Origin of the sequence: Paraburkholderia graminis C4D1M, assembly GCF_000172415.1 — a bacterium.
Lineage (GTDB): Bacteria > Pseudomonadota > Gammaproteobacteria > Burkholderiales > Burkholderiaceae > Paraburkholderia > Paraburkholderia graminis.
In genome coordinates this window covers 1-57671 of sequence record NZ_ABLD01000005.1, presented here as the reverse complement: position 1 = coordinate 57671, position 57671 = coordinate 1, and the positions used below count along the sequence as shown (strand labels likewise).

45 protein-coding genes and 6 pseudogenes (1 of these 51 running past the window's edge) are annotated in these 57671 nt (G+C 63.5%); 18 read left to right on the top strand and 33 right to left on the bottom strand.

The window, feature by feature from the left end; translation table 11 throughout:
- The 6 genes from BGRAMDRAFT_RS10545 to BGRAMDRAFT_RS10525 form a co-directional block, all read left to right on the top strand.
- Positions 1-389, top strand: the 3' portion of a protein-coding gene (locus tag BGRAMDRAFT_RS10545) for an HpcH/HpaI aldolase family protein (RefSeq protein WP_006048713.1). The gene continues 328 nt to the left of window position 1, outside the view; only the last 389 of its 717 coding nucleotides appear in the window; its start codon lies beyond the left edge, outside the window; its stop codon occupies positions 387-389.
- 13 nt (positions 390-402) lie between these two features.
- Positions 403-780, top strand: a complete 378-nt coding sequence (locus tag BGRAMDRAFT_RS35840; RefSeq protein ID WP_006048712.1) for a dienelactone hydrolase family protein — start codon at positions 403-405, stop codon at positions 778-780.
- A complete protein-coding gene (locus BGRAMDRAFT_RS33620) occupies positions 711-1136 on the top strand; it encodes a dienelactone hydrolase family protein (protein ID WP_083803814.1) in 426 nt (141 codons plus the stop codon). The genes BGRAMDRAFT_RS35840 and BGRAMDRAFT_RS33620 overlap by 70 nt, the downstream gene beginning before the upstream one ends.
- A 27-nt stretch (positions 1137-1163) precedes the next feature.
- The gene (locus BGRAMDRAFT_RS10535) at positions 1164-2150 is read left to right on the top strand and encodes a D-2-hydroxyacid dehydrogenase family protein (RefSeq protein ID WP_006048710.1); all 987 of its coding nucleotides are present in this window, start codon (positions 1164-1166) and stop codon (positions 2148-2150) included.
- 17 nt (positions 2151-2167) lie between these two features.
- Positions 2168-2920: a 2-keto-4-pentenoate hydratase gene (locus BGRAMDRAFT_RS10530; protein ID WP_006048709.1), complete on the top strand. Its 753-nt coding sequence runs from the start codon at positions 2168-2170 to the stop codon at positions 2918-2920.
- A gap of 107 nt (positions 2921-3027) precedes the next feature.
- Entirely contained in the window at positions 3028-4521 is a 1494-nt protein-coding gene (locus BGRAMDRAFT_RS10525) for an aldehyde dehydrogenase family protein (protein WP_006048708.1), read from the top strand.
- Positions 4522-4775: 254 nt separating this feature from the next.
- On the opposite strand, the pseudogene BGRAMDRAFT_RS33615 reads toward BGRAMDRAFT_RS10525, so the two are convergent.
- The 3 genes and pseudogenes from BGRAMDRAFT_RS33615 to BGRAMDRAFT_RS10520 form a co-directional block, all read right to left on the bottom strand.
- Positions 4776-5070: pseudogene (locus tag BGRAMDRAFT_RS33615) on the bottom strand (sugar-binding domain-containing protein); the annotation flags it as partial.
- Between the two features lie 925 nt (positions 5071-5995).
- Positions 5996-6151, bottom strand: a pseudogene (locus tag BGRAMDRAFT_RS34495) (branched-chain amino acid ABC transporter substrate-binding protein); the annotation flags it as partial.
- A gap of 141 nt (positions 6152-6292) precedes the next feature.
- Complete coding sequence (locus BGRAMDRAFT_RS10520) at positions 6293-7222, bottom strand: LysR family transcriptional regulator (RefSeq protein WP_006048705.1); 930 nt, start codon at positions 7220-7222, stop codon at positions 6293-6295.
- Between the two features lie 125 nt (positions 7223-7347).
- Between BGRAMDRAFT_RS10520 and BGRAMDRAFT_RS10515 the strand changes: the two genes are divergently transcribed.
- The 3 genes and pseudogenes from BGRAMDRAFT_RS10515 to BGRAMDRAFT_RS33610 form a co-directional block, all read left to right on the top strand.
- The gene (locus BGRAMDRAFT_RS10515; RefSeq protein ID WP_006048704.1) at positions 7348-8121 is read left to right on the top strand and encodes an SDR family NAD(P)-dependent oxidoreductase; all 774 of its coding nucleotides are present in this window, start codon (positions 7348-7350) and stop codon (positions 8119-8121) included.
- A 13-nt stretch (positions 8122-8134) separates the two neighbouring features.
- A pseudogene (locus BGRAMDRAFT_RS10510) lies at positions 8135-9115 on the top strand (aldo/keto reductase).
- A 187-nt stretch (positions 9116-9302) separates the two neighbouring features.
- A pseudogene (locus tag BGRAMDRAFT_RS33610) lies at positions 9303-9410 on the top strand (biotin/lipoyl-containing protein); the annotation flags it as partial.
- Positions 9411-10229: 819 nt separating this feature from the next.
- Here the strand turns inward: BGRAMDRAFT_RS33610 and BGRAMDRAFT_RS10505 are convergent.
- The 4 genes and pseudogenes from BGRAMDRAFT_RS10505 to guaB form a co-directional block, all read right to left on the bottom strand.
- Positions 10230-11424, bottom strand: a pseudogene (locus BGRAMDRAFT_RS10505) (tyrosine-type recombinase/integrase).
- Between the two features lie 219 nt (positions 11425-11643).
- Positions 11644-13227: a glutamine-hydrolyzing GMP synthase gene (gene guaA, locus BGRAMDRAFT_RS10500; RefSeq protein ID WP_006048699.1), complete on the bottom strand. Its 1584-nt coding sequence runs from the start codon at positions 13225-13227 to the stop codon at positions 11644-11646.
- Positions 13228-13484: 257 nt separating this feature from the next.
- On the bottom strand, positions 13485-14282 hold the full coding sequence (locus BGRAMDRAFT_RS10490) for a hypothetical protein (protein ID WP_006048698.1): 798 nt from the start codon (positions 14280-14282) through the stop codon (positions 13485-13487).
- Positions 14283-14288: 6 nt separating this feature from the next.
- Complete coding sequence (gene guaB / locus BGRAMDRAFT_RS10485; RefSeq protein ID WP_006048697.1) at positions 14289-15749, bottom strand: IMP dehydrogenase; 1461 nt, start codon at positions 15747-15749, stop codon at positions 14289-14291.
- A 247-nt stretch (positions 15750-15996) separates the two neighbouring features.
- On the opposite strand from guaB, the gene BGRAMDRAFT_RS10480 reads away from it, so the two are divergent.
- Entirely contained in the window at positions 15997-16974 is a 978-nt protein-coding gene (locus tag BGRAMDRAFT_RS10480) for a DMT family transporter (RefSeq protein WP_006048696.1), read from the top strand.
- Between the two features lie 56 nt (positions 16975-17030).
- On the opposite strand, the gene BGRAMDRAFT_RS10475 is transcribed toward BGRAMDRAFT_RS10480, so the two are convergent.
- Together BGRAMDRAFT_RS10475 and BGRAMDRAFT_RS10470 are read right to left on the bottom strand one after the other, a co-directional pair.
- Positions 17031-17363, bottom strand: a complete 333-nt coding sequence (locus BGRAMDRAFT_RS10475) for an RnfH family protein (RefSeq protein WP_006048695.1) — start codon at positions 17361-17363, stop codon at positions 17031-17033.
- Positions 17360-17797 carry a type II toxin-antitoxin system RatA family toxin gene (locus BGRAMDRAFT_RS10470; protein WP_006048694.1) on the bottom strand — a complete coding sequence of 146 codons (438 nt, stop codon included), beginning with the start codon at positions 17795-17797 and terminating at the stop codon, positions 17360-17362. The genes BGRAMDRAFT_RS10475 and BGRAMDRAFT_RS10470 overlap by 4 nt, the downstream gene beginning before the upstream one ends.
- Before the next feature lie 100 nt (positions 17798-17897).
- On the opposite strand from BGRAMDRAFT_RS10470, the gene smpB reads away from it, so the two are divergent.
- Positions 17898-18344: an SsrA-binding protein SmpB gene (gene smpB / locus BGRAMDRAFT_RS10465; protein WP_006048693.1), complete on the top strand. Its 447-nt coding sequence runs from the start codon at positions 17898-17900 to the stop codon at positions 18342-18344.
- Between the two features lie 133 nt (positions 18345-18477).
- Here smpB and BGRAMDRAFT_RS10460 read toward each other — a convergent pair whose 3' ends face one another.
- The 3 genes from BGRAMDRAFT_RS10460 to ppsA form a co-directional block, all read right to left on the bottom strand.
- Positions 18478-19413, bottom strand: coding sequence for an SPFH domain-containing protein (locus BGRAMDRAFT_RS10460; RefSeq protein ID WP_006048692.1), 936 nt, complete (start codon positions 19411-19413; stop codon positions 18478-18480).
- 96 nt (positions 19414-19509) lie between these two features.
- Positions 19510-19965, bottom strand: coding sequence for an NfeD family protein (locus BGRAMDRAFT_RS10455; RefSeq protein WP_006048691.1), 456 nt, complete (start codon positions 19963-19965; stop codon positions 19510-19512).
- A 177-nt stretch (positions 19966-20142) separates the two neighbouring features.
- A complete protein-coding gene (gene ppsA / locus BGRAMDRAFT_RS10450) occupies positions 20143-22548 on the bottom strand; it encodes a phosphoenolpyruvate synthase (RefSeq protein ID WP_006048690.1) in 2406 nt (801 codons plus the stop codon).
- A 538-nt stretch (positions 22549-23086) separates the two neighbouring features.
- On the opposite strand from ppsA, the gene ppsR reads away from it, so the two are divergent.
- The gene (gene ppsR / locus BGRAMDRAFT_RS10445; protein ID WP_006048688.1) at positions 23087-23902 is read left to right on the top strand and encodes a posphoenolpyruvate synthetase regulatory kinase/phosphorylase PpsR; all 816 of its coding nucleotides are present in this window, start codon (positions 23087-23089) and stop codon (positions 23900-23902) included.
- Positions 23903-23918: 16 nt separating this feature from the next.
- On the opposite strand, the gene BGRAMDRAFT_RS10440 is transcribed toward ppsR, so the two are convergent.
- The 16 genes from BGRAMDRAFT_RS10440 to rpsB all read right to left on the bottom strand — a co-directional run bounded on the left by BGRAMDRAFT_RS10440 (position 23919) and on the right by rpsB (position 40338).
- The gene (locus BGRAMDRAFT_RS10440) at positions 23919-24707 is read right to left on the bottom strand and encodes a TrmH family RNA methyltransferase (protein ID WP_006048687.1); all 789 of its coding nucleotides are present in this window, start codon (positions 24705-24707) and stop codon (positions 23919-23921) included.
- A 133-nt stretch (positions 24708-24840) separates the two neighbouring features.
- Positions 24841-25662: a ribonuclease HII gene (gene rnhB, locus BGRAMDRAFT_RS10435; RefSeq protein WP_006048686.1), complete on the bottom strand. Its 822-nt coding sequence runs from the start codon at positions 25660-25662 to the stop codon at positions 24841-24843.
- Positions 25659-26828: a lipid-A-disaccharide synthase gene (lpxB, locus tag BGRAMDRAFT_RS10430; RefSeq protein ID WP_006048685.1), complete on the bottom strand. Its 1170-nt coding sequence runs from the start codon at positions 26826-26828 to the stop codon at positions 25659-25661. The genes rnhB and lpxB overlap by 4 nt, the downstream gene beginning before the upstream one ends.
- A gap of 3 nt (positions 26829-26831) precedes the next feature.
- Positions 26832-27620, bottom strand: coding sequence for an acyl-ACP--UDP-N-acetylglucosamine O-acyltransferase (gene lpxA, locus BGRAMDRAFT_RS10425; RefSeq protein ID WP_006048684.1), 789 nt, complete (start codon positions 27618-27620; stop codon positions 26832-26834).
- 105 nt (positions 27621-27725) lie between these two features.
- The gene (gene fabZ / locus BGRAMDRAFT_RS10420; RefSeq protein WP_006048683.1) at positions 27726-28190 is read right to left on the bottom strand and encodes a 3-hydroxyacyl-ACP dehydratase FabZ; all 465 of its coding nucleotides are present in this window, start codon (positions 28188-28190) and stop codon (positions 27726-27728) included.
- Positions 28191-28397: 207 nt separating this feature from the next.
- A complete protein-coding gene (gene lpxD, locus BGRAMDRAFT_RS10415) occupies positions 28398-29522 on the bottom strand; it encodes a UDP-3-O-(3-hydroxymyristoyl)glucosamine N-acyltransferase (RefSeq protein ID WP_006048682.1) in 1125 nt (374 codons plus the stop codon).
- Positions 29523-29602: 80 nt separating this feature from the next.
- Positions 29603-30124 (bottom strand): OmpH/Skp family outer membrane protein, encoded by a 522-nt coding sequence (locus BGRAMDRAFT_RS10410; protein WP_006048681.1) that lies wholly within the window; start codon positions 30122-30124, stop codon positions 29603-29605.
- Positions 30125-30171: 47 nt separating this feature from the next.
- Positions 30172-32484, bottom strand: a complete 2313-nt coding sequence (gene bamA, locus BGRAMDRAFT_RS10405; RefSeq protein WP_006048680.1) for an outer membrane protein assembly factor BamA — start codon at positions 32482-32484, stop codon at positions 30172-30174.
- Between the two features lie 67 nt (positions 32485-32551).
- A complete protein-coding gene (rseP, locus tag BGRAMDRAFT_RS10400) occupies positions 32552-33955 on the bottom strand; it encodes an RIP metalloprotease RseP (RefSeq protein ID WP_006048679.1) in 1404 nt (467 codons plus the stop codon).
- A 7-nt stretch (positions 33956-33962) separates the two neighbouring features.
- A complete protein-coding gene (locus BGRAMDRAFT_RS10395; protein WP_006048678.1) occupies positions 33963-35168 on the bottom strand; it encodes a 1-deoxy-D-xylulose-5-phosphate reductoisomerase in 1206 nt (401 codons plus the stop codon).
- A 10-nt stretch (positions 35169-35178) separates the two neighbouring features.
- Positions 35179-36000 (bottom strand): phosphatidate cytidylyltransferase, encoded by an 822-nt coding sequence (locus BGRAMDRAFT_RS10390; protein WP_006048677.1) that lies wholly within the window; start codon positions 35998-36000, stop codon positions 35179-35181.
- Positions 35994-36776, bottom strand: coding sequence for a polyprenyl diphosphate synthase (gene uppS / locus BGRAMDRAFT_RS10385; RefSeq protein ID WP_006048676.1), 783 nt, complete (start codon positions 36774-36776; stop codon positions 35994-35996). Before uppS ends, BGRAMDRAFT_RS10390 begins: the two co-directional genes overlap by 7 nt.
- Positions 36777-36928: 152 nt before the next feature.
- Complete coding sequence (frr, locus tag BGRAMDRAFT_RS10380) at positions 36929-37489, bottom strand: ribosome recycling factor (protein ID WP_006048675.1); 561 nt, start codon at positions 37487-37489, stop codon at positions 36929-36931.
- 100 nt (positions 37490-37589) lie between these two features.
- Positions 37590-38303 (bottom strand): UMP kinase, encoded by a 714-nt coding sequence (gene pyrH / locus BGRAMDRAFT_RS10375; RefSeq protein WP_006048674.1) that lies wholly within the window; start codon positions 38301-38303, stop codon positions 37590-37592.
- A 219-nt stretch (positions 38304-38522) separates the two neighbouring features.
- A complete protein-coding gene (gene tsf / locus BGRAMDRAFT_RS10370; protein WP_006048673.1) occupies positions 38523-39404 on the bottom strand; it encodes a translation elongation factor Ts in 882 nt (293 codons plus the stop codon).
- A 181-nt stretch (positions 39405-39585) separates the two neighbouring features.
- Positions 39586-40338, bottom strand: a complete 753-nt coding sequence (rpsB, locus tag BGRAMDRAFT_RS10365) for a 30S ribosomal protein S2 (protein WP_006048672.1) — start codon at positions 40336-40338, stop codon at positions 39586-39588.
- Between the two features lie 523 nt (positions 40339-40861).
- Between rpsB and map the strand changes: the two genes are divergently transcribed.
- From map to BGRAMDRAFT_RS36225, 3 genes are read left to right on the top strand one after another with little or no spacing between them, the layout of a single operon-like run.
- Complete coding sequence (map, locus tag BGRAMDRAFT_RS10360) at positions 40862-41671, top strand: type I methionyl aminopeptidase (RefSeq protein WP_006048671.1); 810 nt, start codon at positions 40862-40864, stop codon at positions 41669-41671.
- A 30-nt stretch (positions 41672-41701) separates the two neighbouring features.
- Positions 41702-44281 (top strand): [protein-PII] uridylyltransferase, encoded by a 2580-nt coding sequence (locus BGRAMDRAFT_RS10355; RefSeq protein ID WP_006048670.1) that lies wholly within the window; start codon positions 41702-41704, stop codon positions 44279-44281.
- Between the two features lie 6 nt (positions 44282-44287).
- Positions 44288-46561 (top strand): pseudouridine synthase, encoded by a 2274-nt coding sequence (locus BGRAMDRAFT_RS36225; RefSeq protein ID WP_157140609.1) that lies wholly within the window; start codon positions 44288-44290, stop codon positions 46559-46561.
- Positions 46562-46679: 118 nt separating this feature from the next.
- Here the strand turns inward: BGRAMDRAFT_RS36225 and def are convergent, their stop codons facing one another.
- The 5 genes and pseudogenes from def to BGRAMDRAFT_RS10320 form a co-directional block, all read right to left on the bottom strand.
- Positions 46680-47213, bottom strand: a complete 534-nt coding sequence (gene def, locus BGRAMDRAFT_RS10340; RefSeq protein ID WP_006048667.1) for a peptide deformylase — start codon at positions 47211-47213, stop codon at positions 46680-46682.
- Complete coding sequence (gene ligA / locus BGRAMDRAFT_RS10335; protein ID WP_006048666.1) at positions 47210-49291, bottom strand: NAD-dependent DNA ligase LigA; 2082 nt, start codon at positions 49289-49291, stop codon at positions 47210-47212. The genes def and ligA overlap by 4 nt, the downstream gene beginning before the upstream one ends.
- A 186-nt stretch (positions 49292-49477) precedes the next feature.
- Positions 49478-50785, bottom strand: coding sequence for a cell division protein ZipA C-terminal FtsZ-binding domain-containing protein (locus BGRAMDRAFT_RS10330; RefSeq protein WP_006048665.1), 1308 nt, complete (start codon positions 50783-50785; stop codon positions 49478-49480).
- 138 nt (positions 50786-50923) lie between these two features.
- On the bottom strand, positions 50924-54442 hold the full coding sequence (smc, locus tag BGRAMDRAFT_RS10325) for a chromosome segregation protein SMC (RefSeq protein WP_006048664.1): 3519 nt from the start codon (positions 54440-54442) through the stop codon (positions 50924-50926).
- Between the two features lie 160 nt (positions 54443-54602).
- A pseudogene (locus tag BGRAMDRAFT_RS10320) lies at positions 54603-55627 on the bottom strand (DMT family transporter).
- Positions 55628-55648: 21 nt separating this feature from the next.
- Between BGRAMDRAFT_RS10320 and BGRAMDRAFT_RS34485 the strand changes: the two are divergent.
- The 3 genes from BGRAMDRAFT_RS34485 to BGRAMDRAFT_RS10310 all read left to right on the top strand — a co-directional run.
- The gene (locus BGRAMDRAFT_RS34485; protein ID WP_157140608.1) at positions 55649-55918 is read left to right on the top strand and encodes a hypothetical protein; all 270 of its coding nucleotides are present in this window, start codon (positions 55649-55651) and stop codon (positions 55916-55918) included.
- 119 nt (positions 55919-56037) lie between these two features.
- A complete protein-coding gene (gene dapC / locus BGRAMDRAFT_RS10315; RefSeq protein WP_006048662.1) occupies positions 56038-57255 on the top strand; it encodes a succinyldiaminopimelate transaminase in 1218 nt (405 codons plus the stop codon).
- Between the two features lie 107 nt (positions 57256-57362).
- Positions 57363-57671: 2,3,4,5-tetrahydropyridine-2,6-carboxylate N-succinyltransferase (locus tag BGRAMDRAFT_RS10310; RefSeq protein ID WP_044020788.1), on the top strand; the 309-nt coding region annotated here is incomplete at its 3' end.

Sequence of the window (57671 nt, the reverse complement as noted above, 5' to 3'; positions counted from 1 at the left end):
CGCCGCTGGGCGCGCGTTCTTTTGGCGCGGGGCGGCCCGAATACGGCCAGCGAATCGCGAATCGCACCGCGTATATGCAGCAGTGCAACGAAAGCGCATCGGTGTGTCTGATGATCGAAAGCGCGCAGGGCATCGAGATTGCGGGCGAGCTCGCGGCGCTCGAGGGCGTCGACTATTTGAGCTTCGGGCTGCTCGATCTCGCGCAGGATCTCGGCTATCCAGGGCAGTCGGATCACGCGCAGGTAAAGGCGGCCGTCGCCGACGCGGACCGGCGCATCGCGGCGGTCGGCAAGCGCACGCGAGAGAGCTTCATGAAATATGCATGGATCAACGAGGTGCTGATGGCCGGTATGCACCAGTTGCTCGGCCAGAAAGCGCCGGCGCGATAGCCAGGGAGTGGAGATGATCGAGAAAGAAGTCGCAATTCCGACGAAGTACGGGACGCAGCCTGCGTTCGCCGTCTGTCCCTCCGAGCCGGGCATGTATGCACCGGTGATCCTGTTCATGGATGCGCCGGGCATTCGCGAGGAGCTGCGCAACATGGCGCGGCGCATTGCGCGTGCCGGCTATTACTGTCTGCTGCCGGATCTGTACTACCGGCTCGGCACGCTGCGCTTCGACGTACCGCGCCGCAACGAGGCGATGTCGGTACTGATACGCGGCGCGATGGCAGCCTGTCGAACGCCGATGTGCTCGACGACACGTACGGCATGCTGGGTTTTCTGGATGCGCAGGAGCAAGCGACGCCCGGCCCTGTCGGCGCAATCGGCCATTGCATGAGCGGGCCGTTCGTCGTCAATGCCGCCGCGCGTCTGCCCCGCATGGCGGCGGTCGCGGCGCTTTATGGGGTGAACATGGTGACCGACAAACCCGATTCGCCGCATCTTCTCGCGGACAACATTCAGGGCGAGGTTTACGCCGCGTTCGCCGAGATCGATCCGGCCGTACCCGCTAATGTCGTGCCCACGTTTCGCGATGCAATGGAAAAAGCCAATGTCGCGGCGCGCGTCGACGTGGTGCCGGGCACGCATCACGGCTTCTGCTTTGCCGCGCGCAACGACTACCACCCGCACGCCGCCGAAGCCGTCTGGGAGGACATCATGGCGATGTTCATGCGCCGGCTTCATGGCCAATGAGTGCATCGCTCTGTCAGGAATCATCCAATGAACGCCGTAGATACCGATAACACCCGCTGCCGCGTCGCGATTCTCGACGACTGGCAGGATGCCGCGCGTAGCTGCGCGGACTGGACCCGACTCGAAGCGCGCGCGTCGCTGGCATTTTTTGGCGAACCCTTCGCAAGCGAAGATGAAGCGGCCGACCGGCTCGCGCCGTTCGACGTGATTCTCGCGATGCGCGAGCGCACCGCATTTCCTGCCTCGCTGATCGAACGGCTGCCGAAGCTGCGCATGTTCAACCTGTCCGGCATGCGCGCGGCGCTCGTCGACATGGCGTTCATGCAATCGCGCGCCATCACCGTGTGCCTGACCGAAGGCGGCCCAGGCGTCGAATCGACCGCCGACCTCACGCTCGCGCTGATGCTGTCGGCTGTGCGGGATTTGCAGGCGGCTTCCGGTGCGGTGCGCGAGGGCAGATTTCAGCGCGGCACGCGGCCCGGCGTCGCGCTCGCGGGCAAGACACTCGGACTCGTCGGCTTGGGAAAGATCGGCGCGCGCGTGGCGGGCTACGGCCGGGCGCTTGGCATGCGTGTCATTGCGTGGAGCCCGAACCTGACGGCCGCGCGCGCTGCCGATGCGGGCGTCGAATACGCCGCCAAGGAGACACTCTTCTCTACCGCCGATGTCGTCAGCGTTCACCTCGTGCTCTCAGCGCGTACCGCCGGCGTGGTCGGCCGCAATGATATTGCGCGGATGAAGGACGGCGCGACGCTCGTCAATACGTCACGCGCGCGGCTCGTAGACGAAGCAGCACTGATCGATGCGGTGCGCGAGGGCCACATTGTCGCCGCGCTCGACGTATTCGATCAGGAACCGCTGCCGCGCACGCACCCGCTCGTCGCCGCGCGTCACGCGGTGCTCACGCCGCATCTAGGGTACAGCACGCGCGACGTGTACGAAGTGTTCTATCGGCAGCAAGTGGAAAACACGCTCGCCTTTCTCGACGGCAAGCCGATCCGCACACTCGCGTAACGCATGGAGCCTGGACGATGAAACCCGAAACCATCGCGCATGCGGCGCGGCAGCTCGCCGAGGCGCGCGTCACTCGCTTGCCGCTTGCGGAACTCGATGCGCATGCGGCGCCGCAAAGCGCCGCTGACGTCCACGCGATTCAGGACGCGACCGTCTCGCTGCTCGGCGAACAGGTTGCCGGCTGGAAGGTGACGACTTCGCCTGCGGGCGAATTCGTGCGCGGCGCGATTCTGGGTTCGCGCGTGTTCGCGAGCCCTGCGTCGATCGACGGCGCGCTCGTGCCAATGCGCGCGGTGGAACTGGAGATCGCGTTCCGCTTCGAGCGCGCGTTGCCGCCGCGCGCGCTCGACTACACCTACGACGAGGTCGCCGATGCGGTGAACGCGTTCGTCGCGTTCGAGATCGTCGATTCGCGCTTCACTAGTTATGCGGACGCCCCGTGGCTGCATCGCGCGGCCGACTGCGTGTCGAACGGCGGGTTCGTCGCCGGGGATGCGCGCGCGGACTGGCGCACATTCGATCTGGCGACGCTCGAAGCGCGCTTGTCCGTCGGCGATGCCGTGAGGGTTGAGCGCACCGGCGGCCATGCGAGCGGCGACCCGCTCCTGCCGGCCATCGCGCTCGTCAATGCCTTCCGTCGCGATGCGGGTGTGCCGGCCGGGCGGTTCGTAACGACCGGCACGTACACCGGTCTTCAGCGCATTGACAGCGGCGCGAGCGTCACCGGATCGTTCACAGGTTTTGGAACGGTGTCTTTGACGTTCCTCTGAGCGCGCGCCACCTCTGCGCCTATGCGCCATTCTTTCTCCTTGCGCGCGCTGGTCTGCTGGCGGCGCGCGCGTGTACCGCTGTTCTCTTATCCAATGCGGGGACTCAAATGAACGCTGCAAGCTCTTTTCCGCTGCTACCCGAAGTTGCCGAATTTCTCTCGGGCGCGCCGATTGCCTCTGTCATCGGCGGGCGCGATGCGCTCGCACGCGACGGCACCAGTTTCGATACGTTCGATCCAGGCAGTGCGCGCCACCTCGCACAGGTCAGCGCGCTCGGCGGCGCGGATATCGACGACGCGGTGAGCGCCGCCGCGGCCGCGTTTCCCACGTGGTCCGCGCTCGCTGCGAGCGAGCGCGCTGTTCATCTGCATCGGCTCGCGGATGCGCTGGAAGCGCGCAAGCCAATCCTCGCGCAGATAGAGGCGCTCGACGCCGGCAAACTGGTGCGGGCCGCCGAGCAGGACGTGCAGGTGTGCATCGACACACTGCGCTATTTCACGGACATGGCACTGCACGCCACGCGCCGTACGACGCTAGCAGTCTCCGGGTACGACGCATGGACCACGCGCGAGCCGTGGGGCCCGTGCGGCTTCATCTTCCCGTGGAACTTCCCGATCCTGCTGATCGGCTGGGGCGTGCCGCCCGCGCTAGCGGCGGGCAATACCGTCGTCATCAAGCCCGCCGAGGACACGCCCCTGTCGGCGATTTACCTTGCCCGACTCGCACGCGAAATCGGCTTCCCTGACGGCGTCATCAACGTGGTCACGGGACACGGCCAGACGGCAGGCGCCGCGCTCGCCGCACATCCGCGCCTGAAGCGCTTTTCGTTCACTGGGTCGCCGGAGGTCGGACGGCTCGTCGGCGCCGCATGCGGCGCAAACCTCACCCCGTGCAAGCTCGAGCTCGGCGGCAAAGGCGCGGCCGTGGTGTTCGACGACGTCGACATCGACGCAACTGCTGAGAGGCTCGCTATCGCGATTACCACTCACGCGGGCCAGGTGTGTTGTGATGCGACGCGCTGGCTCGTGCACGAACGCATCCATGACCGCTTCGCCGACGCTTGTGCGAAGCGCCTCGCCAAAGTGCGCGTCGGATATCAGATGGATGAAGCGTCGCAGATGGGACCCGTCGTCAATGCGCGGCAGCGCGCCCGGGTGCTCGGTTATCTCGCGCGCGGTCAGGCAGAGGGCGCGCGGGCGCTGCTCGCAGGCGGACCGGCTGACGTGCCGGGTTTCGACGGTTTCTATGTGAAGCCGGCGCTGCTCGCGGGCGACCCCGCGAACGTCGCATCCCGGGAGGAAATCTTCGGACCGGTGGCGTTTCTCACAACGTTTCGCGATGAGGCGCATGCGGTCGAACTCGCTAACGCCACGGACTACGGCCTTGCCAACAGTGTATGGAGCGCAGACCTGCAACGCGCGACGCGGGTTGCGGAAGCGATGGTGGCCGGCAATAGCTGGATTAACGCGCACAACGTGTTTCCGCACGGGGTGCCCTACGGCGGAATCAATAGTAGCGGCATGGGCGGCGGCGTGAACAGTCCGGAAACGCTGTTCGACTACTGGCGCAGCCAGTCGATGGTGCGACCGCGCGCGATCTGAAATCGCAGCGCCAAGCGGCGGCTTGCGATACGGGGTGAGCCCGTTGAGCGCGCCGCGTGCAATTGCACCTTCGGGTGGGGGGATGTGGACCGGCAGCATGAAAACCAGGACGCGCCATCGCGGCCGGTTTGCCGCCTGTCTGCAGCCCGTTTGCAGCCCGTTTGCAGCGGATCGCCTCGCCGGCCGGACAGCGTGCCCGCTTTCCCGTCTACCGATCTGGCGCGGCGGGCGCGTGCACCGGTACACGTAGGTGCTTACGTCGCGCTTGCCGCTTCGGATCCTGCGCCATGCCGAGGCATGGTCGCCGCATCCAGACTCAGCACTGACTGGGCGATCGCCTCGGTCGTCGCGAGCGTGTTAATGGCGCCGGTGCGCAGTGCGCCAAGCACCGCAGTAGTCTCGGTATCTCGCTGGCAACAGCAATAACATTGGGAATGCGCACGAGATCTTCGAACGAGAGCCCGATCACACGGTGCGCAAACGGAGTGCGCGCGGGTGTCCGGCGAGATCGATGAAGTCGTAGCCCATCATGTCGCCCACTGCGCCGAGCTGACGCACAGCAACGATTCCTGCGCTTTGTCCGAACCATCATCGAGAAGCCCATTCGGGTGCGCAAGCTCAGGATAGTAGAGTCGCGTTGCTTGCATGTTGAAAGACATAGTCCCAGCTGATTATCCAGCGAGCGAATCCTCAAACATGAAATTGCGAGCTCACTGACGGAGCTCTTGGAGCACCCTTTTCGTGCCGGTCTCACCGGTTACGGTCTGTAGCCAATGTCTGAACGTTCGAGAGACGCCGAATAGAAACCGCGGCTCATCGCCGTCTGCCGGCCGACGCGGTTGGCGGCATTCGGACCCACCTGCAGCCGTTCAGCTTCGAGCAGTTTCGATGGCCGCTTCCAGGTACGGCGGCGGCTACTGGTATTGCGCTCTCGGCGCACAGACGTCAAGTTTCAGCGATCACAATCTTGTTGCTTTTGGGCAACCGTGCGGGACCGTCTAGAGAAAGCGCTTCGTTACGCCGACAATAACGAAGCACCGAGATCAGACGCTTCTTTTCAATAATATCGAAGGACCAGTGAAAAATAGCAATCGTCGCGTTGGCGCTGTGGCCGGTCGTTAACCGGAAACGGTTTGGCAACACATAAACGCTGACGGTCCCCAGAAGTTGCTGACACAACCAAAAGAAGGATCAAAGAGTGAAGTGGATCATTGTTGGAGGCTTGTGCTTACTGATTTGCGGATGCCAAGGCATCTCAACAGGGGCAATTCGAGAACGATCGGCACGTGTCGATGCGTCAACATCCCGAACGCTCACTGAAGTTGCAACCTGCCTCACCAGCGCACCCAACCTGGAAGAGCTTCGTGGGGGTGGAAGTATGAAGATACTGTCATTCCCCGATTCAAAGGTCATGGAATTTGCCATCGGTGCCATCCAGATGGGAACCTTCAAAAGCTTCTATCTTGTCACGCTGCGCGACATAGGCAAAGGGCGCATAAACCTGTAATGGCTGATGGAAACGCACCTCGTACTTCCGCGCAAACGCCGCACCGCCAGGCATCTTTTCCAGAGCCATGCCGGCTTCCGGGCAAACGAGGTTATCAGCTGCGGCGCCCGCCAGCCTGGGGAGGAACGAGCCGGCTGCTCACTAACGGCATCGGAGCGCTCGTCCGTCGCATGCGAACGCGTGCGACGGGCAGCATGACGAACATCCACGTCAATGAATCTTTGTCGCAAAGGCAACGGCAGCAATTGGCGGCGCAGGTCCGGCTCACTCACGCGACCTTGAAATCTTCGCGAGTGACTGCTGTTTCCGGATGATATTGATCAAGCTAAGCAACGCCGGGTGGTTGTATCGACGACCACTGTAGTACATATGGAGTGGATCCTCTGCGCACGCATGGTCTTCGAGAACAACTCTCAGGGTACGCCGCGCCAGCTCATCGGCGATTCGAGCCTCGAGTAGATACGCTATACCCATTCCTGCCTTGCACGCGCTAATCGTGGTCGCGGTATCGTTGATCGTGATCGACCCCGGCACTCGGATCGGGGTTTTTTTACCTGCAACGCTGACTTCCCAACGATAGCTCGAATTGTCACCGAGCAAAAGCTGAAGGCAGTTGTGATCAGCCAGTTCGCTGACGTGACGAGGAGTGCCGTGTTTCTTCAGGTAGGCGGGCGACGCGGCCATCACCCATTGCTGTGGGCCGGTAAGCGGCACCGCGATCATGTCTTCGGGAACATGATGACCGTAGCGGATGCCGGCGTCGTATCCTTCTGCAACGATGTCGATCGGCCGGTTATCGACCACGACCGTAAGCTGCACGTCGGGACACAGGCGTGCGAATTCCGGCAATGCCGGTGCGACCAGCAAGTGGGCGGCATCCGCGAAAACATTCAGGCGTAAAGAGCCGAGTCGCGCGGTACCCGGCGCTTCAAAACTCTCGAGAGCGGAGCCGATCTGATTGAAGCCGTCTTCCAGCCGGGAAGCGAGATCGAGCCCCGCCTCCGTGGGCGAAACCGCCCTGCTCGTCCGGTTAAGCAGCTTTGCGCCCAGGCGGTCTTCCAGCCTCCGCATCGCGTGACTGACTGCTGACGGCGTCTGCCCGAGTTCGATTGCAGTCAGCCGGAAACTCCGGCACCTGACTATCGCAAGAAACAGCCTTAAGTCCGCAAAATCGATCCGGTCGTTCTTTGCCATGATGAATGCCGTTCATCGTTCCAGTGAATCCGTTTCATTCTACGGTATGTAATCATTTTCTTCGTCGAGGACTTTGGGCGCTGCGGCGTATGCCCCGCTCGTGTATATCCATTCGGAGGAATTCCATGCATGGACTTGAGCAACTACAGATCGGCGATCTGAAAGATACGAGAATTCTCGTCACGGGCGGGTCGACTGGAATAGGAGCGGCTGTTGTTCGCGCATTCGCCGCACAGGGCGCGCACGTGGTCGCGCATTTCAACGAGAGCGAAGCGGCTGCGCAAGCGCTGCGTGCGGAATCGCCGGAGCGCATTCATCTTGTCCACGGTGACGTCAGCGAGCCGGGCGAAGCATCACGGGTCGTGAAGGAAGCGGCGCAACTGCTAGGCGGACTCGATGGGCTCATCAATAACGCCGGCGCCATGTTGGGACGGTTGACATCTATAAGCGCCTCGGCCAGCCACTTTGAACGCGTCGTCAATCTGAACGCAAGATCGGTTTGGGAAGCGACCTCGGCTGCCCATCCGTTTCTCAAGAAGTCCGGTGGGTACGTCATCAATACGTCGTCCGTTGCCGCGCGTACGGGCGGCGGCGCAGGAGCGGTGCTTTACGCGGCCTCAAAAAGCTTTGTCAGCAGTTTGACCCGTGGCCACGCAAAGGAATTCGTACACGACGGAATCCGGGTCAACGCAGTAGCACCCGGACTCATACAGACGCCGTTCCACGACAAATACACGCCGCCGGAAATCTGGGCGTCGCAGACTGCCACGGTGCCGATGGGCAGAGAAGGCCTGCCGGAGGAGTGCGTCGGCGCGTTCCTGTTCCTCGCGTCTCCCGCCATGTCGGGATACATCACGGGGCAGATTATCGAGGTCAACGGCGGACAACTCATGCCATGAACGGAGAATCAAGATGAAACAACGGAAATTCGGACACGCAGAAAAGAGCGTCTCTGAAATCGGGTTTGGAGCGTGGGCCATTGGAGGTTCATGGGGCGACGTCGCCGAGAGTGATGCAAAGGCGGCTCTGCATGCAGCGCTCGATAACGGTACAACCTTCATTGACACCGCCGACGTTTACGGCGACGGCCGCTCGGAGCGGATCATCGCGGACGTGCTCAAGGAACGCTCGGGGCCGCGACCCTTCGTGGCGACCAAGGCCGGGCGGAGACTCGACCCTCACGTCGCACAAGGCTACACCGCAGCGAATCTGAATGCTTTTGTCGACCGGTCCTTGAAGAACCTGGAGATGGAGCGGCTCGATCTCGTACAGCTTCATTGTCCACCGACCGAGGTCTATTACCGGCCGGAGGTTTTCGATGCGATGGACCGCATGATCGCAGCGGGAAAGCTCAGCAGCTACGGTGTGTCGGTCGAGAAAGTCGAAGAAGGTCTGAAAGCGATCGAATATCCGGGCGTGAAGTCGGTACAGATCATCTACAACATTTTCAGGCAAAGGCCTGCCCGCTTCATTCAGGAAGCTCGCGACCGAGGAATCGCCGTCATTATCCGGGTACCTCTTGCGTCGGGCCTGCTCACCGGAAAAATGACGCGCGAGACGACGTTTGCGGCCAATGACCATCGCCTTTTCAATCGTAACGGCGAGGCCTTCGACAAGGGCGAGACCTTTGCCGGCGTTCCTTATGACGTCGCGCTGGACGCCGTCGAGGAAATCCGCTCACTCGTACCGCAAAATGCCACGATGGCGCAGTTCGCGCTTCGCTGGATCCTCATGAACGATGGGGTGACGACTGTCATCCCAGGAGCGAAGAACGCGGCGCAAGCCAAAGCAAACTCTGAGCGAGCGAACTGCCGCCCCTCACAGATTCGGCCATGGAGGTCCTTCGCGCGCTATATCTGAAAAGATCGCATCGTTGTGGATCATCAGTGGTAAAGCCTCGCTAACAACTGTTGGACATTGCTTTCCGGTTACCGACCGGAAGCACCGGCAACCAGCCTGGATTCTTGTGCCAGTGGCTTTGACGCTTCAATCAGCTTGGCCCGATCAAGCCAGTCATCAGATGATCGGTCCGTGACCACTATCCGGAGCGCGCACATGCGAGCAACCCGGGGACAAACCTTTCGTTGACGTCGGCCAAGAAGTCAAAACTGGTCAGGCGCTTGACGTCATCGAGGCGATGAAGATGCTTGGAGAGTTGGAATGCGATGTTGAGGGAAGCCGGATATAAGACCGCAGCCGATACCTCGTTACCGCATCACATCAAGATCGACTTGGCAAACCGGGCGGTGTCCATATAAGGCTGTGTGGACCGTTAAGGCGGCTAACGCTCGGCGTTCGACTCAAGCCGCGCACAGGCAAAATGGCAAGCGCCACTATGAACCTTGAGCCCAGGATGTGCTGGCGCATCACCCGACTGACGGTCGCTCGAACGACGGTTCCTGTGGCGTCCATTGGCCTCCCGGGCGCCGGGTCGCTTTCAGCGATACTCATGCGCCGACCGAATATTGCTAGAGCCGATTGAGTGGTCGCTCTAGGTAGTTTACTGGCGCTCGAATGTCCGATCGAAGCTTGATGTACCGTTTTCAGCCGCCTCGGGAAAAACTCAGCCTCAAACGAAAAAAGCTATATGGACATGCGTCCATAAGGCCCTGATTGCCTTGGTGGGAGAAAGAGAATCTTAACCTCCTACCAGCTGCAGCTCGTGCAAGGTACGGATCGCCGCAACCATACGAGCCTGACCGGCGGCTTCGCGGCACAGGAACAATTTCAACAAACGAACAGCATCCTATGAAATCCAGTCGTTTTGCGTATACACGTACGTATAACAGACGAGACACTACTGAATTTTCTGTTTGAAAACAGTTGTTTCCACACTACACTCGAGTCCTCTCCTGGCACCAAGCAATGTTTGGAAGGATAAATAGGAGTCCGACTCATCAAGAAAAATTTTTCGACGTACTACCAAATTCTGTTTCTTGCCGTCCAGCGTCAAACATGGCGATTCAAGTGCAAACGGGTACATTCTTGAGCACACAGAAGTTCGAGCTCAAGCGATGTACTCACGAGTCTTGGCTGGCTGCGCCAGCGCTAGGACGCTCGCCTTTGGATTCGTAGCAATCCAGCCGTCGAGCATATCTGCCCACGCCTGGAGCATCGCCCTCCTCTGTCTGCATACTCTGCCTTGTTGTAGACCGCGCGCACGCCACGCTGTTCATGAGCGAGGCATTTCTCGATCCAGTCGGTGTTGAACTCTGCTTCGTGCAAGAGCGTGCTGGCCGTCCGACGCAGATCATGTACCGTGAAAGGATCGGAATCTGTCCCGTCGTCGCGTATCAGCTTGACGGTGCTGTCAATGACGCGGTTCAGAGTCGCCATACTTATTGGGGAGGCCGTCTCATAGCGGCCGGGATGCACGTATGAACTCGCTCCGAAGCACGTCTTGAATGCGACCAGAATGTCCAGAGCCTATTGGCTCAGATAGACAATGTGGGGGCGACCGGCCTTCATCCGTTCCTTCGGAATTGTCCAGACTGCGGCGTCGAAATCTATCTCACCCCACATCGCCAGAATGAACTCGGACTTGCGCACCAGCGTGAGCAGCATGAACCTGATAGCAAGGCGCAGCGTAGGCATCGTCGGCGTCTGTCCAATGCACTGAAAAACACATGGATTTCAGCAGGCGACAGTGTCCGATCGCGCGGCTTGAAGCTGGCGATCGCAGACGGGCGGATGGCCTCCGCAGGATTGTCCACCTTTAGTCCCCGTGCCTGCACGAAACGGTAAACCTGCAGAACGATGTCACGCGCCTGCGCGGCAGGGGCAGCAGCGCCCCTCTCCTTGATCTTCGCGCAGCGCGCCATCAGTCGTGCGGGCGTGATCTCTTCCAACTTCAGCCGGCCAAATTCCGAAGCGAGATTCCGCTCGTATACCGATTTGCGCATCGCCCGTGTGGAGTCGGCAAGAGCAGTCTCCACAAAGTATTTCTCCGCCCACTTACCAAACGTCAGCGCCTCGATAGCCATTCCGAATCCGAGTTCGTCTGGCCTGCGTGGCCTCCGTGCGGAAAGTGATGGATCGTAGCGGCCTATAACCAGGGTTTCCCGGCGACCGTTCACCCGGTAGTCGTACCGGAAGCTCACCGTGCCTGAAGGCGTCACTGCCGCATATAGCCAACGCTGATCGGCAATCTTAAAGATCTTCTGAGCCGGCTTCAGCGCTCGTAACTGCATGTCTGTGAGCATAGGGACTCCTCGAACGTATACCGTCAACCAATACCGTCAGGCTGATTCGACGGTATCGGACAAGGCCGTCCGAGGAAGAAATGTCGGTACCGTCACCTATACCGACATTTCTATCTGGCATTGCCCGGATCACAGTAGACCACACCGGACAATAACCCCATGTTTTAAGGAAAAACATGGAAAATCGGACCTCTCCGAACGACTTGGGAGCAGTCTAAATCACTCCCACTCAATCGTCGCCGGCGGCTTCCCCGAAATGTCGTACACCACCCGGTTAATCCCGCGCACTTCATTAATAATGCGGTTCGACACATGCCCCAGCAACTCGTGCGGCAGATGCGCCCAATGCGCGGTCATGAAGTCGAGCGTCTGCACCGCGCGCAGCGCGACCACATACTCGTAAGTCCGGCCGTCGCCCATCACGCCGACGCTCTTCACCGGCAGAAACACCGCGAACGCCTGGCTCGTCAAATCGTACCAGGACTTGCCGGTTTCCTTGTCGATGAACGTGCGCAGCGTCTCGATGAAAATCGCGTCCGCGCGACGCAGCAGGTCCGCAAACTCGCGCTTCACTTCGCCGAGAATCCGCACGCCCAGACCGGGGCCGGGGAACGGATGGCGGTACACCATCGCCGGCGGCAAACCGAGCTTCACGCCGAGTTCGCGCACTTCGTCCTTGAACAGTTCGCGCAGCGGCTCGAGCAGCTTCAGGTTCAGCGTCTCCGGCAGGCCGCCCACGTTGTGGTGGCTCTTGATGGTCTGCGTCGCCTTCTTGCCCTTGCCCGCCGATTCGATCACGTCCGGATAGATCGTGCCTTGCGCGAGCCACTTTGCGTCGGTCAGCTTGCCGGCTTCCGTCTGGAACACTTCGACGAATTCCGCGCCGATGATCTTGCGCTTCGCTTCCGGATCGGTCACGCCTTCGAGCTTGCGCAGGAACACATCGCTCGCGTCGACGTGAATCACCTTCACGCCCAGGTGATCCGCGAACGTGGCCATGACCTGTTCGGCTTCGTTCAGCCGCAACAGGCCATGATCGACGAACACGCACGTCAGTTGATCGCCGATCGCGCGATGCAGCAGCGCCGCCGCGACCGACGAATCCACGCCGCCCGACAAGCCCAGAATCACGTGCTCGTTACCGACCTGCTCGCGAATTTTCGCGACCGCCTCGTCGATGTAATGGCCCATTTCCCAATCGGGACGCGCGCCGCAAATCTGCAGCACGAAGCGCTCGAGCATCGCGCGGCCTTGCACGGTATGCGTGACTTCCGGGTGCCATTGCAGGCCGTAGAAATGACGCTGCTCATCGGCCATCGCGGCGATCGGGCACGATTCCGTCGATGCCATCAGCGCGAACCCCGGCGGCATCTCCAGCACCTTGTCGCCGTGGCTCATCCACACCTTCAGCATGCCGTGGCCTTCGGGCGTCGTGAAGTCGCTGATGCCTTCGAGCAGGCTCGTGTGATTGCGCGCGCGCACTTCGGCATAACCGAACTCACGCAGATGGCCGATATCCACCCGGCCGCCGAGTTGCTCGGCCATGGCCTGCATGCCGTAGCAGATGCCGAGCACGGGCACGCCGAGTTCGAACACCACTTGCGGCACGCGCGGCGTGTCGGTTTCAGTGACCGAGCTCGGTCCGCCCGACAGGATCACGCCCTTCGGCGCAAAGTCGCGGATGAACGAAGCATCGACGTCATACGGATGAATTTCCGAATACACGTTGGCTTCGCGAACGCGACGTGCAATCAGTTGGGTGACTTGCGAACCGAAGTCGAGGATCAGGATCTTGTCATGCATGGCAGCGGACGATGTCAAAAGTGAGCGGATACGGAATGCCGCGCGTACGGCGCGGCGTTGAATTCAAAGCGGTCCACGAGGGAACAAACGGCCGGGGCTTGCGACGGTGAAGCGCAACGGCGGGAAAGCGAGACGCGCTGCTGATGCCCGCGTGACGTTTGCTCGTTGCGCCCGAAGCCACAACATTGGTAGCCAGGCTGCGGTGCGGCGCGCGTGCGGATTCCGGTTGCTTCGGCAAACGAGTCGCGCGCGGCCCGTCAGCCATGAAACGGAGGCCGTGGGGCATTCGCGGCGTCGTCAGCGGCATTGCGGGCATCGTCGCGTGCGGCAGCAGCTTCAGCGCGTGCCGCTCGCTCCGATGGGCTCAGCACTTCGCCCGTCGTGGCATGCAAATGGGCGGAAGGCGCCGGGTTGACCGACGGTGCTTCGGACGCCGCGGGCACCACAGGCGCCACGCCAGGCCTTGCAACCGGATCAACTCCACGCCCGATAACAGGCTCAACCACCGGCTCCGCGTGATACACCGGAAACCCCGCCGTAGCCGGCACAACCGGTTCACGGCGATTCGCCTCGAGGTTCGCTGCGTTATTGGCGGCGTCTTTTGCCGCCTGCTTTTCGGCGCGCTCAGCGGCAACGGCCTCAGCGACGCGCAGCTTCTCGCGCCGCCGCACCGCGCCCGACAAACGCACGCCGCCAAGACCGAGCACCAGCAGCACGACACCGGTCAGCACCGCGACGATCTGCCCGAATGCGCTCAGCGACGGCGTATGCAGCCCGAGCAGCCACACCAGCATGAGCACGCCGGTCAGCCAGTTCACATGGCCGACCACGCGTGCCACCGACGAAGTCAGCGCCCCGTCGATCGACGCATGCAACGCCAGCCAGGCGAGCCCGATGAGCGCCAAGCCAAACGCCTGGCCGACCAGAGCCGGCTGCGTCTGCACCAACAGCAGCGCGTTGTACAACGACGTCCAGGGCGTCAGCAGGAACAGCAAGCCGAACGCGAGCAGCAACAGCGCATCGACAATCAGTACAGCGCGCAGCAATGGCTTCATTGGCGTTTAGTCCACGTGGTAGTTGGGCGCTTCCTTGGTGATCTGAACGTCGTGCACGTGCGACTCGCGCAAACCCGCGCCCGTGATCTGCACGAACTCGGCCTTCTCGTTCATCTCGGCAATCGTGCGGCAGCCGCAGTAGCCCATGCTCGCACGCACGCCGCCGATCAACTGGAACAGGATCGCGTTCACGGAACCCTTATAAGCGACGCGGCCTTCGATGCCTTCCGGCACCAGCTTGTCGATATTCGCCGAGTTGTCCTGGAAGTAGCGGTCCGCGGCGCCGTCCTTCATTGCGCCGACCGAGCCCATGCCGCGGTACGACTTGTACTGGCGGCCTTGATAGAGGAACACGTCGCCCGGCGCTTCTTCCGTGCCGGCGAACATGCTGCCCATCATCACGGCGTTCGCGCCCGCTGCCAGCGCCTTGCTGACGTCGCCCGAGAAACGCACGCCGCCGTCTGCGATGACCGGCACACCCGTGCCCTTCAGCGCTTCCGACACGTTCGCGATTGCCGTGACCTGCGGCACGCCGACACCGGCGACGATTCGCGTCGTGCAGATCGAGCCCGGGCCGATGCCGACCTTCACACCGTCCGCGCCGTACTCGACGAGCGCCTTGGCCGCCGCCGCGGTGGCGATGTTGCCGCCGATCACCTCGACGTGCGGGAAGTTCTGCTTGACCCAGCGCACGCGCTCCAGCACGCCCTTGCTGTGGCCATGCGCGGTGTCGACGACGATCACGTCCACGCCCGCCTGCACCAGCAGTTCGACACGCTCTTCGTTGTCCGCGCCGACGCCGACGGCCGCGCCCGCGCGCAGCTTGCCGTGCTCGTCCTTACAGGCGTCCGGGTGTTCGGTCTGCTTGGTGATGTCTTTCACCGTCATCAGGCCGCGCAGCTCGAATGCGTCGTTGATGACCAGCACGCGCTCGAGGCGGTGGCTGTGCATCAGCGCCTTCGCCTCGGCGAGCGACGTGCCTTCCTTGACGGTCACGAGGCGCTCGCGCGGCGTCATGATGCTGCGCACCGGCTCGTCCAGACGCTCCTCGAAACGCAGGTCGCGGTTAGTCACGATTCCGATCAGCTGCGAGCCTTCCACCACCGGAAAGCCCGAAATGCCATGCTGCTGCGACAGCGCGATGACGTCGCGCACCTTCATTTGCGGCGGTACCGTGATCGGATCGCGCACCACGCCTGACTCGAACCGCTTGACCTTGGCCACTTCACGCGCCTGTTCGGCAGCCGTGAGGTTCTTGTGGATGATGCCGACGCCGCCCATTTGCGCCATCGCAATGGCGAGACGGGCTTCGGTGACGGTGTCCATGGCGGCGGACACGAGCGGCATATTCAGGGAGATGTTGCGGGTCAGCCGGGTCTTGAGGCTGGTGTCGCGCGGCAGAACATCGGAGAAGGCCGGGACGAGGAGCACGTCATCGAACGTGAGTGCTGTTTGGATCAGACGCATGGCAAATCCTATAGGCGCAAAAGCGAATTATACGCGATACCTCCCCGCTTTTCACTGCGCGAACAGCAGCTTAGCGAATTTCGGGCGCATTTTTTCGTGGCTTTTACACCCTTGATTTCGCTTCGCCGTTCGCCTCGGGTTCGATCGCGTTTCGTTTGCTCGGGCCCGAATGCAGAATCAAACAAGACGCCTCTCGCGCCGGCCGGCTACGCTTGCGACCATTCCAGTTTTCTCGCAGGAGCAGTCGATGCAGCGCGGTGTCGCCTATGGAGTCATGGCCGGAGCCCTATGGGGCATGGTGTTTCTGGTCCCGCGCGTGCTGCCGGATTTTTCGCCGCTGTTGCTGTCGGCCGGCCGCTACACGATGTACGGCGTGGTCGCGCTCGCAGCGGCGTTGCCCACGGCGCGTTCGCTGCTGAAGCGCCTGACTCGCGAAGACCTCGTCGCGCTCGTCAAGCTCGCGCTGGGCGGCAATCTCCTGTACTACCTGCTGCTGACGGCGGCGGTGCACCTCGTCGGCATCGCGCCGGCGTCGCTGATCGTCGGCGTATTGCCGGTGACGGTCACGCTGATGGGCCGAGGCGACCGCGGCGCGGTGCCGCTCGCGCGCCTCGCGTGGCCGCTTGCGGTCGTGATGGCGGGCATCGTCTGCATCAATATCGACGTCTTCACGGCCGCCGACGGCACGCCCGCCGGCGTCCTGACGAAGCTGCTCGGCCTTGCCTGTGCGGTCGGCGCGCTCGGCTGCTGGACGTGGTTCGCGGTCGAGAACACCCGCTACCTGCAACGGCACACGCATTTCAGCGGCAACGAGTGGTCCGTGCTGTGGGGCGTCGTGACAGGCGCGCTCGGCGCCGCGCTGTGGCTCGCGATCGCCGCGCTGCCGCCGGGCGGCCCGCAGGGCGAACTCGCGCAAAGCCGCTGGCACAGCTTCTGGGCGCTCAATCTGGTTCTCGCGATCGGCGCGTCGTGGCTTGGCAACGGCCTGTGGAATGCGGCGTCGAAGCGGCTGCCGTTGACGCTATCCGGTCAGATGATCGTGTTTGAAACGCTGTTCGCGCTGCTCTACGCGTTCATTTACGACGAGCGCCTGCCGCGGCCGCTGGAACTCGCCGCAATTCTGTTGCTTGTGGCGGGCGTGTGCTGGTCGGTGCGTCAGCACGCGGACGACGATTCCGGCGGCACTGCGCCGGTCGAAGAAAAGGCTCAGGGTTCGGCGCCCTAGCACGCACGGTCCACGGGCCGCCCCGCATTGCAGCCCGCACCGAGCAACCTACCCGCCTAACGCGAATCCTTGTTCTGCCAGCGACGTCCTTCGATCGAGCCCGCCTTGCGGGTCTTCTCGACGCGGCGTTGGCGCGACACCTTCGGGTCCACGAGCAGCGGCCGGTAGATCTCGACGCGGTCGTGATCGGCGAGCACGGTGTCGAGCGGCTTGAGCTTGCCGAATACGCCGACCTTTTGCGTCCCGAGATCGATCTGAGGAAAACGCTGAAGAATGCCGCTTGCCTCGATAGCCTGTGCGAGCGTGGCGCCCGCCGGCAATTGCACGTCGACGAGCGCCTGTTCGTTCGCGAGCGCATAACAGACCTGGACGGACAGACGCTCGCTCATGCCTTGCCGTAGCGCTGGTCCGCGCGCTTCACGAAAGATTCGACGAATGTATTGGCGATGTGATTGAACACCGGCCCAATGATCTTTTCGAGGATGATGTTGGTGAACTCGTAGTGCAGCGCGAACTCGATCTTGCAGGCGTCCGCGCGCAGCGGCGTGAAGCGCCAGAAGCCGGTGAACTTGCGAAACGGCCCGTCGGCGAATTCCATGTCGATGCGGGTGGGCCGCTCCATGCTGTTGCGCGTCGCAAAGTGCTGCTTGATGCCCTTGAAATTGATGTCGATCTTCGCCTCCATGCTGGTATCGTCCCGATGACGGACCTCGACGCCTCCGCACCAGGGCAGGAAGTTCGGGTAATCGGCGACGTCGGTGACGAGGTCGAACATCTGTTCCGCCGAATGGCGGATCAACACGGTTTTCTGGACATCTGCCATAAATTGAACAGCACGTGGCAAGGGTGGACGGGCGCGGCGGGCTTTCCTTGCCCCGCTTTGCTAAAATCGTGATTTTAAACGAGTTGGGCACTTTCCATTCATGAGCATTATCGACAACAGAAAAGCGTTCTACGACTACTCGGTCGAAGAACGTTACGAAGCAGGGCTCGTGCTCGAAGGATGGGAGGTCAAGGCGCTGCGCGCCGGGCGCGGCCAGATCAAGGAAGGTTACGTCGTGATCAAGAACGGCGAGTTGTTCCTGATCGGCACGCACATCAGCCCGCTGCCCGAAGCCTCGACCCACATCAACCCCGACCCTGTGCGCACGCGCAAGCTCCTTTTGCACAGCGAAGAAATCAGCAAGCTGATCGGCAAGGTGGAACAGCGCGGCTACACGCTCGTGCCGCTGAATTTTCACTACAAGGGCGGCCGCGTCAAATGCGAGATCGGCCTCGCCAAGGGCAAGAAGATGCACGACAAGCGCGAAACCGAGAAAAAGCGCGATTGGGAGCGCGAAAAGGCGCGTTTGATGCGCTCGCCGACCTGAGTCTTGCGCGGGCGTTTGCCGCGACGCTGCCAGAGCAGTGTTTGCCGAGCACGATGAAAATGGCCCGCTTGCTGCGGGCCATTTTTTTACCAGCGTTGGCGCAACGGCGCCTAATCCAAAACCAACCGGGCGCTCAGCGCGCCTCCGCCACCCCGCTCTTGCCCTTGTTCACGATGGTCAGCGCCGAAGCGATCATCGAACTCATATCCGCGAGATTGCCAGGCACGATCAGCGTGGTGCCCTGCTTCGCCAGATTGCCGAACGCGTTCACGTATTGCTCGGCGACCTTCAGGTTTACCGCCTCCATGCCGCCATGCGACTGAATCGCAGCAGCAATCTTCTGGATGGCTTGCGAATTGGCCTCGGCAACCGCAAGAATCGCCGCGGCCTGCCCTTGCGCCTGGTTGATCGCCGCCTGCCGCTCGCCTTCCGATTTCTGGATTGCCGCCTCGCGCCCGCCGGACGCGATGTTGATCTGCTCCTGCTTGCGCCCTTCCGAAGCTGCAATCAACGCGCGCTTTTCGCGCTCGGCGGTAATTTGCGCCTGCATCGCGTGAAGGATTTCCTTCGGCGGTGTCAGATCTTTGATCTCGTAGCGTAGGACTTTGACGCCCCAGTTCGCCGCGGCTTCATCGAGTGACGAGACGATGCTGTGATTGATGAAGTCACGCTCCTCGAAAGTCTTGTCGAGTTCGAGCTTGCCGATCACCGAGCGCAGCGTGGTCTGCGACAACTGCGTGATCGCGAACACAAAGTTGCTCGATCCATACGACGCCTTCATCGGATCGGTCACCTGGAAATACAGCACGCCGTCCACCTGCAACTGCGTGTTGTCGCGCGTGATGCAGACCTGGCTCGGCACTTCGAGCGGAATTTCCTTGAGAATGTGCTTGTACGCGATCCGGTCGACGAAAGGAAACGCGAAGCTCAGGCCCGGCGTGAGCGTGCGGTGATAGCGGCCGAGCCGCTCCAGCACCCACGCATGCTGCTGCGGCACGATCTTGATGGTCTGCGCCGCCAGCACGATCACAATGACGAGCAGCACCGCCCCGATAATGGTGGAATCCATTTACGCCCTCCAATCTTTAGTTGGTTTGATTAATTAGTTCGGTTAACTAGTTCGGTTGACTGGTTTGGATTAAACAAGTCAGCGCATTTCCGACGCTTACCGCGTATCGACATGATGCGTCGCGGGCCGCTTCGCCGCGACCACAAGACAACTGCCGTGCAGTTCGATGATTTCGTAGGTTTGGGCGTCTTCGGGCTCGCCGGGCGCGAGCTCCGCGTCCCATTGCGCGCCACGATAGCTGACCCGCGCGCGACGCTCGTGCCACGCGGGCACGCTGAGCGTCTGCCCGATGTCGAGATTGACGTCCGGATTCGCGGACGCTTCCTTGCGCGTCCTGCGGCCAAAGCGCGAACGCTTGAGCACAAACACGGCCGCCAGCGCGACGACCGCGGCAACGGCGAACTGCACGTCGGCGGCGGCGCCCGCAATATGCGCGATAGCCGCCGCGACGCAACCGAGGGCGATCATCAGCAGATAGAACGTGCCGCTGAGCAATTCCAGCACGACCAGCACGCCCGCCCCGACCCACCAGAACAATCCCCCTGGCGCCACGTCGACCTCCACAAAGCAAAACACCCCGGATCTACCGGGGTGTTTATAGCACGAAGCGCGGACAAATTACCGGCATTCAGGACGCGCTTCACTGCGCCGCTGACGCGCGTTTGACGCGCCGTTGATATGCCGCACTCTTCGTTATGCGTGCCGCTTAGGACGCGGCACGCCGCACGCTTACTTCGTCGACGATTTCGCCAGTTGCTGCCACGTCTCGATGATCGTGTCAGGGTTCAGCGAGATCGACTTGATGCCTTCATCCGTCAGCCATTGCGCGAAATCCGGATGATCCGACGGACCCTGACCGCAGATGCCGACGTACTTGTCCAGACGCAGACACGTTTCAATTGCGCGCTTCAACATGAACTTGACCGCCGGATCGCGTTCGTCGAAATCGACCGCCAGCAGTTCCATGCCGGAGTCGCGGTCGAGGCCGAGCGTGAGCTGCGTCAGGTCGTTCGAACCGATCGAGAAGCCGTCGAAATATTGCAGGAACTCTTCGGCGAGAATCGCGTTCGACGGCACTTCGCACATCATGATGAGACGCAGCCCTTTCTCGCCGCGCTTCAGGCCGAACTTCTCCAGCAAGCCGACCACGCGCTCCGCCTGCTTCAGCGTACGCACGAACGGCACCATGATCTCGACGTTGTCGAGGCCCATCTCTTCGCGCACCTTCTTCAGCGCGACGCATTCCATCTGGAACGCTTCGGCGAAGTCTTCGGCGATGTAGCGCGACGCGCCGCGGAAGCCCAGCATCGGATTCTCTTCGTCCGGCTCGTAGCGCGAACCGCCGATCAGCTTCTTGTACTCGTTCGACTTGAAGTCCGACAGACGCACGATCACGGGCTTCGGATAGAAAGCCGCGGCGATCGTCGCGATACCTTCGGTCAGCTTGTCGACGTAGAACGCGCGCGGCGATGCGTGACCGCGAGCGACGCTTTCGACAGCCTTCTTCAGGTCCTGGTCGATGTTCGGGTACTCGAGAATCGCCTTCGGATGAACGCCGATGTTGTTGTTGATGATGAACTCGAGACGCGCGAGACCCACGCCCGCATTCGGCAGTTGCGAGAAGTCGAAAGCCAGTTGCGGGTTGCCGACGTTCATCATGATCTTCACCGGAATGGGCGGCAGTTCGCCGCGCTGCACTTCGGTGATTTCCGTTTCGAGCAGGCCGTCGTAGATCTTGCCTTCGTCGCCTTCCGCGCACGAAACCGTGACGAGCGCGCCATCCTTCAGCACGTCGGTCGCGTCGCCGCAGCCGACCACGGCCGGCACGCCCAGCTCACGCGCGATGATTGCCGCGTGGCACGTGCGGCCGCCACGATTCGTGACGATTGCGGACGCGCGCTTCATGACCGGCTCCCAGTTCGGGTCGGTCATGTCGGCGACCAGCACGTCGCCCGGCTGCACACGGTCCATTTCCGACGGATCGTGAATCACGCGCACCGGACCCGCGCCGATCTTCTGGCCGATCGCGCGGCCGGTAGCCAGAACGTTCGATTGACCTTTCAGCTTGAAGCGCTGCTCGGCCTTGCCCGTCGCCTGGCTCTTCACCGTTTCGGGACGCGCCTGCAAGATAAAGATCTTGCCGTCGCGGCCGTCCTTGCCCCACTCGATGTCCATCGGACGCTGGTAGTGCTTTTCGATGATGACCGCGTATTTCGCGAGTTCGATCACGTCTTCGTCGGTGATCGAGAAGCGGTTGCGCTGCTCGTGCGTCACGTCGACGGTCTTCACGCGGCCTTCTTCACCGGCCTTCGTGAACTCCATCTTGATGAGCTTCGAGCCGATCGAGCGGCGGATGATCGGATACTTGCCTTGCGCGAGCGTGGTCTTGTAGACGTAGAACTCGTCCGGATTCACCGCGCCTTGCACGACCGTTTCGCCGAGACCGTAGCTCGACGTGATGAACACCGCGTCCTTGAAGCCCGATTCCGTGTCGAGCGTGAACATCACGCCGGCCGCGCCGACGTCCGAGCGCACCATGCGCTGCACGCCCGCCGACAACGCGACTTCAGCATGCGTGAAGCCCTTGTGGACGCGATAGGAAATAGCGCGGTCGTTGTAGAGCGACGCGAACACGTGCTTCATGCGATCGAGCACGTCTTCGATACCGACCACGTTGAGGTAGCTTTCCTGCTGACCCGCGAACGATGCGTCCGGCAAGTCTTCCGCCGTTGCCGACGAGCGCACGGCAAACGACAGCTCTTCAGGCGAGCTGTTTTGAAGCGTGTCGAAGCCCGCGCGAATGTCGGCTTCGAGTTGCGGCTGCATGGGAGCGTCGACGATCCATTGACGGATCTCCTTGCCCGCTTCGGCAAGCGCCTTCACGTCGTCGACGTCGAGCGTCTCGAGACGTTGGGCGATGCGTTCCGTCAGGTTGTTGTGATGCAGGAAGTCACGGAAAGCCAGTGCCGTCGTGGCGAAACCGGTCGGCACGCGCACGCCGGCTTCGGCGAGCTGACTGATCATCTCGCCTAGCGACGCGTTCTTGCCGCCGACAATCTCCACATCGGTCATCCGCAACTGCTCGAACGGAACTACATACGCCTTATCCTTTGCGACGGTAACTGCGTTAGTCATACAAGCCCCTAAGTGTGAAAGAAATTCACGGCTGTGCAAGTGGGCTCGAACGCGAGACGCTCATTGGAAGCGTGAGCTCGCGTCTTGCACAACCTGTTGGAGAAGCAATCGCTTGTGGCGTGCGGGGTTGGAGCTTGCGCTCCACCTTCCGCACGAAGAAGGCGAATCGACGCATTTAGCGCCCGATCAATCGCGATCCGCCCGCTTTAGCACCAGATAACATCGCGTTGAACGACCGTTCGCAGCGAGTTAGACGCCAATCGCCTGCAATTGCTTATCCAACAGGTTGCCGCTATTCTACCGTGCCGACTCTCGAAATGTGACTGTCGGACGAGAATTGCGCCTCGAATCGCGCCAGGCTGCCCGCAGGGCTCTTCCAATGCATGAAGAGAGCCTCCGGCCAGTCCTGGCGTAGTAGCGGTGCCCACGGCGCGCTGTTTCGACGCCGCTGCACGAGCGGTCAGCCACCGCGCAGCGAAGTCGCTCCAGCAATGTTCCATTCGAGCGCTTTTTGCCGCTCACGTTCCCTGCCCCACTGATGCCGCCCACCGTATTCATCGTCTCCGACGGTACCGGGATCACTGCCGAAACCTTCGCGCATTCGATCCTCTCCCAGTTCGACCAGAAATTTCGCCTGGTCCGCGTGCCTTTTGTCGACTCGACAGAAAAGGCCTACGCCACGCTCGAAAAAATCAATGAAGCGGTCCAGCAGGACGGTCGCCGTCCGATCGTCTTCACCACGCTCGTGGACAGCGCATCGAATCAGATCGTCAAAGGTTCGAACGCGCTCGTGCTCGACATGTTCCAGACCTTCGTCGAGCCGCTCGAACAGGAACTGGAGCTGAAGTCGAGCCACGCGATGGGGCGCGGACACCAGAACGCGGACACCGAGGAGTACAAGAACCGCATCGAGGCGATCAACTTCTCGCTCGCGCACGACGACGGCCAGTCGAACCGCAATCTCGCCGACGCGGACGTGATCCTCGTCGGCGTATCGCGCAGCGGCAAGACGCCGACGAGCCTCTACCTCGCGATGCAGTACGGCGTGAAAGCGGCGAACTATCCGCTGATTCCGGAAGATTTCGAGCGCGGCAAGCTGCCTACGCCGCTATTGGCGCATCGGCAGAAGATGTTTGGCTTGTCGATCGATCCGCAACGGCTTTCGGAGATTCGCAACGAGCGCCGGCCTGGCAGCAAATACGCTGCGCCGGAAAATTGCCGTTACGAGATCAACGAAGCCGAGGCGATGATGCGTCGCGAAGGGATCAAGTGGCTGTCGTCGACGCACAAGTCGATCGAAGAAATCGCGACCACGATCCTGCAGGAAATCAAGCTGGATCGGCCGTCGTATTGAGCGAGCCTTCGCTCGTTTATGCGCGGCTCGCGCGCTGCTGTCTGCATTGCTCGAACACGCAGACAGCCGCGGCCGCCGCGACGTTCAGCGATTCCATGCCGCCCGGCTGCGGAATCGTCACGCGCAACGTGACCGCGTCGCGCCATGCTTGCGACACGCCGGCGCCTTCATTGCCGAATACCCACGCCAGTTCCGCGCTCAAATCGCAATCGTAGATCGCTTCGGCGCCGTGCGAATCCGTGATGACGACCGGCACCGCGAGGCGCTCGATCAAGGTCTGCGCTTCGACGTCTTCGTGGATCTGCAGCAGGAAGTGCGCGCCCATGCCCGAGCGCAATACTTTCGACGACCAAGCGTATGCCGTGCCCGGCGCGCAGAACACCTGCTGAATGCCGGCCGCGGCCGCACTGCGCAAGATGGAGCCGACGTTGCCCGCGTCCTGCACGCCGTCGAGCACGATGCAGGTTTGCGCGACCGTGTCGGGCAGCGGCGTGTCGAGCTTCTCCACGAGCAGCAGCATGCCGACGCCGTGCACGACATTCGACAGTTGTCCGAACAGCGCGTCCGGCAACGTCACGATGCGTTGCTCGTCGATACGCGAAACGATCGCCTGAGCTTCGTCGTGACGCAGCGCGCCCTCGGTGACGATGCACATTTCCGGCTGCCCCGCGACGTCGAGATACGCGCTCGCGAGATGAAAACCTTCGAGCAGCGCATGACCGCTGCGACGCTGTTGATGCGTCGATCCGGCAAGCGCCTTCAGGCGTTTATAGAGCGGATTGTCCCGCGAGGTGATGGCTTTCACAGGCAGCGAAGACGGTGAGAAATGAGGAAAAGGATGAGCGCGTGGTTGATCGCAGGCGGTGCGGCTAGGTGCTGGTTACGGCGACGGCAGCATTGACGGGCGATTGTGCCACGTTAGCTGTGGCGTCTTATGCTCACGCGCCGCTGCGTTCGCCGAACGCGTCGCTGTCGAGCAGCGCATCGTCCAGCACGCCGTCCGCGAGCATTTCCGGCACGGCGATAATCTCGCCCGCCGGCAGCGGCACGCCGGTGCCGAATCGCAGATGCGCTTCGCGCACGGGTGCGAACGAGCGCCGGTGATGCTCGCACGGCCCATGTTCACGCAAGGCCGCCAGATGCTGCGGCGTGCCGTAGCCGGCATGCGCGTTAAAGCCGTACACGGGATGAGTCTGGTGCAATTCGAGCAGCATCCGGTCGCGCGTCACCTTCGCGAGAATCGACGCCGCCGAAATGCTTTTGACCAGTGCGTCGCCGCCGATCACCGCTTCGCTGCGAACGCTCAGCATCGGGCAGCGGTTGCCGTCCACCTTCACGAGCGTCGGCGTGACGGACAGCCCTTCTACCGCGCGCTTCATGGCCAGCATGGTGGCATGCAGAATGTTCAGCGTATCGATTTCCTCGACCGTTGCCGAGGCGATGCAGTAAGCGAGCGCACGGTCGACGATCTTCTCGTACAGTTCGTCGCGCTTTTTCGCGGTAAGCACTTTCGAATCGTCGAGGCCGCGAATCATCGGCTTCGACGGATCGAAAATCACAGCAGCAGCGACGACCGGCCCGGCCAGCGGCCCGCGCCCGGCTTCGTCGACGCCGCAGACGATGTCGTCCGCCGTCTCGAAGTTCAGGCCGACCTGCCGAGTCGCCGCGCTGGCGACGGCCGCGGTCTTGCGGCGTGGCGAGCGGGCAGCGGCGTGCGCAGCGGCGCGCTCGTTAGTGCGCTTGGTGCGTTCGTCGCTCACGGCCGCGCCCTGCGCTTCTCAACGACACTCGCGACCACTTCCGCCGCACGCTGCGCGGTGTTCTGCTTCAGCACGTGATGCATCTCCGTGAAGATTTCCGTCAGCGTGCGCCGGTTGGCTTCATCGCGCAACTGTTTCAGCGTGGCTTCGGCGAGCGCCTGCGGCGTCGCGAAGTGCTGCAGGATTTCCGGCACCACGAAGCGGCCCGCCAGAATGTTCGGCAAGCCGACGTACGGCAGATAACCCTGCCGGCGCATGATCTGACCCGTCAGCCAAGGCACCTTGTACGAGATGACCATTGGCTTTTTCAGGAGCGCGGCCTCGAGCGTGACCGTGCCGCTTTTAACGAGGATCGCGTCGGCAGCGGTCATGGCGAGTTGCGACTGGCCGTCCGTAATGGTCAGCGCGAGACCGGGGTGCGAATCGACCAGCGGGCGCAGCATCTCGCGCAACGCCGGCGTCGCCGCGGGCATCACGAAGCGCAGACCGGGCTCCTGGTGCTGCATCATTTCCATCGCGGCGAAAAACGTCGGCCCGATCAGATCGATCTCCGAGCGGCGGCTGCCCGGCAGCACCGCGATGACCGGACCGCTTTCCGCGAGACCGAGCGTGCGGCGCGCGCCGAGCGTGTCCGGCTCAAGCGGAATTTCGTCGGCGAGAGGATGACCCACGTACGATGCCGCGACGCCCGCCTTTTCGAGCAGCGCCGTTTCGAACGGGAACACGCACAGCATATGGTCGACCGCCTTGGCGATCTTCTTGATGCGCCCGCCGCGCCACGCCCAGATGGACGGGCACACGAAGTGAACGGTCGGGATGCCGGCCTCGCGCAGCGGATGCTCGAGCCCGAAGTTGAAATCGGGCGCGTCGACGCCGACGAACACCGAGGGCGGCTCGGCCAGCAGTTGACGCTTCAGGTCGGTGCGGATGCGCAGAATCTCGGGGATATGCCGCAGCGCTTCGACATAGCCGCGCACGGACAGCTTTTCCATCGGCCAATGAGCGTCGAAACCGGTGGCGACCATGCGCGGACCGCCGATCCCGTAATAATGCGTGGCGGCAGGCAGGCGGCTCGCAAGGCCGTCCAGCAGCGACGACGCCAGCAGGTCGCCGGACGGCTCGCCGGCCACCATCGCGATGCGCAGCGGACTGGGTTGCAATGCCATCGCTTAGCGGATGATGCCGCGCTGCGACGCTTCGACGAATGCGAGCAGCGTCCCAACCGGGCCGTCGCCGTCGCCGCCGGCGGATGCAAGCTCACGCAGTTGCGCCTTGGCTTCCTCGAGCGACAGGCTGTTCTTGTACAACAGACGGTACGCCGAGCGCAGCGCCGAGATGGCGTCCGGCGAGAACCCGCGGCGGCGCAGACCTTCGACGTTGATGCCGTGCGGCTCCGCCTTGTTGCCGGCCGCGATCACGAACGGCGGAATGTCCTGCACGAGCGCCGATGCGCCGCCCAGCATGGAATGCGCGCCGATGCGCACGAACTGATGCACGCCCGACATGCCGCCGACAATCGCGTGGTCGCCGATCGTCACATGGCCCGCCATCTGCGCGTTGCTCGACAGAATGACGTTGTTGCCGACATGGCAGTCATGGCCGATGTGCACGTACGCCATGATCCAGTTGTCGTCGCCGAGCGTGGTCACGCCCGCGTCCTGCACAGTGCCGGTGTGGATCGTGGTGAATTCGCGGATCGTGTTGCGGTTGCCGATCTCGAGCCGCGTCGGCTCGTCTTTGTACTTCATGTCCTGCGGACGGCCGCCGACCGATGCGTAGTGGCCGATGCGGTTGTCTTCGCCGATCGTGGTGTGACCTTCGATCACACTGTGCGAGCCGACCGTGGTCCGCGCGCCGATCCTGACATGCGCGCCGATCACGGCATACGGTCCGACTTCAACGGATTCGTCGAGTTGTGCGCCCGGTTCGACGATCGCAGTGGGATGAATCCTGCTCATGCGTCCTCGCTTCTGATTCTGTTGCGTTGTCTGGATGGGCTGCGGCGAGCCGGCTGCGCTGCATGAGGCGCCGGCTGGCCGAAGCTCGAGTCAGGTGCCCTTGATTCAGGCGTCCTTGTCCGTGTGACGCACCGCGCACATCAGGTCGGCTTCAGCCGCCACCACGCCGTCCACCTCGGCCCGCGCCTTGAACTTCCAGATGCCGCGCATATGCCGTTCGAACGTGCAGTTCAGGATGAGCTGATCGCCCGGCTCGACGACACGCTTGAAGCGCGCGTTGTCGATACCGACAAACAGATACAGCGTGTTCGACGGATCGCTCGGCTCTTCCGAGAACGTCAGCAGCGCCGCCGTTTGCGCAAGCGCTTCGAGGATCAGTACGCCAGGCATGACCGGACGCGTCGGGAAATGCCCCTGGAAATACGGCTCGTTGATCGACACGTTCTTCAACGCTTTGATGCTCTTGTGCGGCTCGAGTTCGAGCACCCGGTCGACCAGCAGGATCGGGTAACGATGGGGCAGCAGCGTGAGAATCTTATGGATGTCGAGATTGATTTTTTCGGTGCTCATGGTGTTTCTGCTCACGCATTGACTGCGCGATGATGACTGCGGATGCTGGTGCAGGTGGGTTGTCAACGCGTTGTTAGCGCGTGATGAGCGCATGCTGCCGGCGCTCGCCGTGAACCGGTTGCCGTGCCACCGCGGGTCACGGCAACCCTCTTCGCTTCCTGATATTCGCCCGCCATTTTACGCGGAGTCGGCGGGCCGTCCGGAAAACTAGCTTTTCTCGCTCCGTGCATGACCTGCCGCGCCGGATGCCGCGCTCGCCGGCTTGCTGTCCTGCTGATCCGCGGCGGCGTTTTCCAGTGCCTTGATGCGGTCGCGAAGCTTGTCGATATTGCGCAGCAAGGCCGCGCTCTTGTTCCAGTCGGCGTGATTCACGGCCGGGAACGCGCTGGTGTACATGCCGGGCTTGAGCAGCGACTTGGACACGCCGGACTTCGCGGTCACGATCACGTGATCGGCCAGCGTCACATGCCCGGCAATGCCGACCGCGCCGCCGATCATGCAGTGACGGCCGATGGTCGTGCTGCCCGCAATGCCCGCGCAACCGGCAATGACCGTGTACGCGCCGACTTTGCAGTTGTGCCCGATCTGCACGAGGTTGTCGATTTTCACGCACTCCTCGATGATCGTATCGGCCATTGCGCCGCGGTCGATCGTGGTGTTCGCACCGATTTCGACGTCCGCCGCGATCGACACGCCGCCCACCTGCGGAATCTTCACCCAGCTACCGGTGCGCGCGTCGCCTTCGCCGACGAAATCCGGCGCGAAGCCGAAGCCGTCCGAACCGATGACCGCGCCCGCGTGCACGATCACGCGCTCGGCGAGCTTGCAGCCGTGATACACGGTGACATTCGGATAGAGATGCGAGCCAGCGCCGATGCGCGTGCCGCGGCCAATGGCCACGTTCGCGTCGAGCCGCACATTTTCGCCGATGACCGCGCCCGCTTCCACCGTGACATGCGGCCCGATCACCGCGCTTGCGGCGATCTGCGCGGACGGATCGATCGTCGCGCTCGGATGAATGCCGGGCGCGACCTTCGGCGTGGCGAGGTCGATGAAGGTTTGCGCGACGCGCGCGAAGTAAGCGTACGGGTTCGGTGTGACGATGAAATTACGCCCGCTGCCCGATGCGAGCTTCGCGAGGTCGTCCGCATTGATCAGCACCGCGCCCGCGCGGGTTGTTTCGACTTGCGACAGGTACTTCGGGTTGGCGAGGAACGCCAGCTGGTCCGGGCCTGCCTGGTCGAGCGGCGCCAGACTGCCGACGCGCTGCGAACCGTCTCCCACTACTTCACCGCCGAACCGCTGGACGATGTCCTCGAGCGTAAAAGCCATGCCTATCGTGTCTCCTGCTGATCAGTACAACTTGTCGGTGCGCGCTGTCAGTGCGCGCTGTCGGCGCTCTGCTACCGCCTTCAGTTGCCTGAAGCCGCGAGAGCCTTGAGCACCTGATCCGTAATATCGATGCGCGGGCTCACATACACCGCTTCCTGCACGATCAGGTCATAGTGCTGCGCCTCGGCGATCTGCTTGATCACCTTGTTCGCGCGATCCAGCACCGCTGCCAGTTCTTCATTGCGGCGCTGATTCAGGTCTTCGCGGAACTCGCGTTGCTTGCGCTGGAAGTCGGTGTCGAGTTGCGACAGATCGCGCTGCTTTTGCGCACGGTCCGTGGACGACATCGACGCGCCGTTCTTGTCGAGCGAATCGGACATCGACTTGAGCTTCTGCGCCATGTCCGCGAGGTCCTTGTCGCGCTTGGCGAACTCGGCCTCGAGCTTGACCTGGGCCGCCTTCGCCGCCGCCGATTCCCGCAGAATCCGGTCCGAATTCACCGCGGCGATCCTGGCTTCCTGAGCGTGCGCCACTCCGACGCCCAGCGTCATTGCCAGCGCCAGCGCGCAAGCCACACGTTTCGAAAACATACCGGTTAGCAAAGTGATCCTCTCGATACTGTTGTTTGGCGAGCCGTCCGCAACGCGGATCAGAACGCCGTCCCGATCTGGAACTGGAACTTCTGATACTGGTCGCCCGTATGCTTCGTGAGCGGGAAGCCCAGGCTCAGCTTGAGCGGCCCGATCGGCGAAATCCATGCGAGACCGACACCGTAGCCGTAACGCAGACCGTTCGCGCCGTTCGAATTGGCCGCAGCGCTCGCGTCCGCCCAGACGTTACCGGCGTCGAGGAACGTGAACACGCGCAAGGTGCGATCATAGCCGGTGCCCGGCAGCGGGAATGTCAATTCGATGTTGCCGACGAGCAGCTTCGAGCCGCCGATCGGATCGCCCGTCGTCTTGTCGCGCGGACCGAGCGAGCTCGGCTCGTAGCCACGGACCGAACCGATACCGCCCGCGTAGTAGTTCTTGAAAATCGGGTATGGCTTGCCGCCCGTGCCCTTGCCGTAGCCGCCCTGGAAGTTGAAGCCCAGCACGAAGCCGCGCGCAAACGAGTAATAGTACTGTGCGTTGATGTCGGCCTTGTAATACTGCGTGCTGCCGATCGGCGTGCCGTATTCGGCGTTCGCCTGCGCGAAGTAGCCGCGGCTCGGCACGAGCGCGCTGTCGCGCGCGTCGCGCGACCAGCCCACCGTGACCGGCACGTTGTTCGACACGCGGCCGAAGTCGTCGACGTATTGCTTGTACGATGCCGGCGTGTTCGCGTCGACGTCGAGCTTGTTCTGCTCCAGACCCGCGCCGAAGTACACCGTATCGACTTCCGAGAACGGGATGCCGAACTTCAGGTCGCCGCCCATCGTGACGATCTTGAAGCTCGAATCGGTCGAGTAATACAGCGGCTGATACGTGCGGTAGTAGACGTCGGTAATACGCTTGATGCCGTCCACCGTGAAGTACGGGTCGACCTGCGTGACGGTCAACGTGCGATACGTCTTCGCGGTGTTGACGTTCACCGCGAGGCTCGTGCCCGAACCGAACACGTTGTCTTGCGAGACGCCTGCGGACAGCACCACCTTGTCCGTCGACGAGAAGCCCGCGCCCAGCGTAATGGCGCCGGTCGGTTTTTCGGCGACCTTCACGTCCACGTCCACCTGGTCGGGCGTGCCTTCCACGGGGATCGTGGTCACGTCGACGTCGGTAAAGTAGCCAAGACGGTTGATACGGTCTTTCGACAACGCGAGGCGGTTCGAGTCGAACCACGAGCTTTCGAGCTGGCGCATTTCGCGGCGCACCACTTCGTCGCGCGTACGGGTGTTGCCCACCACGTTGATGCGGCGCACGTAGACCCGGCGGCTCGGGTCCACTTGCAGCGTCAGGTCCACCTTGTGATTCGACTGGTCGATCTGCGGCTGCGCGTTGACGGTCGCGAACGCGTAACCGTATTCGCCCAGCTTGTCGACGATTGCCTTGGTCGTGGATTGCAGCTTTTCGGCCGAGAAGCGGTCGCCCGGTTTGATCTTGATGAGCTTCGCGAGCTCCGGCTCGCGGTCGAGCAGATTGCCGGCCAGCTTGATGCTCGAGATGGTGTACGGCTCGCCTTCATGCAGCGTGACCGTCAGATACATGTCCTTCTTGTCCGGCGTGATCGACACCTGGGTCGACTCGATGTTGAACTCGAGATAGCCGCGGTTCAGGTAGTACGAGCGGATATTTTCGAGGTCGCCGGTGAGCTTGTCTTTCGCGTACAGGTCATTCTTCGTGTACCACGAGAACCAGTTCGGCGTGGACAACTGCATTTCGTCGCGCAGCGTGCCGGTGCTGAACGCCTTGTTGCCGATAAAGTTAATCTGGCGAATCTTGGCGCTCGGCCCTTCGGCCACCGAGAACAGCACCGAGACGCGATTGCGGTCGATCGGCGTGATGGTGGTCGTGACTTCGGCTGCATAGTAGCCGCGCGTCAGGTACTGGCGCTTCAGTTCCTGTTCCGCCTTATCGACGAGCGCCTTGTCGTAGTAACGGCCTTGCGACAAACCGACCGCGCGCAGCGCCTTGGTCAGGTTTTCCTTGTCGAATTCGTGAATGCCCGCGAAGTCGATCGTGCCGATGGCCGGACGCTCCAGCACCTGCACGATCACTACATTGCCTTCGGTCGCGATCTTGACGTCGTTGAAGAAACCCGTTGCGTACAGCGCGCGAATCGCTTCGGATGCCTTGTCGTCGTTGAACGTGTCGCCCTGCTTGATGGGCAGGTAGGCGAACACCGTACCGGGTTCGACGCGTTGCAATCCCTCGATCCGGATGTCTTGCACCACGAAGGGCGTGGTTGCGTGAGCAACCAGCCCATGCGCGGCGAATGCCGCGGCTATAACCGTCTTCGGAACAAAGCGATGAGGTTTAAACAACGTGCTTCCCCAGTGTGTATAGCTGCATCAGGTCGGACGGTCGCTATTGTGAGCGCCGCCGGACACTTTAAAAGTGGATTAAACGAGCGAGATCGTTGAACAGTGCAATCGCCGACAAAGCGACGATGCAGGCGAGACCCGCCCTCTGAAAAACGAGTTGCCAGCGATCGGAGACAACTTTACCGGTCACAGCTTCAACCAAATAATATAACAGATGACCCCCGTCCAATACCGGAATTGGTAGCAGGTTCAGTACACCGAGGCTAATACTGACGAGGGCGAGGAACGACAGGAATGCAGAAGGACCCAGACGTGCGCTCTTTCCTGCGTAATCGGCGATGGTCACCGGACCCGACAGATTCTTCAGCGATGCATCGCCAACGATCATGCGGCCGAACATCCGCACCGAGTAAACCGCGAGATCCCACGTGCGGCGCACGCCGAGCTGAAGGCTTTCGACCGGTCCATAACGCACGTTGATGGACGGCACCTGGGTCGCAAGCTCAGCGCCGATGCGACCGACCTGCTGCCCCGTTGCCGCGTCGCGCTGCGCTTGCGGAACGATCCTGATGTCTTCGAGCTTGCCCGCGCCCTGTGCTTCCGTTTGACCCGCGGCTGCGCGCTCCACTTGCAGCGTCAGCGCTTGGCCGGCGTGCGATTTTACATACGCGATGAAGGCTGTGGCGTTATCAGTCGCGACTCCGTTGATCGCGCGCAAGCGATCGCCCGGAAGAAGTCCCGCCTTTTGCGCGGCACTGCCCGGCTGCACGCCGGCAACCGTCAGCTTGCCGCCGCCGGGTTCGAAGCCGAGCCGCGACATGAAGTCGTCGTCGACGTCCTTTTCGGTGACACCGCGCAAATCGAGCTGGAAGTCGGACGGGCCGTTCGCGCCTTTTGCGATCAGCACGACGCGCTTGTGATCGAACGCCGCGCCGAGCAGCTTCCAGCGCAAGTCGGACCACGAGCGCACCGGCTCGGATTCGGCCGCGTTCTCCGCGCGCACCGCCACCACTGTTTCGCCGCCTTCGAAACCGGCGGCCGCAGCGGTCGTGTTGGGCGCGGGCGTGGCAAGGATCGCCGCCGGCTCGGTGACGCCGGTCGCGAACACGAGGCCGAACAGGACGATGGCAAGCAGGAAATTCGCGACCGGCCCGGCCGCGACGATTGCGATGCGGCGCCACACCGACTGCCGGTTAAACGCATGCGGCAGCGCTTCGGCGGGAATCGGCGCGCCGCCCGTCTCGCGCTCGTCGAGCATCTTCACGTAGCCGCCGAGCGGCAGCGCGGCGACCGTCCATTCGGTGCCGCTCTTCGGACTGACCCATTGGAACAGCGGCTTGCCGAAGCCAATCGAAAAGCGCAGCACCTTGACGCCGCACAGCCGCGCCACGCTGTAATGCCCATATTCGTGGACGACCACCAGCACGCCAATCGCGACCGCGAAGGCGAGCACTTCGATCAGCAGATTCATAGGCGCCTCACTGGACGGCGCGTTCCGTGCGGCGGGCGGCGTCGGGCAGACGCGCGATGAATTCGGCTGCGGCGCGACGCGCGTCGGCGTCCGCTTCGATCACGTCTTCGAGCGCATGCGCGCTGCGATTGGGCAACGCGTTGAGCACCGAGTCGACCACCTGCGCGATCGCCATGAAGCCGATCTGGCGCGACAGGAACGCTTCAACAGCAATTTCGTTGGCGGCATTGAGCGCCGCGCTGGCGACGCCGCCTTCGGCGAGCGCCTTCATGGCCAATGCCAGGCAAGGGAAACGCGTGTAGTCCGGTTTTTCAAAGGACAGCGACGCGATTTCCACGAGATCCAGTTGCGCGACGCCCGAATCCACGCGATCCGGGAAGGCGAGCGCGTGGGCGATCGGCGTGCGCATGTCCGGGTTGCCGAGTTGCGCGAGCACCGAACCGTCGGCGTACGACACCAGCGAATGAATCACGCTTTGCGGATGGATCAGCACGTCGATGCGTTCGCCCGGCAAGCCGAACAGCCAATGCGCCTCGATGACCTCGAGGCCCTTGTTCATCATGGTCGCGGAGTCGACGGAGATCTTGCGGCCCATCACCCAGTTCGGATGCTTGCAGGCTTCTTCGGGCGTGACGTCGGCGAGCGTGGCCGGTTCGCGCGTGCGGAACGGGCCGCCCGACGCGGTCAGGATGATCTTGGAGACGCCACCATGCAGCGCGGCTTCGCGCGGCAGGCACTGGAAAATGGCGTTGTGTTCGCTGTCGACCGGCAAGAGCACGGCGCCGTTGTCATGCACGGCGTCCATGAAGATAGCGCCCGACATCACGAGCGCTTCCTTGTTCGCGAGCAGAATGCGCTTGCCGGCGCGCGCGGCCGCGAGGCTCGGCGCGAGGCCGGCCGCACCGACGATGGCCGCGACCACGGTGTCGCAGCCGTCGCTCTTCGACACCTCGACGAGCGCCTCGGCGCCGTGCGTCACCTCGGTCTTGCAGCCCGCGTCGCGCAGCTTGGCCGCGACGCGCGCCGCCGTGTCGGCGTCGCCGACTACCGCCACTTCCGGCCGGAAGCGCAGGCATTGCTCGACGAGCTTGTCGCCGTTGCGGTGCGCAGTGAGCGCATAAACCGAAAAGCGCTCCGGATGACGCGCGACGACGTCGAGCGTGCTGTCTCCAATCGAGCCCGTGGAACCGAGCAATGTCAGACGTTTTTGCATATCTCTTTCTCTAGCCGAGCAGCAGCATGGCAAGCGGCAGCACCGGCAACAATGCGTCGATGCGGTCGAGCACGCCTCCGTGCCCCGGCAACAGGCCGCTCGAATCTTTCACGCCGGCCTGGCGTTTCATCATGGATTCAAAAAGGTCGCCCACCACGCTGAACGCCACCAGCAGCGTCAGGGCAAGCAGCGCGCGCGGGGCGCCCCAATGCGCCCACAGCTCAGAATACAGGGTCGGCTCGAACGCATGCGAAAGGACCGCCGCCACCGCGACGATCATCACCGCGAGCCAGCCGCCGATCGCGCCCTCCCACGTCTTGCCGGGACTGATGGCGGGCGCGAGCTTGTGCTTGCCGAACGCCTTACCCGAGAAGTATGCGCCGATATCCGCGAGCCATACCAATAGCAGCAGCGACAGCACGAACGGCACGCCTTGCATGCGCGCGGCGACGAGAGCATGCCAGCAGGCGACGAATATCACAATCCCGGCAAGCAGCAGAAAGCTGCGCCAGGCGCCTTGCGCGAGCGTCGGCTTGCGCAGCAGCACGAACGGGCCGGCGATCACCCAGAAAATGGCGGCCGCCTTGTAAAACGGCTGCGCGCTGTCCACGCCGATGCCAAGCCGCGTGCTGGCCACGAGCGCGACCGCCGCGACGAGCGCGTAGATCACCGGGCCGGCGCCGCCGAGCTTCAGCAGGCGGGCCCATTCCCATGCGGCGAACACGACGACGAAAGCGATCAGCGCGCCGAACGCGCCGACCGGCGCGAACAACGTGACGGGCAGGAACACCGCCAGAAGCATAATCGCCGTGATGACACGGGTTTTTAGCATGGAAGCGAATCGACGTTTTGCGATTGCGGCTCGAGCTGAGCGCTGGTGCGTCCGAAACGGCGCTCACGCTCGCCGTATGAGGCGATGGCGCGGCCGAGCGCGTCGGCGTCGAAATCCGGCCAGAAAGTGTCGGTGAAATAGAACTCGGTGTAGGCGAGTTGCCAAAGCAGGAAATTGCTGACGCGCCGCTCGCCGCCCGTGCGGATGAAGAGGTCGGGCTCAGGCGCATAGGCCATGGACAGATGCTCGGCGAACGAATCCTCGTTCACCTCGACCGGCTTGCCGGCGAGCGCGGCCTGTTCCACGAGCTTGCGGGTCGCCTGCATGATGTCCCAGCGGCCGCCGTAATTGGCGGCGATGGTCAGCGTGAGGCGGGAATTGCGCGCGGTCTTGGTTTCCGCCCGTTTGATCAGGTCGCGGATGCGTGCATCGAAACGTTCGAGATCGCCGACCACGCGCAAACGGATGCCGTTTGCGTGCAGCTTGCCGATTTCGCGCTCCAGCGCCGTGACGAAAAGGCGCATCAGGAACGACACTTCGTCGTTCGGACGGCGCCAGTTTTCGGAGCTGAAAGCGAACAGCGTCAGATATTCGACGCCCTGGCGGGCGCACGCCTCGACGGCTGCGCGCACCGCGTCGACGCCGCGCGTATGACCGGCCACGCGCGGCAAGCGGCGCTGGGTGGCCCAACGGCCGTTGCCGTCCATGATGATCGCGATGTGTCGCGGCACCGCGGCGACATCAGGCACGCGCACGGTTGAACTGGTGTAGGTCATGGCCGTCGGGACAATAACTGCAAATGAAGAAGTAAAAATCCTGAAAGTGTGAGTGCTCCCAGACCTGGCGCTTCACGACTCGGACTTCGCGCGAGCTCCGCACAGACAGTAACGCCGAAGCGAGCCGGCGTTCTGTTCGGAGCCTCGCAGCCTCATACCGTCATGATCTCTGCTTCTTTGGTCACAACAAGCTTGTCGATCTCAGCGACGAATTTGTCCGTCAGCTTCTGAACGTCGTCACCAGCGCGGCGTTCGTCGTCTTCCGAAATTTCCTTGTCTTTAACGAGCTTCTTCAGTTGCTCGTTCGCGTCGCGGCGCAGATTGCGCACGGCGACCTTGGCCGTTTCGGCTTCGCTCTTGACGACTTTCGTCAATTCGCGGCGTCGTTCTTCGGTCAGCGCGGGCATCGGCACGCGGATCACGTCGCCCTGGGTAGCCGGGTTCAGGCCGAGATCCGACTCGCGGATCGCCTTTTCGACGACCGGGACCATCTTCTTTTCCCACGGCTGCACGCCGATCGTGCGTGCGTCGATCAGCGTCAGGTTCGCGACCTGCGAGATAGGCACCGGCGAGCCGTAGTAATCGCACTGGATGTGATCGAGCAGGCCCGTGTGCGCACGGCCCGTACGGATTTTCGACAGATCGTTCTTGAACGCGTCGATGGAACGCTGCATCTTTTGTTCAGCGCCCTTCCTGATATCAGCCACAGACATTTTAAAACCTCCGAACCTTCAAAACGGTGCGAGCCGGCCAGCACGCGCGATATGCGGCGGCCCGGGCTCGCGTCAAAGCCCACGTTATGTGAACGAGAGTTTACACGTGGACGAGGGTGCCCTCGTCCTCGCCGAGCACGATGCGCTTCAATGCGCCCGGCTTGACGATCGAAAAAACGCGGATCGGCAGCTTCTGGTCGCGGCACAGCGCGAACGCCGTGGCGTCCATGACCTGCAGGTTGCGGCCGATTGCCTCGTCGAAGCTGATCGTGGTGTAGCGCGTCGCGCTCGGATCTTTCTTCGGGTCGGCTGAGTAGACGCCGTCCACCTTGGTGGCTTTCAACACGACTTCGGCGCCGATTTCCGAGCCGCGCAGCGCGGCGGCCGTGTCGGTCGTGAAGAACGGGTTGCCGGTGCCGGCCGCGAAAATCACGACTTTGCCTTCTTCGAGCTGGCGAATCGCGCGCGGACGGATGTACGGCTCGACGACCTGGTCCATGCGCAGCGCGGATTGCACACGCGCCTCGATGCCGGCGTGACGCATGGCGTCTTGCAGCGCCAGCGCGTTCATCATGGTGGCCAGCATGCCCATGTAGTCGGCCGTGGCGCGATCCATGCCGGCCGCGCCGCCCGCGACGCCGCGGAAGATATTGCCGCCGCCGATCACTACCGCCAACTGCGTTCCAAGACGGACCACTTCGGCCACGTCCGCCACCATTCGTTCGATGGTCGCGCGATTGATGCCGAAGGCATCGTCGCCCATCAGAGCTTCACCGGAGAGTTTGAGCAGGACGCGTTTGTAGGCAGTGGGCATAGGGGTATCCAGATCGCGCAGAACAGGGCAACAACAAGGGACTAATGTAGGGGTGAAACGCCGATTCGGGCAAGCGCCGCCAAATTGATGAACCCGGAAGGTCCACCGGCGGCGGCCGCGCGGCGAGGATCAACCCGCGCGCAGCCTTGCGGCGCTGCCGACCGCGGCACAGTCTTGCTGCGCCGCGGGTACAACGGTACTAGCTGAGACTCGCGATGCTTATTGTTGCTTTGCAGCAGCCACTTGAGCGGCAACTTCAGCGGCGAAGTCGTCCTGCTTCTTCTCGATGCCTTCGCCGACCACGAAGAGCGCAAACTTCTGGACGCTCGCGTTGCCCGCCTTCAGCATCTGTTCGATCGTCTGCTTGTCGTTCTTAACGAACGTCTGGTTCAGCAGCGACACTTCCTTCAGGTACTTCTGCACGCTGCCTTCCACCATCTTCGCGACGATTTCAGCCGGCTTGCCCGATTCGGCGGCCTTCTGCTCGGCGATGCTGCGTTCCTTGGCGATCAGGTCCGCCGGCACGTCGTCCGACGACAGCGAGACCGGCTTCATCGCGGCGATGTGCATGGCCACGTCCTTGCCGACCTGCTCGTCCGCGCCGGTGTACTCGACCAGCACGCCGATGCGCGTGCCGTGCAGGTACGCTGCCAGCTTGTTCGACGTCTCGAAGCGCACGAAACGGCGGATCGACAGGTTTTCACCGATCTTGCCGACCAGCGCGAGGCGCACTGCGTCGACGGTCTGGCCGTCGAGCGGCAGAGCGGACAGCGCGGCGACGTCGGCCGGGTTTTGCGTGGCGACCAGTTCGGCGATCTTCTTCGAGAAAGCCAGGAAGTCGTCGTTCTTCGAAACGAAGTCGGTTTCGCAGTTCAGCTCGACCAGCGAACCTGCATTGCCGCCGATGAACGATGCGACCACGCCTTCAGCCGTGACGCGCGATGCCGCCTTGCTGGCCTTGTTGCCCAGCTTCACGCGCAGCAACTCTTCGGCGCGCGCCATGTCGCCGTCGGCTTCCGTCAGCGCCTTCTTGCATTCCATCATCGGCGCGTCGGTCTTTGCGCGCAGTTCTGCAACCATGCTTGCGGTAATTGCCGCCATCATTTGCTCCTTGAGTTCCGTCTGTGTTCCGTGTCACACGCCGCCCGCACTTCGATACCGGCGGCAAGAATTCGTTTCAGCGTTATGCGAATTTTTTACGGATAACGCCTTGCTACAGCGTCGCGGCTTAAAAAAAGGGGGCCTGTAGAAAGCCCCCTTTTTTGCCGGACACGGGGCAGCTTTACGCTTCCGCGTTGACCTCGACGAACTCGTCGCCGTCGTCGCCGCGTGCAGCCTGCACCACTTCGTTGACCGCGTTGGCACGGCCTTCGAGGATCGCGTCAGCCACGCCGGCCGCGTACAGAGCGACGGCCTTGCTGGCGTCGTCGTTACCCGGGATCACGTAGTCGATGCCTTCCGGCGAGTGGTTCGTATCGACCACTGCGATGACCGGCACGCCGAGCTTGTTCGCTTCGGTGACGGCAATCTTGTGGTAGCCGACGTCGACCACGAAAATCGCGTCCGGAATGCCGCCCATGTCCTTCACGCCGCCGATCGACTTCTGCAGCTTGGCCATTTCGCGTTCGAACAGCAGCGCTTCCTTCTTGCTCATGCGTTCGGTTTCGCCTGCTTCCAGCGCTGCTTCCATGTCCTTCAGGCGCTTGATCGAAACCTTCAGCGTCTTGAAGTTGGTCAGCATGCCGCCGAGCCAGCGTGCGTTGACATAAGGCATGCCGGCGCGCTGAGCTTCCTGGGCGATCGTGTCACGCGACTGACGCTTCGTGCCGACGAACAGGATGGTGCCGCGATTGGCTGCCAGTTGACGCGCGTACTTCAGCGCGTCGTTGTACATCGGCAGCGTCTTTTCGAGGTTGATGATGTGAATCTTGTTGCGATGGCCGAAAATGAAGGGGGCCATCTTCGGGTTCCAGAAGCGCGTTTGGTGACCGAAGTGGACACCGGCTTCCAGCATTTGACGCATGGTAACTGCCATGAAAATCTCCGCGAGGGTTGGGTCTTAAGCCGGCTGCCGTATCCGCCGCGCCGCCATGTCTTGTCTGGCTGAGCGCCGCGAACACCCTGGGTGCGCCGGCTTGCGAGTCTGCCGCCTTGATACTGCTCTCACCCGTGGCTCGGGCGACAAGCGCCACGGGAAGCTTCACCTCGATCTGCCGTTGGTTGATTGGTTGCTGGCCTGCTGCCACCAGCCTGCTGCCACCATAATCAGCCCGGAGTCGGTCTGAACGATGACAAGAAGCCACCAGGACAGGAAAAGGATCGACTTAGCCAAACATTATAGCATGCGACTATCGGCCGACTCAACCTGCCGGGTGGCTCCTTCGCGCGGGCTCCGGTTGCACCCGGCGCCTGGCTGGCCGCCTCGCGCGTCGTCTTCCAGCCGTGAACCGCAAAGCCCTCCGCTCTATCGTTACAGGCGCCGAAACCCCGCCAAAAGACTGCGGCACGGGGAATATGGTGCGATAATCCCGGAATAAATCGCATTTCAGGCCCGACTCATGGCTATCACGCTCAAAAACGAACACGACATCGCGCAAATGCGCGTCGCCTGCAAACTTGCGAGCGAAGTGCTCGACTACATCACGCCGTTCGTCACGGCCGGCGTCACGACCGGCGAACTCGACCGCCTGTGTCACGAATATATGCTCAAGGAACAGGGCACCGTGCCCGCGCCGCTGAATTATCAGCCGCCCGGCTATCCGCCCTACCCCAAGGCCACCTGCATCTCGGTGAACGACGTGATCTGCCACGGCATTCCCGGCGACAAGACGCTGAAGAACGGCGACGCGCTGAACATCGACATCACGGTGATCAAGGAAGGTTACTTCGGCGACACGAGCCGCATGTTCATCGTCGGCGAGGGCTCGATTCTCGCGAAGCGGCTGGTTCAGACCACCTTCGAGTGCATGTGGCTCGGCATTGACCAGGTGCGCCCCGGCGCGCATCTGGGCGACATCGGCTATGCGATCCAGAAGCACGCCGAGGCGCAAGGCTACAGCGTGGTGCGCGAATATTGCGGCCACGGCATCGGCACGGTGTTTCACGAAGACCCGCAGATTCTGCACTACGGCCGCCCCGGCACCGGGCTCGAACTGCAAGCCGGCATGATCTTCACGATCGAGCCGATGATCAACGCCGGCCGCCGCGACATCCGCACCATGCCGGACCAGTGGACCGTCAAGACGAAGGACCGCAGTCTGTCGGCGCAATGGGAACACACGGTGCTCGTGACGGAAACCGGTTATGACGTGCTGACCGTGTCCGCCGGCACGCCCGCGCGCCCGCCGGTGATCGCCGCCACGGCCTGACCGATCCCGCCTTTTCACCGCCAGCCGCCCATGAGTAGTGTTCCAGCCGTCGCCCGATCCCACGCCACGTCGCTCAAGGCGGACTACAAAGTGGCCAAAGCCCAGTTGCTGGAACGCTTCAGGACCGCCACCAACGTAGAAGGATTGATGGCGGCGCTCTCGCGTACCACCGACGACTCCCTGCGCGCCGCCTGGAACACCTGCGAACTGCCGGCCGAGCTGGCGCTCGTCGCCGTCGGCGGATTCGGTCGCGGCGAACTGGCTCCGCATTCCGACATCGACATTCTGGTGCTGCTGCCGGACGCGCCGCTCGAGCATCTGGAAGCGCGCATCGAGCGTTTCATCAGCCTCGCGTGGGATCTCGGGCTCGAGCTGGGCAGCAGCGTACGCAGCGTCTCGCAGTGTCTGGAAGAAGCCGCTAACGACGTCACCGTGCGCACGTCGCTGCTCGAAGCGCGGCGCATTACCGGCAGCGCGGCCCTGTTCGACGACTTCGCGAAGCGCTATCGCGAGGCGCTCGATCCGAAAGCGTTTTTCCAGGCGAAAGTGCTGGAAATGCGCCAGCGCCACGCCAAGTTCCAGGACACGCCTTACGCGCTCGAGCCGAACATCAAGGAAAGCCCCGGCGGTCTGCGCGATCTTCAGCTAATTCTGTGGGTGACCCAGGCGGCCGGCTTCGGCAGTAGCTGGCGCGAACTCGAGGCGCGCGGACTCATCACCGAGCGCGAAGCGCAGGAACTGCGGCGCAACGAGGGCTTCCTCAAGTCGCTGCGGGCGCGGGTGCACGTCACTGCCGGCCGTCGCCAGGACATTCTGGTGTTCGATCTGCAAACGCCGGTGGCCGAGAGCTTCGGCTACAAGCCGACCGCCACCAAGCGCGCGAGCGAACAGCTGATGCGCCGCTATTACTGGGCGGCGAAGGCGGTCACGCAACTCGCGACAATTCTGATCCAGAACATCGAGGCTCAGCTTTTTCCCAGCACGAGCGGCATTACGCGGGTGCTGTCCGATCGTTTCGTCGAAAAACAGGGCATGCTCGAAATCGCCAGCGACGACCTGTTCCAGCGCGAGCCGAACGCGATTCTCGAAGCCTTCCTGCTGTACGAGCAGACGCCGGGCGTGAAAGGCCTGTCGGCGCGTACGCTGCGCGCCATCTACAACGCGCGCGAGGTGATGGACCAGCACTGGCGCCGCGATCCGGAAAACCGGCGTCTTTTCATGGACATCCTGAAGCAGCCGGCCGGCATCACGCACGCGTTGCGCCTGATGAACCAGACCAGCGTGCTAGGGCGATATCTGCTGAATTTCCGGCGCATCGTCGGACAGATGCAGCACGACCTGTATCACGTCTACACGGTCGATCAGCACATTCTGATGGTGCTGCGCAATCTGCGGCGCTTCGCCGTGGCCGAACACGCGCATGAATATCCGTTCTGCAGCCAGTTGATCGTCAGCTTCGACCGGCCGTGGGTACTGTACGTCGCGGCGCTCTTTCACGACATTGCGAAAGGCCGCGGCGGCGACCATTCCACGCTCGGCATGGCCGACGCGCGGCGCTTCTGCCGCAATCACGGCATCGAGGGCGACGACGGCGAACTGGTCGTCTGGCTCGTCCAGCAGCATCTGACCATGAGCCAGGTCGCGCAAAAGCAGGACACGAGCGATCCCGAGGTCATCAAGCGATTCGCGGAACTGGTCGGCACCGAGCGCCGCCTGACCGCGCTGTACCTGCTGACGGTGGCCGACATCCGCGGAACCAGCCCGAAAGTCTGGAACACGTGGAAGGGCAAGCTGCTCGAGGACCTGTATCGCGCGACGCTCGCCGTGCTTGGCGGCGCGCGGCCGGACGCGCATTCGGAACTGGAGTCGCGTCAGGAAGAGGCGCTTGCGCTCTTGCGTCTCGAAACGGTGCCCGAAGGCGCGCAGAAGGCGCTGTGGGACAAGCTCGACGTCGGCTATTTCCTGCGTCACGACGCGGCCGACATCGCTTGGCAAACGCGTGTGCTCTACCGTTACGTCGAGACGCCGACGCCGATCGTCCGGGCTCGCCCGTCGCCGATCGGCGAAGCGCTTCAGGTGCTCGTGTACGTGAAGGACCAGCCGGATCTGTTCGCCGGCATTTGCGCGTATTTCGACCGCAATGGCCTGTCGGTGCTGGATGCGCGCGTCAGCACGACGCGTCACGGCTATGCACTCGATAATTTCCTCGTCGCGCATACCGAAGAAGACGTGCATTATCGCGACATTGCCAATCTCGTCGAACAGGAACTGACCGCGCGCCTCACCGGCGACGGCACCTGGCTTCCGGGCCCGTCGAAGGGCCGCTTGTCGCGGCTGTCGCGGACTTTCCCTGTTACGCCGCGCGTCGATCTTCGGGCCGACGATCGCGGCCAATACTACATCCTGTCCGTGTCGGCGAACGACCGGCCAGGCCTTCTTTATTCGATCGCGCGCGTGCTCGCCGAACATCGTGTCGGCGTCGCGTCGGCACGGATCAATACGCTCGGCGAACGCGTCGAGGACGTATTCCTGCTGGATGGGCACGGTCTGTCGGACAACCGCCTGCAAATTCAGGTCGAGACGGAACTGCTGCGCGCGATCGCAGTGTGAGATTTCATGCGAGTCAAATTAACAGCCAAACACCCGCGGCCGGCTTCGTCCGAACGCGCCCCTGTCCGTAGCGGCAGCACGTCGGCGCGCAAGCCGACACGGCCGGCGGGACCCAAACCGTCGACGTCCGGCCCGGGCGAGGCGCGCGGCGAAGGCGCGGGGGCGTCGGCGGGCGGGAAACGTTCGGCTGGCGCACGCGCGCCGCGTGCTCCTCGCGAGGAAGGTGGGTTCGCGCGTGAGCGTGGCGCTGGCGGCGCGGCTGGCGCGCGGCGCGGCGGGTCCGACCGGCCGCCGCGTCGTGAAGGTACGAGCGGTGCGCCTGCACGGCGTTTTGATGGAAGCAGTGAGCGCGGTGGCGAGCGAGCGCCGCGACGGTTTGAGGATCGGGCCGGTGGCGGCGAGCGCGCACCGCGTGCCCCAGCCGGCGACCGCGCTGAGCGTGGGCCGCGACGCTTTGAAGATCGCGCCGGTAGCAGCGAGCGCGCGCCGCGACGGTTCGAGGGTCGCGCAGGTGGTGGTGAGCGCGGACCTCGTGCCCCGGCCGGCGAGCGCGCCGAACGCGCACCGCGACGTTTTGAAGACCGCACCGGTAGCAGCGAGCGCGCACCGCGACGCTTCGACGATCGCGCGGGTAGCAGTGACCGCCCACCGCGGCGCTTCGACGATCGCGCAGGCGGCGGCGAGCGCGGACCTCGCGCCCCGGCCGGCGACCGCGCCGAACGCGCACCGCGACGTTTTGAAGATCGGGCGGGCGGCAGTGACCGCGCACCCCGACGCTTTGACGATCGCGCAGGTGGCAGCGAGCGCGGACCTCGCGCACCGGTCGGCGACCGCGCCGGCAGCGCCGACCGCACACCGCGACGCTTCGAAGACCGCACCGGCACCGACCGAGCCCCTCGCAGCGCAGGCGCGGAACGCGCCCCCCGTCGTTTCGGAGACAGCACCGAGCGCCCGCCCCGCCGCTTTGACGGCAACGCCGACGGCGGCGCCGCGCGCAAATTCGGTGGAGACCGTGCGCCGCGCGGCGACAGCGGCGAACGCCGGCCATTTGCTGGACCACGCACCGGAGCAGCCCGTCCTGCGGAAGCCGGTGCGCGCGGCGAGCGTCCGACGGGCCGCGAGCGCGACGCATCCGATCGCCCGCGTTTCGGCAGCGAGCGCGGACCGCGTAGCGACAGCGCCCCGCGTCGCTTTGAAGGCGAGCGCGGAGAGCGTGGAGAACGAAGCTTTGCGAAGCCCGTGAAGAGCGGCTACGGCGACCGCCCGGACCGTGAAGCACGCGCGCCCCGTGACGAACGCGGCGAACGCACACCCGCCCGACGCGATTTCAGCAACGCCTCCGCCCCTCGCACAGAGCGCACGGACCGCGCCCCCCGCAGCTTCGATAAGCCATCCGCCACACGCCGCGGCCCCGACGACCGCCCCGCGCGCGCCGGCAAGCCGCGCGGCGCCGCATCGGCCGACCGTCACGCGCAAGCCGAGCAGGCCCCGCGCACACCGCGTCGCGACATTGAAGACGCGCCAGGCACGCTGCGTCTGTCCAAGCTCATGTCGGAGCTTGGCCTGTGTTCGCGCCGCGAGGCCGACGAATGGATCGAGAAAGGCTGGGTGCTCGTCGACGGCGAACGGATCGACACGTTGGGCACTAAAGTGCGTCCCGATCAGCGGATCGAGATCGACCCCGCCGCCGAAGCCGTGCAAGCGAGCCAGGTCACCGTGCTGATCCATAAGACAGTCGGCTACGTGTCGGGCCAGGCGGAAGACGGCTATCAGCCGGCCATCACGCTCGTGACGCCGGAAAACCGCTGGGAAGGCGACCATTCGGACATCCGTTTTTCCGTCGCGCATTTGCGTCAACTGGCGCCGGCCGGGCGTCTCGACATCGATTCAACGGGCTTGCTGGTGCTGACGCAGGACGGCCGCATCGCCAAGCAACTGATCGGCGGGCATTCGGAGATCGACAAGGAATATCTGGTGCGCGTCGCCTACGGCGAGCATACCGTCGACGTCGAAAGTCACTTCCCGGCGGAAAGCCTCGAATTGCTGCGCCACGGCCTCTCGCTCGACGACGTCCCGCTCAAGCCCGCGCAGGTCAGCTGGCAAAACGGCGAGCAGTTGCGCTTCGTGCTGCGCGAGGGCAAGAAGCGCCAGATTCGCCGGATGTGCGAACTGGTCGGCCTCGAAGTGATCGGCCTGAAGCGCGTGCGGATGGGTCGCGTGGTGCTCGGCGCGCTGCCGCCCGGACAGTGGCGCTACCTGGCCGCCGACGAGTCGTTCTGACAGACGTCCGAAAAAACAGCCCGATCAGCGTAAGCCGATCGGGCTGTCCCAGTCATCCAGCAATCTCATCGAACCCACGCATTCGCGTGGGTTTTTTCTTTCGCCCCGAACTTCCGCCTCAATCGTCGCTATTCGGGTCCAGGTCCGGAAACAGCACTTCCGTAAAGCCGAACTTCGCGAAATCGTTGATTCGCATCGGATACAGCTTGCCGATCAGGTGATCGCATTCGTGCTGCACGACGCGCGCATGGAACCCTTCGGCAACGCGGTCGATCGGTTTGCCGTACTGATCGAAGCCGTGATACTTGATCATCGAAAAGCGGCTGACCGCGCCGCGCAAGCCCGGCACCGACAGGCAGCCTTCCCAGCCCTCTTCCATATCGAGCGAGACCGGCGTGATGGTCGGATTGATCAGCACGGTTTCCGGCACGGGCGGCGCGTCCGGATAACGCTCATTGCTGCCGAAGCCGAAGATCACCACCTGCAGATTGACGCCGATTTGCGGCGCGGCAAGCCCTGCTCCGTTCGCGTCGTGCATGGTCTCGAACATGTCTTTAATGAGCTCATGCAATTCCGGCGTGTCGAAGTGATCGACCGGATCGGCAATACGCAACAGGCGCGGATCGCCCATCTTGAGAATTTCGCGGATCATGACTGCCCCTCCAGGAGCTTACGCATACCATCTTCGTCGAGTACGGGAATGCCGAGTTCCTCGGCCTTCACCAACTTGCTGCCAGCTTCGGCCCCTGCCACCACATAGTCTGTTTTCTTCGACACCGAGCCCGCCACTTTCGCGCCGGCCGCTTCCAGCATTTCCTTCGCTTCTTCGCGGGCAAGGTTCGGCAACGTGCCGGTCAGCACAATGGTCTTGCCGGCCAGCACGCCTTGCGGCGCCCTCGGCGCGGGCGGGCCCTCGGGCCATGTGACCTTGCCGTGCGCGCGCAGTTGCTCGATCACCGTGCGGTTGTGCTCTTCGGCGAAAAACTGGTGAATGGATTCGGCGACAACCGGCCCGACGTCGTTGACTTCGAGCAGCGCCTCCACCGAAGCCTCCATGATCGGGTCCAGCGAGCCGAAGTGCTTCGCCAGATCCTTTGCCGTGGATTCGCCGACATGCCGAATCCCCAGTGCGTAGATGAAACGCGAGAGCGTGGTGTGCCTCGCCTTCTCGAGCGAGTCGAGCAGGTTCTGCGCGGACTTGTCGGCGAAACGGTCGAGTTGCGCGAGCGTCGAGAAGCCGAGGTTGAACAGATCGGCGGGCGTGCGCACCAGGTTCTGTTCGACGAGTTGATCGATAATTTTTTCGCCCAATCCGTCGATGTCCAGTGCGCGCCGCTGCGCGAAATGCCACAGCGCCTGCTTGCGCTGCGCCGGACAAAAAAGGCCGCCCGTGCAGCGCGCAATCGCCTCGTCCGGCAGCCGTTCGATGTTGGAGCCGCACACCGGGCAATGCGTCGGCATCACGAATTCGCGAGCGTCATCCGGACGACGGTCGATGAGCGCGCTCACCACTTCGGGAATCACGTCGCCGGCACGCCGCACGATCACCGTGTCGCCGATGCGGATGTCCTTGCGGCGCACTTCGTCTTCGTTATGCAGTGTCGCATTGGTCACCGTGGCTCCGCCGACGAACACCGGCTCCAGCCGTGCAACCGGCGTGATCGCGCCGGTGCGCCCGACCTGCACGTCGATCGCGACGAGCTTCGTAAGGGCCTCTTGCGCCGGGAATTTATGCGCAAGCGCAAAACGCGGCGCGCGCGATACGAAGCCCAGCGCTTCCTGCTCGTCGCGCCGGTTGACCTTGTACACCACGCCGTCGATGTCGTACGGCAGCTTGTCGCGCTTCTCGCCCACCGCGTGAAAAAACGCGAGCAAACCTTCGGCGCCCTTCACGACCGCGCGCTCCGAATTGACCGGCAGGCCAAGCTCCTTGTACCAGTCGAGCAGTTCGCTGTGCGTGGCCGGCATCTCGATGCCGTCGAGCACGCCGATGCCATAGGCAAAGAACGACAGCGGCCGCTGCGCGGTGATCTTCGGATCGAGCTGACGCAAGCTGCCTGCGGCTGCATTGCGCGGATTGGCGAACTCCTTGTGTCCCGCCGCGCGCTGACGCTCGTTCAGACGTTCGAAGTCACGCTTGAACATCAGCACTTCGCCGCGCACGTCGAGTATGTGCGGCACGCGCTTGCCTTTGAGCCTGAGCGGAATCGAACGGACCGTGCGGATGTTTTCGGTGACGTTCTCGCCCGTCGCACCGTCGCCGCGAGTCGCGGCCTGCACGAACACGCCGTCGACGTAACGTAGCGAGATGGCGAGGCCGTCGAACTTGAGCTCCGTTGCGTAGTCGACGGGCACCGGCGGCTCTTTCGCATTGTTGCCGAGCGCGTCGCCGACACGCTTGTCGAACGCGATGATGTCTTCGTCGGCGAAACCGTTGTTCAGCGACAGCATGGGCTGATCGTGGACGACCGGCTCGAAACCGCTCGCCGCTTCGCCGCCCACGCGCTGGGTGGGCGAATCCGGCACGATCAGATCCGGGTGCTCCGCCTCGATGCTTTCGAGCTCCTTGAACAGCTTGTCGTATTCGGCGTCGGGCAGATCAGGCTGGTCGAGCACGTAGTACGCGTAGTTGGCGCGTTCGAGTTCCGCGCGCAGCCACTCGGCGCGTGCAGCCGGATCGCGCTCGGCCGGAGCGCTCGTGGCTGAATGTGAGGCGGGAGTTCGAGCCATGCTGTGGGACGCTTCTTCAGTGAAATCGGACACTGGATTATCGCAGGAAAGCGTGCCCCTTTACATCGTCCGAATGGCCAGGTTTCGGGCCTCGTGCAATGGCGTTAAAGTGAGCGCAACGTCATTTGCAAACGACAACGGCCGCGCATCGCGCGGCCGTCGGCAACACTGGAAACCTTCGGTGAGTTACTGGCTGAAGAGGCGCCGCGTGGCCGGCGAGCCCGCCGGAATGCCGGCCTGCTCGAGCTTCGCGTAAAGCGTCATGAGCTGCTTTTCGATCGCGAGCAGCGCGGTCTCGGGCAACGGGCGGCGACCATCGTCGACCACTCGCCCGCCGATGCGCTCGGCCAGCGACTTCGCGTAGTCGCACATCAGCCGGAACGGCAGGATGTCTTCGTCGGCGACCGGCACGTCGAGCACCAGCGTGATCATCTGGCCGCCCTTGTACGTGAGGTCGTCGCGCAGGAAATTGGTGTCGCCGAACTGCAGCATGAACACCGGGCTCTGGCGCGCGTCGAGCTTCACGAAACGCGTGCCGTCGCGCGACAGCAGCAAGCCGTCTTGCGAAGCGACCGCCTGCACATAGTTGGCCGACCACGGCGCGCCGTCGGAGAGCACGTTGATCGACAACTGTGCGTCGCACTGCGCGGCGAAAGCGTCGAGCTCGCGCGCCATCGCAACCGTTTCGAGCATGTCGGGAAATTCCGGCGATGCGTCGAGCGCGTCGGCGAACTGCTGCACGCCTGTCACGAACTCGGAAAACTCGAGTTCGTTGAGCGCGCCGCTGCGGTTGGCCAACTGCGCGGCCGCGCGCAGCTCTTCGTAACGCGCGCCGTTTTGCAGCAGTTCCCACGCGCCGCCTTCGAGCTTGCCTTCGATATGCACGGGCTTGCTGCCCGCGCGGCGCAAACGCTGCGCAAGCGGGATGACCTTGTCGCCCGCAACCGGTCCGTTCAGACGAATCGGCACAATGCAGTCGATGCGGCGATCGACGATGGCCGGCGGCGCCGACGAGATCGTCGTGGCCGCAGGCAGGATCGGCTCGACGTGCTCGTCCGACTCGCGCGAAGCGTCGGCGGATTGTGCTGCCGCTGCGTCTTTGTCAGCACCGGCGCTCGCACCGCGCTCGGCATCGTCGTCATTGCCCGCTGGTGTAAAACCGTTCGGCGTAGTCGTCTCGGCCTGAATATCAGCCGGCGTATCGAGCGGCGCAGCGCCCACCGGCGCGCCGAAAGTCGGCTCTACACGTGCCGACGCCGTATCGGCAGACGTATCCGCGCCGACCACCGGCTCGCGGCGCGTGGTCGGCCGGGCCGGTTCGATGAACGGGCTCTGCTCCTCGTGGTCGTCGCGCGCGAAACTCTCCGCGGCGTCCGCCGGCATCGGCCGCGGCATCTTGCGGCGCACCTTGGCGCTCTGCCACGCGTTGTACACGACCACGCCCCCGACCACCACGGCGCCCGCGCCGATCAAACCGAGTGTCAACTCGTCCATGCATGCTCCATCAGCAATTCTTTATATGCGCGGCCGGATGCCCGCTCCACGTGTCGCGCAGCCGCGGCCGCAGCGCTGAACGCGGGCGGCCGCGCTTCCATGATTCAAACGAAATTCGAACCGAATTCGAACCTAAGCTCAAACGATATTCTGGGCGAAACCCGCAGCCGTTTCCATGTCGACGGCAACGATGCGCGACACGCCCTGCTCCTGCATCGTCACACCGATCAGTTGCTGCGCCATTTCCATCGCGATCTTGTTGTGCGAGATGAAAAGGAACTGGGTCTTGTCGGACATCGCGCGCACGAGGTTCGCGAAACGTTCGGTGTTGGCGTCGTCGAGCGGCGCGTCCACTTCGTCCAGCAGACAGAACGGCGCGGGATTCAACTGGAACATCGCGAACACCAGCGCCGTCGCGGTCAGCGCTTTTTCGCCGCCGGACAGCAGGTGAATGGTCGAGTTCTTCTTGCCCGGCGGTTGCGCCATGACCTGCACGCCGGCGTCGAGAATTTCGTCGCCGGTCATGATCAGCTTCGCCTGGCCGCCGCCGAAAAGACGCGGGAACAGTTCGCCGAAATGACGGTTCACTTCGTCGAACGTGCCTTGCAGCAGCGTGCGCGTTTCCGCGTCGATCTTGCGGATCGCGTCTTCGAGCGTTTCGATCGCGCTCGTCAAATCGGCCGATTGCGCGTCGAGGAACGTCTTGCGCTCGGTCGCCGCCTTCAGTTCGTCGAGCGCGGCCATGTTGACCGGACCGAGCGCGGTGATCGCGTTGTTGATGCGCGTGACTTCGCCCTGCAGGTACGACGGCTTCATGTCCGGCGTGAGCTTGGCCTGCAGTTCCGCCTCGTCCACGCCCGCTGCCGCCAGTTGCTCGACGAACTGCTCGCCGTTCAGCCGCGCGGCCTGTTCCTTCAACTGCAATTCGTTGATGCGATCGCGCAGCGGTTGCAGCGCGCGCTCGGCGGTCAGACGCGTTTCGTCGGCGGCGCGCAGCTTGGCGGTCAGGTCGTCCAGTTCGAGGCGAGCGGCGTGCAACGCCTCTTCCTTGACCGCGCGAATGTCGAGCGCGTCCTGCAAGCCGGTGTGCGCGGTCTGCTCGTTGATCGTTTCGAGCTCGGCGCGCGCGTCTTCCAGCGACGCCGCCACGCGCTCGCTTTGCTCATGCGCGACCTGAATGCTGCGCTTCAATTCGTCGATGCGAGCGGCCATGTTGCGCGCGGCGAAGCGCGCGTCGGTGGCGGCGCGGTCGAGATCGCGCGCCTGTCCGCGGGCCGTGGTCAGCTCTTCGTCGAGCGCCTCGAAAGCCAGTTGATGATCTTCGAAACGCGCCTGCAATTCTGCGAGTTCGCCGTCGTAACGCTCGAAGTTCGCTTCCGACTCGGCACGCAGCGCGCGCTGTTCGTCGATCTGCGCGTTGATCTCTTCGAGTTCCTCGCGAATCTGGGTGCTGCGCTGCGTGTAGCGCTCGTGCGCCTGCGTGAGCTTGAGCACGTCGAGCTGCAACGCATGCACACGCTGCGTCGCGCGCTCGGCTTGCTGGCGCACGTCGGTCAGCACCTGCGCGGCTTGCGTGTGCGCGGCTTCGGCGCGGATCGCGGCGGCCTTCGCTTCGTCGGCGAGCAAAGCCTGAGCGCGCACCTGGCGCGCGAGATTTTCGATTTCCTGCTGACGGGCCAGCATGCCGGCCTGCTCGGAATCGGCGGCATACAACTGCACGCCGACGCGCGTCACCACGTGCCCCGCCTTCACGACGAACGAGCCGCCTTCGGGCAATTGCGCGCGCATGCTGAGCGCCTGCTGCAGATCGTCGGCGACGAACGCGAGGCCGAGCCAGTCGTTGAGCACGGCGCGGATGCCCGCGTCGTCGATCCGCACCAGCGACAGCAACGGCCGCAGCCCAGCGGGCGCCGCAACCGGCTGCCCGGCGACGGGCGGTGCGTAGAACGCCAGCTTCGCGGGCGGCGCGTCGGTGGCGAACGCCTTGACCCAGTCGAGATTCGACACTTCGAGCGCGGCAAGCCGCTCGCGCAGCACCGATTCGAGCGCGGCTTCCCAGCCGGCTTCGACATGCAGCTTCTTCCACAGACGCGGCAACGCACCCAGTTCGTGCTTTTCGAGCCACGGCTGGATCTTGCCTTCGGTCTGCACGTTTTCCTGCAATTGCTTGAGCGCGGCGAGGCGCGCATCGAGCTGATGAATCTGCGCGCTTTCGGCCTGCACGCGCTCTTGCGCGGCGCGCCGTTCGGCGTCCAGACGCGGCAGCGTTTCCTGCGCATCCGCGAGACGCGCTTGCGCGTCGTGCAAAATTTCTTCGTGCTCGGCGAGCTGCATGCGCAGTTCTTCGAGTTGCGCTTCGTCGGGCGCATCGAGACCGCCGGCTTCCGCTTTCAGCCGCTCGTGACGCTGCTGCAACTGCTGCAATTGCTGGTCGGCGTTGCGCTGGTGCGCGGCTTCGAGCTTGAGCGCCTGTTCGGTCTGCGCAATGCCGCCGCGCTCCGCGTTCAGCTCCGCTTGCGCGTCGCGCCAGCGCGCTTCGAGCGCGGGCATGGCGTCGTGTTTCGCCGCGGCTTCTTCCTCGGCGACTACCGCTTTTTCTTCGGCGACGGCAAGCTGTTCCTCGGCGTCTTCCAGATCGCCTTGCGCCTTTTCGGCTTGCGCGAGCCATTGCTCGCGCTGCGCGGTGAGCGCGGCGATCTGCGCCTGCACGCGGTTGCGCGATTCGACGATGAACTTGATCTCGGCTTCGAGCTTGCTGACGTCGGCGTTCGCCTCGTAGAGCGCGCCTTGCGCGCCCTGCATCGCGTCGCTCGCCGAGTAGTGCGCCACGCGCAGCGTCTCGAGTTGCGCTTCCACTTCACGCAGTTTGGCGGTTTGCGCCTCGAGGTCGATCTGCGCCTGTTCGATCGCGCGCTGCTGACGTTCCTGCTCGCTGCCCGCCTCGTTCTTGCGCAACAGCCACAACAGACGCTGCTTTTCCTCGCCGTCGGTCTGCAGTTCCTTGTAGCGCGTGGCGACAACCGCCTGCGCTTCGAGCTTCTCCAGATTCGTGCTCAGTTCGCGGACGATGTCCTCGACCCGCGTCAGGTTTTCACGCGTGTCATGCAGACGATTCTCGGTCTCGCGGCGGCGTTCCTTGTACTTGGAGACGCCCGCGGCTTCTTCGAGAAACACGCGCAATTCTTCGGGCTTCGCCTCGATCAGGCGCGCGATCATGCCCTGCCCGATGATCGCGTACGCACGCGGCCCGAGACCCGTGCCGAGAAAAATATCCTGGATGTCGCGGCGGCGCGCCGGCAGATTGTTGATGTAGTAGCTCGAGGTGCCGTCGCGCGTCAGCACGCGCTTGACGGCAATCTCCGCATATTGGCCCCACTGGCCGGCGGCGCGGCCGTCCGCGTTGTCGAACACGAGTTCGACGCTCGCGCGGCTGCCCGGCTTGCGCGCAGTCGAACCGTTGAAGATCACGTCCTGCATCGACTCGCCGCGCAGCTCGGAGGCGCGCGATTCGCCGAGCACCCAGCGCACGGCGTCGATGATGTTGGACTTGCCGCATCCATTCGGTCCGACCACGCCGACTAGCTGGCCCGGAACCTGGAAATGCGTGGGATCGACGAATGACTTGAATCCAGCGAGTTTGATCGAGGTCAGACGCACGGCGATTTCGCTGTTTGAGAAGGAAAAATAATAGGTGGCTCACGAAGACCGCACGAGCCGTTCGCGGCTGCGGCGAGACGGCCTACGGTCCTTGCCAGCCCTCGGGAATTGGGGCGCCGGTTGCACGCGCGTCGCGCATGCGCCGGCTAATGAGGGGCAATCATACCATCGCGCGTCGGCGGTTCTTGCGGTCGTTGGACTGGTCGCCCGCGCTGTCGTGCTTGTTGTCGTGCTTGTCGTCGCGGTCGGCCGCGGCGGCGTCGCCAGTGTCCTGATTGGCGGGATCGGGCGGCATGGCCTTCGGGCGATGCATCCAGCTCGACAGCGCCGACGCCAGCACGATGCACGCGCCGCCCGCCCATTCGCGCGGGCCGGGCGTTTCGCCGGCGAAGAGCCATGCGGAGAGCGCCGTCACTACCAGTTCGAACAGCATGATGATCGACGCCCGGTTGGCCGGCACGCGCGAGAGCCCGTACTGCACCAGCATGTTGTTCGACGCCAGCAGGAAACCGAGCCCCAGCACGAGCCACGCCGCGGTGCCGAGATGCGCGCCCGTCGGCGGCGAGGGCATCGCTTCGAACAGCGACGCGCACGCGCCGAAAATCGACGCGCCGCCGAAGATGGTCGCGGTGCGCATCTCCGGTTTCATCTGCGGCAACACGCGGCTTGTCTTGAGGATCAGCACGTTGCTCATCGCGAAGCCCATGCCGCCCGCGAGGCCCGCCCATTCGGCGAGGTTGCCCGGCAGCGGAATGCCGAGCTGCGGCGACCATAGCATCGTCATCGCGCCGACGAGCGACAGCGCGGCGAGACCCGCGCCCGGCCAGGTCAGGCGCTCATGCAGGATGAAATGCGCGAACAGCGCGGTCCACGCGGGCGTCAGATAGAAGAGCAGCAGCACGCGCATCACCTGGCCGTGGATCGAGCCCCACACGAAGCCGAGATTCGTGATGCCCGCGGCGAGCGCAAGCGCCGGCAGCAGCCAGTGCCAGCGCACGGTCCGGATGGCCCGATGACGCACGAGCAGCACGAACAGGCAACCCGCGCCGCTCGTCAGCGCGCTCGCCGCCGTCCCGGTGACGCCGAGCGACGCCGCATCCGCAACGGATACCAGATCACGCCCCACACCGACGCGCCCAGCATGATCGCGAGCGTCGGCCAGCCTGTGCGCAGCCAGTTCGTCATGGCGACGGGCTCCGCGAGAGCGTGGCGGCGATTCGCTCCACGGCGTTGCTGGTGTTGCTGGTTTTGCTGGTGTGGAAAGCAGCGGTGTTTTCACGGCTGCATTGCCTGGATGTCTGCCCGGCTCCTGCGTACATTGCTGCTCCTGCGGTGTTGCTGCGTGTCTTGCTGCGTGTCTTGTTGCTTGTGTTGCTGCTTGTATTGCTGCTCGTCGTTGTTTGCGTTGCTGCTCGCGTTACGGCCCGCGCCGTCCGCGCCGCGCCAGGCCCAAGCCCGCCCAACGCCACGCTATAATTCCCTGCTCGCCACCGCCGTCCCGCCGCCACTTCGCGCGGCTCGACAGGACACCAGCGGAGGCGCATGCGCCGTCGCACCTCTTTCCGCGCTTTCTTCGATCAGGCCCGATCCGCCCAGTGAATCCGCTACTCGACTCCCTTCAGCCCTATCCGTTCGAAAAGCTGCGCGCGCTTTTCAAGGACGTCACGCCGGCCGCCAGCCTCGCGCATATCAGCTTCGGCATTGGCGAGCCCAAGCATCCGACGCCCGCGCTGATACGCGACGCGGTGATCGCCTCGCTCGGCGGCCTGTCCGCGTATCCGGCGACGCTCGGCTCGGCGCCGCTCCGCGAGTCGATCGCGACCTGGGTCACGCAGCGCTACAGCCTGCCGCCCGTCGATCCCGCGACTGAGGTGCTGCCGGTGTCGGGCTCGCGCGAGGCCCTGTTCGCGCTCGCGCAAACGGTCATCGACCCGAAGCGTAATGCAGAAGGCGAGCCTGCGATCGTACTCTGTCCGAACCCGTTCTACCAAATCTACGAAGGCGCCGCGATCCTCGCGGGCGCCGAGCCATACTTCGTGAATAGCGACCCGGCGCGCAACTTCGCGTGCGATTACTCGGCGGTGCCCGAAGCGATCTGGGCCCGCACGCAGCTGCTGTACGTGTGCTCGCCTGGCAATCCGACGGGCGCCGTGCTCACGCTCGAAGACTGGCGCGAACTCTTCGCGCTGTCGGACCGCCACGGCTTCGTGATCGCCTCCGACGAGTGCTACTCCGAAATCTACTTCGACGAAGCCAACCCGCCGCTCGGCGGCCTCGAAGCCGCGCACAAATTGGGCCGCGGCTACGAGCGGCTCGTGATGCTGTCGAGCCTCTCGAAGCGCTCGAACGTGCCGGGCATGCGCTCGGGTTTCGTCGCGGGCGACGCCGCCATCCTCAAGGACTTCCTGCTGTACCGCACGTACCACGGCGCGGCGTTGTCGACCGTGTATCAGAGCGCGAGCATCGCGGCCTGGAACGACGAGGCGCATGTGCGCGAGAACCGCGGGAAATACGTGCAGAAATTTTCGACGGTCACGCCGATGCTCGCCGAGGTGCTCGACGTGCGTCTGCCGGACGCCGCGTTCTATCTGTGGGCGGACGTCTCGCGCACGGGCCTGTCGGATACCGAGTTCGCCCAGCGTCTTTACGCCGACTATAATGTGACGGTTCTGCCGGGTTCGTTCCTCGCGCGCACCGCGCACGGCGTGAACCCAGGCCGCAATTTCGTGCGCATGGCGCTCGTCGCCGACGTCGACGAATGCACGCAGGGCGCGCAACGAATCGTCGATTTTTGCCGCGGGCTCGCGGGCTGACTGTCGTGCTGCCGCGTTTGCGCTTGCCGGATTTGCGCTGCCGGCTTTGCGCGAACACTGCACACCGCCTCCCTTCTTCAGACTTCAACTCTTCATAAAGCACGCATATGTCGCAACAACTTCAGCAGATCATCGACACCGCCTGGGACAACCGCGCCGAGCTGTCGCCCAAGGCCGCTCCGGCCGACGTGCGCGAAGCCGTCGCCCACGCCATCGAGCAACTCGATAAGGGCGCGCTGCGCGTCGCCGAGAAGAAAGATGGCGACTGGGTCGTCAATCAATGGCTGAAGAAAGCCGTGCTGCTGTCGTTCCGCCTGGAAGACAATGCGCCGATGCCGGCCGGCGGCTACAGCCAGTTCTACGACAAGGTGCCGTCGAAGTTCGCGAACTACACCGCTGAAGACTTCGCGGCTGGC

What these genes read in the sequence shown, in the direction of transcription:
- BGRAMDRAFT_RS35840 (WP_006048712.1), top strand. Translation starts at nt 403, where the DNA reads ATGATCGAGAAAGAAGTCGCAATTCCGACGAAGTACGGGACGCAGCCT.
- BGRAMDRAFT_RS33620 (WP_083803814.1), top strand. Translation starts at nt 711, where the DNA reads ATGCTGGGTTTTCTGGATGCGCAGGAGCAAGCGACGCCCGGCCCTGTC.
- BGRAMDRAFT_RS10535 (WP_006048710.1), top strand. Translation starts at nt 1,164, where the DNA reads ATGAACGCCGTAGATACCGATAACACCCGCTGCCGCGTCGCGATTCTC.
- BGRAMDRAFT_RS10530 (WP_006048709.1), top strand. Translation starts at nt 2,168, where the DNA reads ATGAAACCCGAAACCATCGCGCATGCGGCGCGGCAGCTCGCCGAGGCG.
- BGRAMDRAFT_RS10525 (WP_006048708.1), top strand. Translation starts at nt 3,028, where the DNA reads ATGAACGCTGCAAGCTCTTTTCCGCTGCTACCCGAAGTTGCCGAATTT.
- BGRAMDRAFT_RS10520 (WP_006048705.1), bottom strand. Translation starts at nt 7,222, where the DNA reads ATGGCAAAGAACGACCGGATCGATTTTGCGGACTTAAGGCTGTTTCTT.
- BGRAMDRAFT_RS10515 (WP_006048704.1), top strand. Translation starts at nt 7,348, where the DNA reads ATGCATGGACTTGAGCAACTACAGATCGGCGATCTGAAAGATACGAGA.
- guaA (WP_006048699.1), bottom strand. Translation starts at nt 13,227, where the DNA reads ATGCATGACAAGATCCTGATCCTCGACTTCGGTTCGCAAGTCACCCAA.
- BGRAMDRAFT_RS10490 (WP_006048698.1), bottom strand. Translation starts at nt 14,282, where the DNA reads ATGAAGCCATTGCTGCGCGCTGTACTGATTGTCGATGCGCTGTTGCTG.
- guaB (WP_006048697.1), bottom strand. Translation starts at nt 15,749, where the DNA reads ATGCGTCTGATCCAAACAGCACTCACGTTCGATGACGTGCTCCTCGTC.
- BGRAMDRAFT_RS10480 (WP_006048696.1), top strand. Translation starts at nt 15,997, where the DNA reads ATGCAGCGCGGTGTCGCCTATGGAGTCATGGCCGGAGCCCTATGGGGC.
- BGRAMDRAFT_RS10475 (WP_006048695.1), bottom strand. Translation starts at nt 17,363, where the DNA reads ATGAGCGAGCGTCTGTCCGTCCAGGTCTGTTATGCGCTCGCGAACGAA.
- BGRAMDRAFT_RS10470 (WP_006048694.1), bottom strand. Translation starts at nt 17,797, where the DNA reads ATGGCAGATGTCCAGAAAACCGTGTTGATCCGCCATTCGGCGGAACAG.
- smpB (WP_006048693.1), top strand. Translation starts at nt 17,898, where the DNA reads ATGAGCATTATCGACAACAGAAAAGCGTTCTACGACTACTCGGTCGAA.
- BGRAMDRAFT_RS10460 (WP_006048692.1), bottom strand. Translation starts at nt 19,413, where the DNA reads ATGGATTCCACCATTATCGGGGCGGTGCTGCTCGTCATTGTGATCGTG.
- ppsA (WP_006048690.1), bottom strand. Translation starts at nt 22,548, where the DNA reads ATGACTAACGCAGTTACCGTCGCAAAGGATAAGGCGTATGTAGTTCCG.
- ppsR (WP_006048688.1), top strand. Translation starts at nt 23,087, where the DNA reads ATGCCGCCCACCGTATTCATCGTCTCCGACGGTACCGGGATCACTGCC.
- lpxB (WP_006048685.1), bottom strand. Translation starts at nt 26,828, where the DNA reads ATGGCATTGCAACCCAGTCCGCTGCGCATCGCGATGGTGGCCGGCGAG.
- lpxA (WP_006048684.1), bottom strand. Translation starts at nt 27,620, where the DNA reads ATGAGCAGGATTCATCCCACTGCGATCGTCGAACCGGGCGCACAACTC.
- fabZ (WP_006048683.1), bottom strand. Translation starts at nt 28,190, where the DNA reads ATGAGCACCGAAAAAATCAATCTCGACATCCATAAGATTCTCACGCTG.
- lpxD (WP_006048682.1), bottom strand. Translation starts at nt 29,522, where the DNA reads ATGGCTTTTACGCTCGAGGACATCGTCCAGCGGTTCGGCGGTGAAGTA.
- rseP (WP_006048679.1), bottom strand. Translation starts at nt 33,955, where the DNA reads ATGAATCTGCTGATCGAAGTGCTCGCCTTCGCGGTCGCGATTGGCGTG.
- BGRAMDRAFT_RS10395 (WP_006048678.1), bottom strand. Translation starts at nt 35,168, where the DNA reads ATGCAAAAACGTCTGACATTGCTCGGTTCCACGGGCTCGATTGGAGAC.
- BGRAMDRAFT_RS10390 (WP_006048677.1), bottom strand. Translation starts at nt 36,000, where the DNA reads ATGCTAAAAACCCGTGTCATCACGGCGATTATGCTTCTGGCGGTGTTC.
- uppS (WP_006048676.1), bottom strand. Translation starts at nt 36,776, where the DNA reads ATGACCTACACCAGTTCAACCGTGCGCGTGCCTGATGTCGCCGCGGTG.
- frr (WP_006048675.1), bottom strand. Translation starts at nt 37,489, where the DNA reads ATGTCTGTGGCTGATATCAGGAAGGGCGCTGAACAAAAGATGCAGCGT.
- pyrH (WP_006048674.1), bottom strand. Translation starts at nt 38,303, where the DNA reads ATGCCCACTGCCTACAAACGCGTCCTGCTCAAACTCTCCGGTGAAGCT.
- tsf (WP_006048673.1), bottom strand. Translation starts at nt 39,404, where the DNA reads ATGGCGGCAATTACCGCAAGCATGGTTGCAGAACTGCGCGCAAAGACC.
- rpsB (WP_006048672.1), bottom strand. Translation starts at nt 40,338, where the DNA reads ATGGCAGTTACCATGCGTCAAATGCTGGAAGCCGGTGTCCACTTCGGT.
- map (WP_006048671.1), top strand. Translation starts at nt 40,862, where the DNA reads ATGGCTATCACGCTCAAAAACGAACACGACATCGCGCAAATGCGCGTC.
- BGRAMDRAFT_RS10355 (WP_006048670.1), top strand. Translation starts at nt 41,702, where the DNA reads ATGAGTAGTGTTCCAGCCGTCGCCCGATCCCACGCCACGTCGCTCAAG.
- BGRAMDRAFT_RS36225 (WP_157140609.1), top strand. Translation starts at nt 44,288, where the DNA reads ATGCGAGTCAAATTAACAGCCAAACACCCGCGGCCGGCTTCGTCCGAA.
- def (WP_006048667.1), bottom strand. Translation starts at nt 47,213, where the DNA reads ATGATCCGCGAAATTCTCAAGATGGGCGATCCGCGCCTGTTGCGTATT.
- ligA (WP_006048666.1), bottom strand. Translation starts at nt 49,291, where the DNA reads ATGGCTCGAACTCCCGCCTCACATTCAGCCACGAGCGCTCCGGCCGAG.
- BGRAMDRAFT_RS10330 (WP_006048665.1), bottom strand. Translation starts at nt 50,785, where the DNA reads ATGGACGAGTTGACACTCGGTTTGATCGGCGCGGGCGCCGTGGTGGTC.